The organism is Microbispora sp. H10830 (assembly GCF_014161375.1).
Lineage (GTDB): Bacteria > Actinomycetota > Actinomycetes > Streptosporangiales > Streptosporangiaceae > Microbispora > Microbispora catharanthi.
In genome coordinates this window covers 110,149-165,660 of sequence record NZ_JABBWX010000005.1, presented here as the reverse complement: position 1 = coordinate 165,660, position 55,512 = coordinate 110,149, and the positions used below count along the sequence as shown (strand labels likewise).

Below are 55,512 nucleotides of genomic sequence, written 5' to 3'. Positions count from 1 at the left end.
CAGGTTTGTCATCACCGGGCGTGGTTCTTGCGGGCCTTGCTGGAGGTGGGGCTACGGGACCTGTTCTCGGGTGACGAGGTGGCGCGGCTGGAGGTGCCGGATGAGTTCGGCCCGGATGAGGCGCGTGCGGCGCTGGTGTGGTCACGCCGCCGCGCCGACTCCACCTTCGAGCTGGCCTGGAATGTTCACCGCCGGTTGCCGATTTTGGGGGAGGCGATGCTGGCCGGGACCCTGGACGAACCCCGGGCGGTGGCGTTCGTCCGGTGGACCGTGGGGTTGACCGACGAGCAGGCCGCCCTGGTGTGCGAACAACTGGTGCCCCAGGCGTCGTCCTGGACGGTGGGCGAGCTGATCGAGCGAATCCAGCGCCTGGCGTTGGCGATCGATCCCGCCTGGGCCGAGCGCCGGTACGCGGAGGCGGTACGCCGCCGCCGGGTGGTGGGGACTCGCAACGAGGATGGCACCGCGACGGTGTCCGGGCTGGACCTGCCTCTGGATCGGGCGGCGGCCGGGTGCGACCGCATCGATGAGCTGGCCCGGGCGTGCAAGCGGGCCGGCGACCGCCGCCCGATCGATCACATCCGGGTGGACCTCTTCCTCGGAAGTCTGGACGGCACGTTCGAGGGGATGTCGGATGAGGAGATCATCACCCACGTCCTCTGCCACCCCTTCCACGACACCCCCGCCGCCCGGGAAGGCGATGCCGGCAACGCACCGGACGGTGACAACAACGCCGGTGGCAGCGGCGACGATCCTGACCACCCCGGCCGCGATGGCGGCGTGCGCCCTGACATCGGCCCCAACCGCCCCGGCGGCTACGGTGGATGCGGTGGCGTGCACCCTGACAGCGACCCCAACGGCGTGCGTCCTGGCACCGCCCCCAACCGCCCCGGCGGCGGTGGCGTCGTGCGCCCTGCCAACGACCTCGATGAACGTGGCGGCGGTCGCACTGACAGCGCTAACAGCCCTAACGGCACTGACGGTTTCACCGACGCCGACAGGGACGCGGCCGAAGACGACCGTGACGCCGAGACGTGTAGCCGCCCGGGGAATGGGTCCGGCGGACTGTCGCCCGCGTGCGGCTCACATCCAACGGACCCGCATCCGTCAGGGCCGGAGGAAACAGCGTTCGGCGCGCCCGCGCCTGATGATGAGACCGGGCGGGGCGGGACCGGGCCCGACAAGGCTGGGTCCGACAAGGCGGTGCCTGGTAAGGCTGGGTCAGACAGGGCCGGGCCCGACAAGGCTGGGTCCGACAAGGCTGGGTCCGATAGGGCGGGGTTGCGGCATGCCCAAGCTGAAGCTCATGCACAGGCGGATGCCGGTGTTTGGGCGCGCGCCGGAGGGTGGCCGGTGCGGGAGATTCGGGTTGAGCTGACCACGCTGCTCGGCCTGGACGAGCATCCTGCCCATCTGCCTGCTTGGGGAGTGATTCACCCCTGCTTGGCCCGGCGCATCGTCGCAGGCATGTTCGGTCAGTGGCGATACGCCATCTGTCACGACAACGGCCACCTGGCGCTGACCGGACTCACCCGGGCCCGCCCCCACCCCTCCGGCCGGAACCGCCCCGCCCGCGACCGGCGGCGCGGCGGCATCGTCGAACTACAGATCACCCACAGTCTCCTGAGGGTGCTGGCCGCCCAGCCGGCCAGCGTCTTCGGGGCGTGGGCACCGGTCGTCGCCGACCTGTCCACTCAGGCCGCACGCCTTCTGGCCGCTGGCGAGGGCGCCACTGCTCCTGAAGCCACCGCACCCGACGGCACCACACCTAACCGCACCACACCTAACCGCACCACGCCCGGCGGCACCACGCCCGACGGCACCAGGCCCGACGGCACCACGCCCGGCGGCACCACGCCCGACGGCACCAGGCCCGACGGCACCAGGCCCGACGGCACCAGGCCCGACGGCGTCGCACCCGACGGCGTCGCACCCGACGGCGCCGCCTCGGGCGGCCCCATCCAGGACCGCGATGAGACCGGCGCCCCGCACGAGGACGGCATGTCGGGCGGCATCTCGGGCGGGCGAGCAGAGGATCTGGAGGGCGGAGCGGCGGATTCGGAGCGGCGGCGTCAGGCCGGAGCAGCGTTACGACGATACGTACAAATCCGGGGCCGGGTCTGCTCCTGGCCCGGCTGCCGCACGCCCGCCACCCGGACCGACCAGGACCACATCCTCCCGTGGGCGGAGCAGGGGCCCACGAAGGCGGAGAACCTGCACCTGGCCTGCCGCCACGACCACCGTGCCCGGCACCACGGCGGTTGGCGCGTCAGCACCGCCAGTCCTTACCTGGTCATCTGGACCAGCCCGCTGGGGCACCGTTACCCCAGCCCTCTCCCAAAGATCATTCTCTCCGCCTGTGATCCCCTTCCCCGCAGCCAGCCCACCCCATCGCCATACCGGTACCTCGACGACCTCCCCGACACGCCCACCATGCGCCCGGCCCCCGAACCACCACTCCCACAGGAGGCCTCACAACCGGACACGGGGGTAGCGACGCCATCGGAACCGAAGGGCGAGACCGGGACACACGGATCGTTGCTTGGAAGCGAACTTGACGAACCGCCCTTCTGACACCTCCCACGCCCGATAGAAAAGGCCAGACATCGGGCGGCGGGACAGCGAGCGGGGGGACAGCGAGCGAGAGCCCGAGCCCGTGGAGGGGCTGGCTGGGCTCGGAGTGTTCGGCCCGCTGTGACCATCACTGCGACCATCACCGCAACCGTCGCTGATGAACGTCGCTGATGACCGTCACTGGTGTACGTCAGGCATTCGACGGTGGAAGCCATCGGCGGACGACATGCCGGGGAATACCGGCATCGACGTGCCACAACTTCCGCCTGCCGTCCCAGGACGCGGACATGCCTTCGGCCCGCGCCAAGCGCTTCAGCTCATCCTTGTCCTCGAAGGGGACGTCGAGATAGAGGCGGCCGCCGACGACCGCGCCTGGACGAGGCTCGCCGTCGCCTTCGGGCCGGGCCCCGGAGAACCCCCGCTGCGGCCAGGGGCGCGCGGGGCGTTCCAGACGAGCTCGCTCGACGATGTGACGGACGCGCCGGCAGGCCCCCGGATCGGTGATCCGCATCATGAGATCGGTAGGGCCGGTGTTGGCCAGGAGATTGAGGGATCCGTGCCAGAGCACGGTGTCATCGAGAATGAGCACCTTCTCATGCATCCGCTCGCGTGTCGCGACCTGGCATCCGGCAGTTCGGAGTTCCTCGACGAGGGCTTTCCGGCGAGCGTCCTCCGACTGATCTCTCGTGTGGACGGTGACCCGCACTCCTGCCTGAACACGCGGCGCGAGGTGACGGAGCCAGTTGTGCACGGGGTTCGGGTCGAGGAACGCGCAGTAGATCTCGATGCTCTGCCGGGCGCGGGCGATGTCCCAGGCGATGGCTCGTGGCACCTCGTCGGCCGGAAAGAACGCCGGCCTCGCCAGTTCCTCCTCGGGAAGGCCGGCGAGGTCGGCAGCGCAGCGGAAGGGGACGAGGTCGTCGACGGAGAGCTTGTGGGCATGCCGTTCCAGATGAGCGAGCATGTGCGCGGCCTCGCCGGCCGGGTTGAGCTTGGCGCGTAGGAACTGGATGTCCGCCACGACGACGAGGTGATCCTGCGCCCGGCTGAGAGCCACGTTGAGCAGGCGGCAGGTGGAGGAGGACAGCCCCAGGCCCTCATAGAAGTAGCCGGGCTTGTCTCCGGATCCGGCGACGGTGTCGATGACCACGAGGGGACGCTGGCTGCCCTGGAAGCGGTGAACCGTGTCGACGAGTCCGTCGCAGTCCTGGCCGAACCGGTAGGCCAGGCTGTCCCGCAGCGCCTTGACCTGGGCCTTGAACGGTGCGATCACGGCCATGCGGTCAGTGGGACGCTCGCCGGCGGCGAGGTCGGTCCACTTGCGTGCCGGGAGGACCTCGTCGTACTGCAGGCCACGGATGAGCTCGTGGACGACGGCTTCGTGCACCGGGTTGGTGGTGTGCGCGCCGTACCTGGCCGTGGGGTTGGGCAGGCGGCGCGAGGTGGTGTCGATCAGAATAAGCGGCCCGCTGAGCAGCGGAGATGGGGGAAGCCGCCCGTAGTCCTCTCGACCGGTGCGCAGCGGTGCGTCCGGGTAGGCGACCACGTTGACGACCTCGCAGATGGCCGGTCGCATCCGGTACTGAGTGTCCAGACAGACCAGGCGCGGATCGTCGCGGAGGGCCCTGCCGGTGACGTCGACCAGCCCCGCCGTGGTGAACGGATCCCGGTCCATCCAGAGCCGGGCGTGCTCCCGGTCTTCCTGCGAGCTGCTCCGGTCACCGGAGGCTCTGGTCACCGCCGGCAACTGGCGGAAGTCGCCGGCGATGACGAGGCGGCGACCCGCGAGCCCCGCCACACACCAGGCGGAGGGGGTGTTCACCATGCCGGCCTCATCGATGATGACCACGTCGATCGAGTCGAGAAGCTTGCGTGACTGCACCGCCTTCGCGACCGTGGTTCCCATCACCATGCAGTTCCCGCGCACCACCTCGGCGATCTTCCGCAGTTCCTGCTCCAGCCCCGGCAGGTGCTGCCTCAGCCGGTCGACGGCGTCCTGGAGCGGGCCACGAGCCGGGACGGCGCGAAGCCGGCTGCGCTGGGCCGTCAAGGCCCTTTCCGCTTCGGCGATCTCGGTCGCGTACCGGCTCTGGGCGGCATGTGCGAGGGGAAGCTCGTTGTCGGCCGCGACCAGTTCCTGTTGACGATCCCATCGCATCCGGCCAAGCTGCTCCAGCTTGGCCTGCTTCTTCTTGGCGAACAGCCCGGTCGGCAGTCCGATGCTCCGGATCTCGTGGTCGATCTCGCCGATCGCCCGGTGCGACAGCTGTATTCGCTGCTGCAGGAGAGCGATGTGCTGAGCGGCCCTGTCGTGGTCGGTACGCAGAATGACCAGCCGCTCCTCTGCGGTCGCCACGTCCGCATGCAGTGCCAGGTCCTGGAGAGCCGCCTCCAACCGGCGACGGACGTCGCTGATCTGTTCCACGAGCGAGGCGGACAGTCTTTCGGCGATCCTGGCCGGGTCGATCTGCTCGCCGAATTTGGCCGCCAGCGAAGGCAGTTCGATCTCCCCGGCCCGTTGCACCAAGCCTCTGTCGAAGCGTTCCTCGTCCGACAGTAGATCGCAGATCCGCTCCAGCGCCTGATCCACGGCCACCTTGGTCGGGGCGACGAACAGCACGCGCAGCCCCTGTCGGCAAGTGCCTTCCGCGATGGCGGCCACGACGTCGGTCTTCCCGGTGCCCGGCGGTCCCCAGATGTAGGTCAGCTCGCTCCCCAGCGCCTGTTCGACGGCCTGGCGCTGCCCGTCGTTGAGCGTGCGCTCACGGTATCCCCGGATGAACCGCTCCGGCGTCGCACAACGCTCGACGCGGGGCCGCCCCTGGTCCATAAGCCAGCCGGCGGAGGTCAGGTTGACCGAGTCCGCGGCTCTGCCCGCCGACTCCAGTCGCTCGACGACGGCTTCCCAACCTGCCGTTTCGTCCAAACGCACCTGTGCCTGGATGGGCCCGGCGCCGAGATCCGCCGGTGTGCGGACTTTGACCCTTCCATCGGGCATGCGCCGTACTTCGGCGCTCGCCCAGGCGTCACGGGATCGGGACGGGCGGATCAGCAGCCTTTCCCCGGAGAAGATCTCCTTCCAGGCCTTGCAGGAGAACAGGTATTCGTACCTCTCCGCGCTGTGGCCGAGCCGGCGTCCCTCGGACAGGGAAAGCTTCTCCCCGTCTCCGTCGCTTCGCAGCTCCGCTGCGATCTCCAGCCGTACGGCACGCAGCAGCTGGTCGATCGGAAAGGAAGTGTGCCGCGGACCTGACATCTCGCTCCCATGGCAAGGGGGCCGACAGGGTCGTGGTACGGATCGAGAACCTACCGTCTCCGGCACCTGCGGGCGGGCACTCCCGAGGGAAGACCGGTGGGACGAAAGGTGCAGTGAGCAATGATTCGGTCGGATTCGCCCTAGGATGGAGGCGGGGTGCCGGGAAGTCTGGTCGGCGGTCGTCGAACCGAGCCCGGAAAACGGAGTGCCCATGGCCCCCACCCGCCGACTTTCCCTCCTCGGTCCCGGTTCCCGGGCCGAGACCCGGCGCATCGCCGACATCCTCCGCAAGGAGACGATCGGCGGCGCGCTGCTCCTGATCGCCGCCGTCGCGGCCCTCGTCTGGGCCAACTCGCCCTGGTCCGAGGCGTACGCGGGGTTGCGCTCGGCCACGGTCGGGCCGGCCGCGTGGCACCTGGACCTCAGCCTCGCCAAGTGGGCCTCGGACGGGCTGCTGGCGATCTTCTTCTTCGTCGCCGGCCTGGAGCTCAAGCGTGAGTTCGTGGCCGGGGACCTGCGCGATCCCCGTCGGGCCGTCGTTCCCGTCGCGGCGGCCGCCGGCGGTGTGATCGTCCCGGCCCTGCTCTACCTGCTGGTCAACGCGCTCATGGACGGCGAGGCGCGGGGATGGGCGACCCCGACGGCCACCGACATCGCGTTCGCGCTCGCGGTGCTCGCCGTGGCGGGGCGGCGGCTGCCCGCCGCGCTGCGTACGTTCCTGCTCACCCTGGCCGTCGTGGACGACCTGATGGCCATCGTGATCATCGCGGTGTTCTACACGTCGCATCTGTCGGTGCTGCCGCTGCTGGCGGCGCTGGTGCCCCTCGGCGTCTTCACCGTGCTGGTGCAGCGGCGGGTGCGCTCGTGGTGGCTGCTGCTCCCGCTGGCCGGCGTGACCTGGGGGCTGGTTCACGCCTCGGGTGTCCACGCCACGGTGGCCGGGGTGCTGCTCGGCTTCGCCGTACCCGTCCTGCGCAGTGAGAAGGCGGGCGGCCCGGAGGCGGGGCCGGGGCTCGCCGAGCACTTCGAGCACCGGTTCCGCCCGATTTCAGCCGGGGTGGCGGTGCCGCTGTTCGCGTTCCTGTCCGCGGGGGTGCCGCTCGGCGGGCTTGGCGGTGTGACGAACCTGCTCGCCGACCCGGTGTCGCTGGGCGTCGTCGCCGGGCTCGTCGTGGGCAAGCCGCTGGGGATCATTGCGGCCACCTGGCTGACCGCCCGCTTCACCCGTGCCGACATCGACGAAGGGCTGGCCTGGGTGGACGTCGGAGGGCTGGCGATCCTGTCCGGCATCGGGTTCACGGTGTCCCTGCTCATCGGCGAGCTGGCGTTCGGCCTGGGCACGGCCCGCGACGCCCAGGTCAAGCTGGCGGTCCTGACCGGCTCGCTGGTCGCGGCGCTGCTGGCGACGGTGGTGCTGCGGCTGCGCGACCGCGCGTACCGGCGGCTCGCCGACGCCGAAGCCGCCGGGCCTGTGGGCGCCGAGAGCGTGATGGGTCGCGGGACGGAAACATGACCGGGTTCGAGCACATCGGCCTGCTCTACCGCGACGAGGACGAGTACGTCACCGGATGCGCCGCCTTCCTCCGGCCGGCCCTCGAGACGGGGGAGCCCGCGCTCGTCGTGGTTCCCGGCGGCCACGGCGAGCTGGTCCGGGCGGGGCTCGGGCCCGACGCCGTGAGGGTGACCTTCCAGGACATGAAGGTCGCCGGCCGCAACCCGGGCCGGATCATTCCCGGCGTCCTGTTCGCCTTCCTGCGCGCCCACGAGGGCCGGCGGGTCCGCGTCATCGGCGAGCCGATCTGGAAGGGCCGCGGCGACATCGAGTATCCCGCCTGCGTGCAGCACGAGGCGCTCATCAACGCGGTCTTCGCGGCGGCCGACGCCGCCATCCTGTGCCCGTACGACACGGCGGGGCTCGGGGCGGGGGCGATCCGCGACGCGCACCGGACGCATCCGGTCATGCGGGACCGGAGCGGCACCTACCCGAGCCCCGCCTACGGCGACCCGATCCTGACCGCCGCCGCCTTCGACGTGCCGTTGCCCGCGCCCCCGCCGCACGCGGCCGTTTTCCGGTTCACCGGGCTTCATTCGCTCCCCGAAGTGCGCGCGTTCGCCGCGGCGGAGGCCGGTGCGGCGGGGCTCGACCGGCGCCGCCTCGCCGAGATGCTCATCGCGGTCAACGAACTGGCCACCAACACGGGCGAGCACACGGACGGGCACGGCACGCTGACAGTGTGGGCCGAGCGCGGCACGCTGGTGTGCCGGCTCGACGACGGCGGCCGTCTCGACCCGCTGGCCGGGCGGGTGCCGCGGCCCGACCACGCGACCCGCGGGCGCGGCCTGCTGATCGTGAACGACTTCGCCGACCTGGTGCGGATTCACCGGCACGAGCGGGGCACGAGCATCCGGATCCACTTCGACCTGCCCGGGAAGCGGGCCGCCTCCACCTGCTGACGCTCACCACGTGACGGGCAGCGCGGGGAACCCTCCGGCCAGCCTGTCGGTGTGCGCCTTGAGCTCCTCGTACGGCACCGCGAGCGCCAGCGTGGGGAAGCGCGTGAAGAGGGAGCCGAAGACCGCGCGGAGCTCGACCCGAGCCAGGGACGCTCCGAGGCAGTGGTGTGGCCCGTGGCCGAACCCGACGTGCGGCTGGGGATCGCGCCGCCGGATGTCGAACGTGTCGGGGTCGGGGTAGGCGCGCTCGTCCCTGTTGGCCGCCGGGGTGGACAGCATGACCAGCTCGCCCGCCCGGATCGGCACCCCCGCGACCTCGACGTCCTCGTGCGCGTAGCGCACCAGCCCGTGTTCGCTCGGCGAGGCGACCCGCATGATCTCCTCGACCGCGGCATCCACGAGGGAGGGATCGTTCAGCAGCGCGTCACGCTGGGCGGGGTTGCGCAGGAACAGCAGCACGCCGTAGTCGATCTGGTTGACCGTGGTCTCGTGGCCGGCGAACAGCAGGCCGCCCGCGATCCTGGCGACGTCGTCCTCCGGCAGCGACGCGTCCGCCAGGTCGGAGTAGACGTCCTCGCCCGGGTCGTCCCGCTTCGCCTTCACGATCTCGTAGGTGTAGGTGTTCATCTCCATCTGTGCGGCGGCGGACCGCTCGGGATGGGTCAGGTCGGTCATCGCCTCGGCCACGGCCCGGAACCTGTCCCTGTCCTCGTACGGCACGCCGAGAAGCTCGCAGATCACCTGGATCGGCAGCGGGAGCGACAGGCCGGCGTGCAGGTCCGCGGGCGGACCCTGGTCGGCGAGCCCGTCGAGCAGGTCGCCGACCAGCGAGCCGATCCGGTCCGACAACCTCCGCATGCGCCGGGCCGAGAACGCGGGGGCGAGCAGACGCCGCATCTCCTTGTGGACGGACCGCTCCGTGGCGTACTCGCCGGACGGGCCGCCGAGCAGGGCGTTGTTCGACAGGCGGGCCGCGGTCTCGGGGGCGGGGTGGGAGCGGCCGAACCTGTCGTCGGCGAACACCTGCCGTATCTCCTCGTAGCCCGTGATCAGCCATGCCTCGTCGCCCATGGCGGTCGTGACCTTGGTGATCGGCGCTCTGGCCCGCATTTCGCCGAAGCCGGGGGATATCCCCAGGACGTCCGGCCGCTCGAACGGCAGCCGTGGGAGTCCGGGCATGGGTGACCTTCCCTTCGCTCGATGTCGGCCCTCTCGAATCTCTCCCCTGACCTACTGTCCGGCAAGGTAGTAAAACCATGTCCGGTGTGACCGGAGAGGGGACGTTTGCCTCGGGGCGCCGCCTCGCGCCCGGCCCTGCCTGCCCCGCGAACACCAGCGTCGTTCCGCGGCCCGGCATGACACGGGTGGTACGGGAGTAACGGGGATCAAGTCGTGGTGAAGTCACCGCAACCGGCGGGAGATCTTCATCGGGGCCGGGGTGGCGGCGCCGCCGGAGGGGGGAGACCGCTTCTCACTACCAATCGTGTCCGGATGAGCACATCGTTGTCTCCCGGCACAGAGCCTGGAGGTGGTGACGAGTGCGGTTCTCAGCCGAGGACGCTGCCTGGAGACAACTGAGCAGCGAGTACGCCGGTCGCTGGTCGATCTGGAGAAGCGACGCCGGCCGCTGGTACGCGACCCGGCTGACCCGGTCGCTGTCCCGTATCGAGATGGACCGGGGCCTGATCATGACCGCATGCGGCGAGAGCGCGGAGGAACTGCGCGCGCTGCTCACCGCGCAGGAGGGCCTGACGGGCCAGACGCTCTCCTCGTGACGCCCAGGACGTGGGCCCGGCCCGCCGGGCTCACGGCTTGAGAACGGCTTGAGAGCCCGCCGCAGCTCACCCCTGAGGCGACCCCGCAGGGCCCCCTCCGAGTGTCGTGGGACGGATGGGAAAATCCCTCTCATGACAGAACCAGCGGTTCGCGAACCCGTTCCCCCGACCGGCACGCAGCACACGATCGCCGCGCACGGATACGCGGCGACCGTCACCGAGGTGGGCGGGGGCCTGCGCGCCCTGACGTACAACGAACGGCCGCTGGTCATGTCGTATCCCGCGGACGCGCAGCCGGTGGGCGGCGCCGGGCAGTTGCTGCTGCCCTGGCCCAACCGGGTGCGCGACGGCAGGTACGACTTCGACGGCGAGGCCAGGCAGCTCGCGATCACCGAGCCAAGGACCGGCAACGCCGCGCACGGCTTCGCCCGTCTGATGCCCTGGACGGTCCTCGAACGGGACGACGCCTCGATCCGCCTCGGACTGCGGCTGTTCCCCCAGCTCGGCTATCCCCACGTGCTCGACCTGACGGCGTCGTACGCCCTGGGGGAGGCGGGCCTGGAGGTCGAGGTGTCGGCCGTGAACGTGGGGGACGGCGTGGCGCCCTACGGCATGGGCGCGCACCCCTACCTCACCCTCGGCGAGGAGACGGTGGACGACGCCGTGCTGGAGGTGCCCGCGGCCGAGTGGACCCCGGTGGACGAGCAGAAGATCCCGGTCGGCCGCCGCCCCGTCGAGGGCACGGAGTACGACTTCCGCCAGGGGCGCCGCATCGGCGGCACGGTGCTCGACACCCCCTACACGTCCCTGCGGCGCGACGGCGACGGGCTGGTGCGGGCCCGGCTCCGGACGGCCGACGGCTCCCGGGGCGTGGAGTTGTGGGCCGCGCCCGGCGTCGAATGGCTCCAGGTCTTCACCGGGGACACGCTGGCCGAGCCGTACCGGCGGGCCGGAGTGGCGGTCGAGCCGATGAGCTGCCCGCCGAACGCCTTCGCGACCGGCGAGTGCCTGGTGCGCCTGGCCCCGGGGGAGCGGGTCGCCCACCGCTGGGGGATCACCGCGCTCGGGTGAGAGGGACGCCGGACGAAAGGGCACTTATGTCTCACGGTGGACATGCGAGATGATTCGGTCTGCGTTCAACGAAAGCCAGGGATGGGCGTATTTCAGTTATTTTCACGTCGACGCCGGCCGTGCGGGCACGTCCCCCCGGTCGCGCGGCGGAGGCGGGGGGTGCCGGATGTGACGCCGCTGACGTGCGCACTCGCGGCGTGGTGCGGAAGACCGCCGGCGTTTTCTCCTTCGCGCCCATCACAGATCGGGCATTGACCGGAAACAATCTTGTTTCTATGAATTCACATGACTGCGTTGCGTGCCGTATCTTGAGCCGTGGGAGCGCTCCCATGAGCCTAAGGAGGCGCGCGTGACTCTCCCCTTCGGTACGGCGCCGGTCAACCCGGCCCCCGTCTGGACCGCGGAATGCCTCCTGCCCGCCGTCGGTGCGAGTGTCGCCGAGGCGCGGGCCCTCGTCCGCCGCGAACTCGGCCGGTGGGGCCTGGACGAGCTCGTCGACGACTGCTCCCTCATCGTGAGTGAACTCGCCTCCAACGTCGTACGGCACGGCGGGAACGTCTTCACCCTCCGGCTCGGCAGCAACGGCACCTGGGTGTACGGCGAGGTCTTCGACCAGGGCGAGGGCGTGCCGAACCAGCGCGAGGCGGACCTCGACTCCATCGGCGGCCGTGGCCTGCTCATCGTGGACGAACTCGCCGACGACTGGGGAGTGGCCAGTTCGGGCCGGGGCGGCAAGACCGTCTGGTTCCTCGCCGGGGCGGGCTGCCCTTCGCCGCTGCCCGTCGTCCCGCACCAGATGCGCATCGCCGTCGGCTGACCACGCCCGGCTGACTCAGGGCCGGGCGGGCCTGTCGTCCACGCGGGGCGTTTCAGCGGGTCTTCGCACCTTCGAGATGCGCGAGCACCGTGGCCGCGATCTCCTCGGGTCTGTTCGTGGAGGGGTCCACGGTCAGGTCCGCCACCTCGCGGAACCCCGGCAACCGCAGGTCACGCTGCTCGGTCAGCATGCGTACGAGGTCGGGCTTGAAATGCGGGCGGTGGGGGCTCGACCTCATCCGCTCGGCCAGCACCTCGGGCGGGCCGTCGAGGAAGACCACGAATGCGGGGGCCAGCGCTCGGCGGGTCTCGGGGTCCTCGACCGTGCTGGCGGCGGCCGCGATGACAGGGGAAGGACGGGCCGCGAGCGCGTCCCGCAGCACCAGCGCCTCGCGGGCGTGCAACTCGTCCGCGCCCAGACCGGCGGCCATCGCGGCGGCGGTCGTGCCGTACCTGGCCTCCAGATCGGCGTCGCTGTCGCGCATGGGACGGCCGAGCGCGTCGGCGAGCAGCCGGGCGACGGTGCTCTTCCCCGCGCCCATGAGTCCCATCACCACAATGGGGGTATCGGTCATGACTCGCATGCTGCCCTATACGGGCACCCACATGCGACGTTTGGAATCCGTGGAGGGGATAGAGCAGAGGGCGAAGGAGGAAACGCCATGACCATCGCCGGAAGCATCATCCTCATCATGCTGGGGGCCATCCTCACCTGGGCGGTCGACTTCACCATCGCGGGCCTCGACATCCAGGTGATCGGGGTGATCCTCATGGTGGGCGGTCTGGCCGGGCTGCTCTTCGGCATCTGGCGCCTGACGACGGTCCGCCGCAGGACCACCGTCACCGCCGCCGCCCCCGTGGACGCCACCGCCACCCGCCGCCACGTGTACGAGGAGCGGCGCTACGACGACCCCACCATCTGACCCCCTCCGACGGACTTCCGACGGTCTGAAGGGAGGCATGGACCATGCCAGGACGTAAGGAACTGCCCTCGACCCTGGAGCGCTCGCCCAAGGAGGCCCAGGAGACGTGGATCAAGGCGCACGACTCCGCCGTCGAGACGTACGGCGAGGGCCAGCGCGCCCACCGTACGGCGTTCGCCGCGCTCAAGCACTCCTACGAAAAGGTGGGCGACCACTGGGAGAAGAAGGAGGGGCGCGGACCGTCGGACGAGCAGGCGAAGAAGGGCACGCCGAAGCAGGGCAAGACGGCCGAGGGCGTCGACGCGAACGCCTCCAAGCAGCATCTCTACGACGTGGCCGGCCGTCTCGGCATCCCGGGCCGATCGAAGATGACCAAGGACGAGCTCGTGGACGCCATCAAGAAGGCCAACCGCAAGGCGACCGCCAAGGCCCGCTGACCTTCCCCGCGCGCCGCCGGCCGCCCCTTCTCAAGGGCGGCCGGAGGCGGCGAGGAGACGGCGGGCGAAGGCGGCAAAGGCGCCGCGGAAGTCCTCGGGCTCGATGACGGAGAAGTCGGCGTCGAGGTGGGCGAGGCCGAGGACGAGCCATTCCCAGGAGTCGAGCCAGACGGTGACCTGGGTCTCCCCGTCGCCGGGCCCCCGGTGTATCTCGGCGTCCTCGAACTTCAACGCGTCGGCCACCTGGTCGGGCCGCGCCCGCACGACGAGCCGTACGCGCCGCCGGTCCGCGTTGAGGCCCTGACGGAGGTACGCGAGGGCCGCGTCGGCGGGCAGGGCGCGGGGAGCGTGCCGGACGCCGGTGCGCACCAGGTCGCGGACGCGGTCGAGGCGGAACACCCGCCAGTCGTTCCTGTCCAGGTCCCAGCCCAGCAGATACCAGCGCAGCAGCAGATGGATCTGCCGGTGCGGCTCCACCCGCCGGCGGCTCTCCTCGCCGTGCCTGTCGCTGTAGTCGAACCGCACGACCTCACGGTCGTTGATCGCCTCGGCGAGACCGGCCAGAAGCGCCGCGTTCACCGCGGGCGCGATCTGCCGGCCGGTCTCCAGGCTCGCCCGCAGCGCGGCCACGCGGGGACGCAGCCGCGCGGGCAGGAACTGGTCGAGCTTGCCGTACGCGCGGGTGGCCGCGTCGTCGAGCGCCCCGTCCTCGCCGGAACCGGAGGAGGCGAGAGTCGCGAGCCCGAGCAACGCCGCGATCGCCTCGTCGTCGTCGAGGACGAGCGGGGGCATCGTCCGGCCCGCCACGAGCCGGTAGTAGCCGCCCGGTCCCGGCTGTGTCTCGACGGGATAGCCGTACTCCCGGAGCCGGTCCACGTCGCGGCGTACGGTGCGGGGGCTGACGTCCAGGCGCGTGGCGAGTTCGTCCCCGCTGAACGACCGTCCCGTCTGGAGGGTCGACAGCAGGGCCAGCATGCGTCGGGTCACGTCGGCCACCCGCCCATCATGCCCGCAATCGCGGTCAGGTTCCGGCCACAATTGCTCGTACGGTCGCGAGTATGGCTTCACCGCACATCTCCATCAGAGGGGCCCGCACCAACAACCTCCGTGGTGTGGACGTGGACATCCCGCGCGACCGCCTGGTGGTCTTCGCGGGCGTCTCGGGGTCCGGCAAGTCGTCGCTGGTCTTCGACACGATCGCCGCGGAGGCCGGCTACCAGTTGAACGAGACCTTCCCCCCGTTCGCGAGAAACCGGCTGCCGAAGTGGACACGTCCCGACGTGGAGCACATCGACGGGCTGTCGCCGGTCGTGGTGATCGACCAACGGCGCCTCGGCGGCAACGCCCGCTCCACGGTCGGCACGATCACCGACACCTGGACCTACCTGCGGCTGCTGTTCTCCCGCCTCGGCAAGCCGCACGTGGGCGAGTCGAACCACTTCTCGTTCAACGATCCGGCCGGAATGTGCCCCACGTGCTCGGGGCTCGGCGACGTCGTCGTCACGGCCGTGGACCGCGTCCTCGACCCGGACAGGTCGCTGCGGCAGGGCGCGATCCGGCTTCCGGGGTTCGGCGACGGCAACTACTGGTACTCCCAGTACGCCGGCATCGGCGTGTTCGACCCGGAGACGCCGCTGCGCGACTGGAGCCGGGACGCGCGCGACGCCCTGCTCCACGGCGGCGAGGCGGCGGCGCGGCTGGGGCGGCGGCTGGGGCGGGGGCTCCCGAAGGACTACGAGGGGGTCGTCGAGCGGTTCGAGCGGATCTACCTGCACACCTCGGGGGACATGTCCGAGCGCAAGCAGGAGACGATCCGCCGGTTCACCCGGTCGCAGGTCTGCCCGGACTGCGGGGGAGACCGGCTCAACGAGGCGTCCCGCGCCGCCACCGTCCTCGGGCACACCATCGGCGAGCTGTCCCGGCTGGAGGTCGCCGAGCTCGCCGGGCTCGTGCGGGGCATCGACGCACCGGATGTCGCTCCCGTCGTCGCCGCGCTGACCGCCAGGCTCGACGCCATGGACGCCATCGGCCTGGGGTATCTCAACCTGGCACGCGCGACGACGACGCTGTCGGGCGGCGAGTCCCAGCGCGTCAAGATCGTGAAGCATCTCGGATCGAGCCTCACCGAGATGCTCTACGTGTTCGACGAGCCCACGGCCGGGCTCCACCCCACGGACGTCGAGTCCATGACGAGACTGCTGGAACGGCTGCGCGACAGGGGCAACACCATCCTCGTCGTCGAGCACGACCCCGCCGTCATGGCCGTCGCCGACCAGGTCGTCGAGATCGGTCCCGGCGCCGGCGCCGACGGAGGCCGGCTCGTCTTCCAGGGCACGTTCCCCGAGCTCCGGCGGGCCGGCACCCCTACGGGACGCGCGCTCTCCCGGCCCACGCCGCTCAAGACCGCCCCGCGTACGGCCCCGCCGACGACAAGGGGGGCGATCACCGTCGCCGACGCGACGCGCAACAACCTGCGGCGCGTCACCGTGGACATCCCCGCCGGCGTGATGACCGCCCTCACCGGCGTCGCCGGCTCGGGGAAGTCCAGCCTGGCCGCCGAACTCGTCGAGCAGCACGACGCCGTCGTGATCGACCAGCGGCCGGTCGGCGTCAACCGCCGGTCGACGCCGATCACCTACACCGGCATCGCGCCGGCCGTCCGCAGGCTGTTCGCCCGGCGCAACGGCGTCTCCGCCGCGCTGTTCAGCGCGAACTCGGAAGGCGCCTGCCCGAAGTGCGACGGGCTCGGGATCATCTACACCGATCTGGCCTTCATGGACGGCCAGGAGGTCGTCTGCGAGGCATGCGAGGGGCGGCGCTTCACGCCCGAGGTGCTGGCGTACACCGTCGACGGCCTGTCCATCGCCGACGTCGACGCCCTCTCCGTCGACCAGGCCAGGCACCGGCTGCCCGACAAGGCCGTCGACCGGGCGCTGCGGCACCTGTCGCAGGCCGGTCTCGGCTATCTCCGGCTGGGCCAGTCGCTCACCACGTTGTCCGGAGGGGAGTGCCAGCGGCTCAAGATCGCCAAGGAGCTGCGCGACGCCGAGCAGCCCACGACGTACGTGCTCGACGAGCCCACCACCGGCCTGCACATGAGCGACATCGACGGCCTGCTCCGGGTCCTGGACGCGCTCGTCGACCGGGGGCACACCGTCGTGGTCATCGAGCACAACCTGGACGTCATCCGGCAGGCCGACTGGCTGATCGATCTCGGGCCCGGCCCCGGCAGGCACGGCGGGAACGTCCTCTACCAGGGGCACGTCGCGGACTACCCGCCGGACGCGGGGACGCCGACGGCCCGCGCCCTCGCCGCCCACCGCTAGCGGCCTTCGACTGAGCGTTCAACTGAGCAGGGACAGGACGGCCTCGCGGATGGCGCCCCTGTCGATGCCGGCGTCCTCCAGCTGCTCCTGCGAGGTCGCGCTGCCGGGCATCCGCGACACGCCCAGCTTGCGCACCGGCACCGGCGCGTCCGCGAGCGCCGAGAGCACGGCGTCGCCCAGCCCGCCCTCCGGCCAGTGGTCCTCCACCGTGACGACCTTCCCGGTCGCCCTGGCCATCTCGACCAGCTCGGCCGAGTCGAGCGGCTTGATCGAGTACGCGTCGATCACGGTGACGGAGACGCCGTCCTCGGCGAGCAGGTCGGCGGCGGCCAGGGCCTCGTGCACGGCGACGCCCGCGGCCACGACGGTCGCCTGGCCGCCGGTGCGCAGGATCTTGCAGCCGCCCACGGGGAACTCCTCGTCGGGGCCGTAGATCACCGGCGTCTCACCCCGCGTCGTCCGCAGGTAGCGGACGCCCTCCATAGCGGCCATGTCCGCGACCAGCCGGGCCGTCTGGTTCGCGTCGCAGGGATACAGCACCGTGCTGCCGTGCACCGCGCGGAACGCCGCGAGGTCCTCCAGGCCCATCTGGGAGGGCCCGTCCTCGCCGATCGACACCCCGCCGTGCGACCCCACCAGGCAGATCCCGGCCCGGCTCACCGCCGCCATCCGGACGAAGTCGTACGCCCTGGTGAGGAAGGCGGCGAACGTCGCGGCGTAGGGGGTCCAGCCGCGGGCGGCCATGCCGATGGCGGCGGCGACCATCTGCTGCTCGGCGATGTAGAACTCGAAGAACCGCTCCGGGTGGGCCTTGGCGAAGGCCTCCAGCTTGGTCGAGTCGGCCACCTCGCCGTCGAGCGCGACGACGTCGCCTCGCGCCGTGCCGAGCGCGGCCAGCGCCTCGCCGAAGGCGGTCCGCGTGGCCACCCGCTCGCCCATCTCGTATCTCGGCAGGTCGAGCGCGCCGTCGGCGTACCGGTACGGCGTGGCCGGGGCGTCGGGCGGGGTGACCTCGACGGTGAGGGCACGCGGCCCGCCGAGCTCGCCGAGCGCCTGCTCGGCGTCCTCCAGCGGCTTGCCGTGCTTGCCCTCGCGGTTCTCCACGGCCGACACGCCGCGGCCCTTGCAGGTCCTCGCGATGATCGCCGTCGGGCGGCGCCGGGTGGCCCGGGCGTCGGCGAGCGCGTAGTCGATCTGGCCGGGGTCGTGGCCGTCGATCTCGATCGTGTGCCAGCCGAAGGCGCCGAGCCTGGCGGCGTACGCGCCGAGGTCCCAGCCGTGCCGGGTCGGACCGCGCTGGCCGAGCCGGTTGACGTCGATGATCACTGTGAGGTTGTTCAGCCCCTCGTGCCCGGCGTGCTCGAACGCCTCCCACATCGATCCCTCGGCGAGCTCGCTGTCGCCGCACAACACCCAGACGTGGTAGGGCAGGCGGTCCAGCCTGCGCGCGGTCAGCGCCAGCCCCACCCCCACGGGCAGGCCGAAGCCCAGCGAGCCGGTGGCCACGTCGACGAACGGCACCTGCGGGGTGGGATGGCCCTCCAGACGGCTGCCGCGCCTGCGGAAGGTCAGCAACTCCTCGTCGGTGACGACCCCGGCGGCCTTGAGCATCGCGTACAGGAGGGGGGAGGCGTGGCCCTTGGAGAAGACGAGGTGGTCGTTGGCCGGGTTGGCCGGATCCGCGACGTCCACGCGCAGGTGACGCGCGAGCAGCACGGTCATCAGCTCGGCCGCCGACATCGAGGACGTCGGATGTCCCGAGTCGGCGGCCGCGGCGGCCCGGACCGAGTCCACCCGGAGCTGGGCCGCGAGTTCGCACAGGAAGCGATAGTCAAGCTCGTCCATCGCCCCCGACTACCCCGGTACGCCCCTTCGTATCGCCGTAAAAGGTACGTACCCGATATGTCGGGATTCTGGGACCGTCAGCGGCGGCGCAGGCCGAGACCGGCGACGGCGGCGAGCCCGAGACCGGCGAGGGTGACCACGCGGCGGTGCTGCGACATCCACAACTGCACGCTGCGGCCGTGCGACCGCCGGTCGAAGCCGCCGTGCGCTCCGTAGTCCTTGTCCTCGTCCGCGGGTTCCCACAGGTTGGACACCCCGGTCGGCGCTTTCTCGCCGGTGAGCTGCGACTTCACCCCGGTCCTCGCGAGGTAGCGGTCGAGCAGGGCGGGCACCGTCCGCTGGCCCATGATCGTGGCCGCGGTCATTCCGCCGACCCAGTACTCCTTGCGCTCCGGGTGCTCGGCGGCGAAGACGAGCGCGTCGGCGGCCACCTCCGGCTGGTAGATCGGCGGCACCGGCTGCGCGTGCCGCCGCATCCGGTTCAGCCCCCAGTCGAACTGCGGGGTGTTGAGCGCCGGGAGCTGCACCACCGTGATCTTCACGCCCGAGTCCTCGGCGAGCAGCTCCGTCCGCACCGACTCCGTGAACCCGACGATCGCGTGCTTGGCGCCGCAGTACGCCGACTGCAGCGGGATCGAACGGTAGGCAAGGGCCGAGCCCGCCTGCACGATGACGCCCTTGTCGCGCGGCTTCATCATCTCCAGGGCCACCCGGGTGCCCCAGACGTAGCCGAGATAGGTCACCTTGGTCTCGCGCTCGTACTCCTCGGGGGTGATCTCCAGGAACGGCGCGAACACCGTCGTGAACGCGATGTTGATCCACACGTCGATGGGGCCCAGCTCGGCCTCGGCCCGCTGGGCGGCCTGGCGGACCTGGTCGTAGTCGGAGACGTCCGCGGCGAAGGTCTTCCCGGTGCCGCCCTCGGCCCCGACGTCCACGGCGGCGCCGGCCAGGCCCGCCTCTCCACGTGCGATGAGCGCGACCTTCGCGCCCTCCGCTCCGAGCTGCCGGACCACCGCGCGGCCCACCCCGCCGCTCGCGCCGGTCACCACGACGACCTTGTCCTTCAGGCTCACCTCGTCATCCTCTCGATTGCGGCCCGCCGCCGAGCCTCTTCTGCCTGCGTACGGCGAGCGCCATGTAGATCGCGATGATCGCCATGATCGCCACGACGACCCCGGTCAGCACCCAGATGCGCCCGACGAAGGAGAGCACCAGAACGGCGAAACAGAAGACCAGGGCGAACGACGCGATACGGACGTGGATCACGTCCATCGGCGTCGCCTCCACCATGGGCTTGCCGGTCGGCGAACGTTGTTCTTCGGTCATGGAGGCCCCTCTACCCTCGAATCCGGTTCACTATCGCCGTTGTGGACCGGTCCGGGACGTAACCGAGCACCCGCACCTCTCCGCCCAGCTCCCTGACCAGCTCCGCCTCGGGCAGCAGGTCGGGGTGGTAGTCGCCACCCTTGACGTACACCTCCGGCCGGACGAGCCGCAGCAGCTCGGTCGGGCTGTCCTCGTCGAAGACGGTGATGTAGTCCACACAGCCCAGCGCCGCGAGCACCGCCACCCGGTCCTCGCACCGGTTGATCGGACGCTCCGGCCCCTTCAGCCGGGCCACGCCGTCGTCGCTGTTGACCGCGACGACCAGCACGTCGCCGAGCCGGGCGGCCTCCTCAAGGCAGGCGACGTGCCCGCGGTGCAGCACGTCGAAGCATCCGTTGGTGAAGACGATCCGCTTGCCCTCGGCGCGGTGGCGCTCCACGCACGCGGCCAGCCGCTCGGGCGGCAGCGCGGTGTCGGGGCGCAGCGCCTGCAGCAGGTCCTCGTGGGAGCAGGCGGCCGTCCCCTGGCGGCGCACCACCACGCTCGCCGCCGCCTGGCCGATGTCGGCGGCGCGCTCGGGCTCCGCGCCCGCCGCCAGGGCGAGCGAGAACGCCGCCGTGAAGGTGTCGCCCGCGCCGATGCTCATCGTGTCGGGCGCGGGGGTCGCGTACGTGCGGTGCGGCTCCCTGCCGCGCCGGTGCAGCAGCGTGCCCTCGCCGTCCAGCGTGGTGACCACGAGGTCGGCGCCGGTGGCCTCGATGAGGTCCTCCGAGCGCGCGGACAGGAACGCCACCCGGTCGTGGTCGTCCCCCTCGCCCAGCAGCCGCCGCACCTCGGCGTAGTTGGGCAGCACGGCCGCCGGCCGGCAGTCCCGCCAGGCGGCCACGTCGTGGGCGTCCACCACGAGGATCGGCGCGCCGCGCGATCCCTCGCTCCGCTCGATGCTCAGGTCGCACAGCGCCCGGCGGACGTTCGGGGTGCACACCCCGCCGCCGTAGTCGCAGGCGATGACGACGTCCGCGTCCGCAGCGAGGCGGGTGATCTGCTCGATGAGCTCGCGCTCGGCCGCCTCCGGCAGCGGCGCCTCGTCCTCCTCGTCGTATCGCGCCACGATCTGGCCGTCGGTCAGCACCCGGCGCTTGACCGAGGTCCGCCAGCTCCGCACGATGATCAGGCCCTCGATGTCGAGCCGTCCCAGGGTCGCGTTGAGCGTCGCCCCGGCGGGGTCGGCGCCGGTGATCCCCACCATGTGGACCCGTGCGCCCAGGGCGGCCAGGTTCACGGCCGTGTTGGCGGCGCCGCCCGGCTGGTCCTCGATCTGCTCGACGGTCACCACCGGCACCGGGGCCTCCTGGGCCATGCGCTTCGTGCGGCCCCGCAGCCACGAGTCGAGCATCACGTCCCCGACGACGACGGCTGTGACTTCACCGAAACGGTTGAGCGTCTCTTCCGTCATACCTCGGCGGCTACCCCCGCAGACGCAGGGGAAACAACAGGCACGGCAGACCCGGCCGCCCGGTTTGGGGCCGCCGCACCGGGGTAACCGGGATCAGACGTCGCTCCACATGAGTGTTCCGCCGGGGGTCAGCCGGCGGGCCGGACGAATGGGGGTGTCCGATGGACGAGAGGACGAAGCGGGTGGCCGTCCGTCCGCCGGGCGGCATGTGCCCATGAGTGCGTTGCTCGTGGAAGGAGTCGAGCGGATCGCCGTCCTGAGGGCGAACGCCCTGGGCGACCTGCTGCTGGCACTGCCCGCCATCGGGGCGCTGCGGCGGGCGTATCCCGCCGCCAAGATCACTCTGCTCGGCCGCGAATGGCACGCGCGGTTCCTGCGCAATCGTCCGGGCCCGGTGGACGAGGTGGTGGCGTTGCCGCCCATCTCCGGCGTCTCCTCCCCGCCCGATGGGATCGCCGCCCCCGAGGAGCTGTACGAGGACCTGCGTCAGCGCAGGTTCGACCTGGCCGTCCAGATGCACGGCGGCGGGCGTAACTCCAATCCGTTCATCCGCCGCCTCGGCGCGCGGGTGACGGCCGGCCTGCGCACCCCCGACGCCGCGCCGCTCGACCGCTGGGTGCCGTACGTCCACTACCAGCACGAGACCCTGCGCTACCTGGAGGTGGCCGGGCTGCTCGGCGCGGCCACCAACGAGATCGAGCCGAGGATCGCGGTCGTCAGGGAGGACTGGGCCGAGCTGAACCGCACGCTCGGCAAGGTGCCCCGGGGGCTGGTGGCGATCCACCCGGGCGCGGGGGACCGGCGCAGGAGATGGCCGCCGGAGCGCTTCGCCGAGGTCGCCGACCGCCTCGGACGGCCGGTGGTGGTGACCGGCGTCGAGGAGGAGCGGGAGGTCGTCGAGAAGGTCGTCGCGCAGATGCAGACCCCGGCGAGGGCCGTCGTCGGAGAGCTGTCCCTCGGCGGGCTCACCGCGCTGTACGCCGCCTGCGACCTGCTCGTCTCCAACGACACCGGGCCGCGCCACCTGGCGGCGGCGACCGGCACGCCCACGGTGGGGATCTACTGGTGCGGAAACATGATCAACTGGGGTCCGCTGAGCAGGGGACACCAGCGGCCGCTGATCTCCTGGACGTCCGGCTGCCCGATCTGCGGGCTCCCTGCAGGGTCCGAGGGCATGCGTGAGTGCGGCCACCGGGACGTCTCGTGGGTGGGCGACGTGAGCGTGGACGATGTGCTCGAACAGGCGTGGGACCTGCTGCGATGAGCACCATGGCGGAGAAGGCGAAGGTCTTCGAGACACCGCCCGTCGAACTGCGGCCGAGCGACCCGAGCGAGCCGGGCATCCGGCGCAGGCGCCGCGGGCGCGGGTTCAGCTACACCTGGGCATCCGGCCGGCCCGTGAAGGACCGCGCCACCCTGCGCCGGATCAAGTCCCTCGCGATCCCGCCGGCCTGGACCGGCGTGTGGATCTGCGCCCACCCGAACGGCCACCTCCAGGCCGTGGGCACCGACTCGGCGGGCCGGCGGCAGTACCGCTACCACGACGAGTGGCGCAGGCAGCAGGACGAGGCCAAGTTCGACCACGTGCTGGAGATCGCCCAGATGCTCCCCGCGTTTCGCGAGCGGGTCACCCGCGACCTGCGGGGTGACGAGCTGAGCCGCGAGCGCGTGCTGGCCACCGCCGCGCGCATGCTCGACATCGGCTTCTTCCGCGTCGGCGGGGAGGAGTACACCGACTCCTACGGCCTGGCCACGCTGAAGACGTCGCACGTGAAGTGCGGCGACGGCAAGGTCGTGTGCCGCTACCTGGCCAAGGGCCGCAAGGAACGGGAGCAGGTGCTGGCCGACGCCGACGTGTGCGAGGTGCTGACGGCGCTGTCGAAGGGGCGTGCGGGCGAGCTGCTGCGCTACCGCGCCGACGACGGCTGGGTGGACGTGCGGAGCGCCGACATCAACGCCTACCTGAAGGAGGCGTTCGGCACCGACGTTTCGGCCAAGGACTTCCGCACCTGGCACGCCACGGTCCTGGCGGCGGTCGGGCTCGCCGTCTCCCGCCCCGTACGCAGCGGCGCGGGGCGCAAGCGGGCGGTCTCCAGGGTGATGAAGGAGGTGTCGGAGTACCTGGGCAACACGCCGTCGGTCTGCCGCGCCTCCTACGTGGACCCGCGCGTCGTCGCGCTGTACGAGAAGGGACGGACGATCCCCCTCGAACGGCTGGGTGAGGACACCGGCGAGGGCCGGCTCGCCACCCACGGGCCGGTCGAGGAGGCCGTCATCGAACTCCTGCGCCGAGCGCCCGCACGGCGGCGTTGACCACCTGGGCGGCCGGGACCGCGGCGTCCAGGCGGTCGGCGCCGTCCACCTCGTGCAGGATCGGGTGCCGTGCGTCCGTCGTGGACACGAGCACCGAGGGCGTCCGATAGGACGCGGCGAGCCGCGTCATCGCGACGTCGCCGCTGATGACCAGCCGGGCCCCGGCGACCAGTGCGCACAGCTCCCGGAGCGAGGTGCGGCCCGCGAGCACGATCTGCGGCGGCAGCACCGCCCGGGTCGCCACGAGCAGGGCCATCGGCCGCTCCCGCGAGCTGCCGGTGATCACGACGGGCAGGCCCTCGTCCGTGAGCATCCGGGCCACCTCGGCGAACCGATCGGCGGGCCAGCGCAGCGACGTGCCGCCCGCGCCGGGGTGGATCACGACGGCCCCCGGTGCGGGGCTCGCGGTCAGGGGAGTGGGCAGCGCCGAGTCCTCCGGATCGGCCGGCACGCCGTGCCACTGGAGCAGCCGGCACCACCGCAGCACCTCGTGCTCGCCGGGGTCCCACCACGGCCCCCTGATCCAGGGGACGTCCGGGTTGGCGTACGCCCACAGGCGTCTCGGCCCCTCGCCCCGGTAGCGCAGGTTCAGCAGGATGCGGTGGCTGCGCGGCCCGCGGCCGTGCAGGTTGACGGCGAGGTCCGGCAGGAGCGGCGGGTGATCGGCGTCCTCCTCGCCGGGCCCGGGCCACGACAGCGGCGCGAGCCCGTACGCGGGCAGGATCCGGTCGACCGCGCCGGTCAGCGCGGCGAGTTCGCTCAGCTCAGGCGGGCAGGCCAGGACGACGCGCAGCCCGTGGCGGCGCAGGGCGCGCAGCGCGGGCACCACGGTGAGCAGGCCCCCGATGCCGTCAGAGCGCAGCACGAGGGCCGTCGACGTCACCGGCTCACCTCGGGGGTAGGCAGGATCAAGAGGCGCTCCTTTCCAGCTCCCGGGTGGACAGGGCCCGGTCGTAGGCGGCCAGGGTCTCGGCGGCGATGCGGCTCCAGGCGTACCTCGCTCGGGCCCGGTCGGCCCCCGCGATGCCGTACGCCGTGCGCCGCACCGGGTCGTCGAGCAGCTTGCGCAGCGCCTTGGCCAGCACGACGGGCTTGCGGGGCGGCACGAGAAGGCCGGTCACGTTGTTGACCACCGTCTCCTTCTGGCCGCCGACCGCCGAGGCGACGACCGGGACGCCGCAGGCCATCGCCTCGAGCGCCACCATCCCGAACGGCTCGTACCAGGGCACGGACACGACGGCGGCGGCCGAGCGCATCAGCGAGGGCAGCGTGTCTCGCTCGACCCGGCCGAGGAAGCGGACCCGGTCGGAGACGCCCGCCTGGGCCGCGAGCCAGCGCAGCCGGGTGACCTCGGGGTCGTGGTGCAGTTCGGCCGCGGGGGGACCGCCCGCGATGACCAGCTCGGCGTCCGGCAGGTACTGCAGCGCCCTGATGGTGGTCTCCAGGCCCTTGCGCGGCACGAGCCGGCCGACCGACAGCAGGCGCGGGCGCTCCGGCCGCTCCAGAGGCTCGACGTGGGGATGGAAGGTGGTGACGTCCACTCCGCAGGGGACGACCCGGGTCGCGCGGCGCGGCACGCGCATGCGGATCAGCTCGTCGACCTCGTCGTTGCAGGTCGCGATGATGCCGTCGACGCGCCGTCCGATCTCGGCCTCGGCCTCGATGCGATCCCGCGGGCTGGTGTCCGCCGGGCCCTGGTGACGCCGCTTGACGCTGCCGAGCGCGTGGTAGGTGTGGACGACCGGGATGCGCAGCTTCTCCGCCGCGCCGACCGCGGCCAGCCCGCTCATCCAGAAGTGGCTGTGCACGACGTCCGGGCGGTCGAACAGCCACCGGTCGTGCAGCCACTTCCCGAAGTGGGGGATCCAGGGAAGGATCTCGTCCTTGGGGATCTCGGAGGCGGGGCCCGCGGGGACGTGGACGACGTCCACACCCGGGCCGAAGGCGACGGTTTCCGGCAGGTCCTCGCGGTCCTTGCGGGTGTAGACGGTGACCTGGTGACCGGCGCGGGCGAGCTCCTGGGCGAGGGCGGCGACGTGCACGTTCTGGCCGCCGGCGTCGACACCGCCGAGGGTGGCGAGCGGGCTGGCGTGCTCCGAGACCATGGCGATCTTCACTGGGGGTTCCTCCAAGAGCGGCAGTGGCGGGTACCCGGCTCGGGGGTCAGGGAGTCCAGGTGTGCAGGCCCGGCGACCGCGACGGGGGCGTCGGCCGGTCGCGGCGTGCGGGAGTCGCCGGCGCGGACGCGGCCACGACGGTTCCCTGGGGCGGAATGGCCCGCGACGACGGCGGCGCACGCATGGCGGGCCGCGGCGGGACGGTGGAGGGCGGGCGTGCGACCCGCGAGGACGGTGGCGCGTAACCGTGGGGCGGCGCCGAAGGCGGCCCGTACGGGACGGGCGGCGACGTGGGGGCCGGTGGAGGGAGCGCCCGTGGAGGAGGTGTGGAAAGCGGTGCTGCCGGTGCCCGCGATGCTCCGCTCAGGGCGGGGTGAAGTCCGGTCACACGTTCCCAAGACGCTCCTCCGTCACGGCATGCTCACGCCAAGGAGGTACCTGCGTCTTAGGCACCAGGAATACCAACAACCATATCCACCCTCGCGCCCGTCAAACCAGTGGTTTCGCTCGGAAAGGGCCGGGCAGCGCTAGGCATACGGAACCGAGGGGGACACGAGGGGAAGAGATGGAGACGCCGCACTATGTCGCGGCCCGCGTGCAGCGGGCTCTTGCGGAGGACGAACGGACCACCGAACTGGGCATTCGGGTGGATGTGCGAGGAGAAGAGGTCTACCTGCGCGGGCAGGTCTCCTGTGACGAGCGGCGGCACCAGATCGAGAACGTCGCCCGGGAGGCGGCTCCGGGCCTGCGGGTGCACAACGAGCTCACCTTGGTGGAGGTGCGGGAGCCGGGAGAGGAGGAGCATCTGTGAGGGAGTTGCGGATCGCCGCCGTCGCGGACATCCATCTGGGCGAGGACCTGCGCGGCCACTATCGCAAGAAGATCGAGGGCATCGAGCGCCGGGCGGACGTGCTGCTGGTGGGAGGCGATCTGACCAGGCACGGCACGATCCCCGAGGCCCAGGTGGTCGCCGAGGAGCTGAGCGGCCTGCCCATCCCCGTCGTCGCCGTGCTGGGCAACCACGACTACCACTCCGACCGGAACGAGGAGATCACCGATCTCCTCCGCGACGCCGGCATCACCGTCCTCGACGACGAGGGCGCGGTCGTCCCCATCGACGGCGTACGGCTCGGAGTCGCCGGCGGCAAGGGCTTCGGCGGCGGTTTCGCCGGGAAGTGCGCCAGCGAGTTCGGGGAGCCGGAGACCAAGGCGTTCGTCCGGCACACGAAGGAGATCGCCGAGCGGTGGCGGCGGGCGCTCAAGGAGCTGGACGCCGACCACAAGATCGTGCTCAGCCATTACTCGCCCGTGAAGGACACGCTGATGGGCGAGCCGCCGGAAATCTATCCGTTCCTCGGCAGCTACATGCTGGCGGAGGCGGCCGACGCCGAGGGCGCCGATCTTTTCATTCACGGCCACGCGCATGCGGGCACGGAAAAGGGCGTCACTCCCGGAGGTATCCGGGTGCGTAATGTCGCCCTTCCGGTCATCAAGCACGCCTACACCGTTTACTGCCTGAACGGCGACCACTGCTGATTCGCTGTTCCGATCGCGAGACGGCGACCGGCCCTTCGGCCGGCCGCCGTCTCGGTGTCCGCCAGTAGCGTGGATGAGGTTGCGGCTTGCGGGTGAGGTTGGTGCTAGGGATTGAAGATGCTGACGCCCCCGGGGCCGACGAGGAATCCGAGGACGATGAGGACGATCCCCCAGAGGATGTCCCGACGGGCCAGGATGACGTAGATCCCGGCGATGACCAGTACCACGGCGATGATCCAAAGCAGAGTAGCCATGGCCCTCCACTGCCCCTGCAAAGGGTCTCGTAACATCATCGAGCCCTGGCCCCGATTGAATTTGCCCTTGAAGCACCCATTGTTACGTTTGCTTGACAATATTCGGGCATCTGGTGATACATGACCACTTTCGGATATTTTCTGTCCAGCGAGGAGCATGACCCCAAGGAGCTGGTACGTCAGGCGAAACTCGCCGAGGAAGCCGGCTTCGAGGCGTTGTGGATCTCCGACCACTTTCACCCGTGGCTGGACGAGCAGGGCGAGAGCTCGTTCGTGTGGTCCGTCATCGGAGCCATCTCTCAGGCCACGTCGCTGCCGGTGACCACCGCGGTCACCTGCCCCGTCATCCGCATCCACCCGGTGATCATCGCGCAGGCCGCGGCGACCGCCCAGATCCTGCTCGACGGCAGGTTCCGCCTGGGGGTCGGCACCGGCGAGGCGCTGAACGAGCACATCCTGGGCGACCAGTGGCCCCCGGCCGAGGAGCGCCAGCGCATGCTGGAGGAGGCCCTCGACGTCATCAGGGAGCTGTGGACGGGCGAACTGGTGACGTACCACGGCGAGTTCTACGAAGTGGACACGGCCCGGCTGTACTCGTTGCCCGACCAGCCCCCGCCGATCTACATCTCGGGCTTCGGGCCCAAGTCCGTCGATCTCGCGGGACGGCTCGGCGACGGCTACATCCACACCGCGCCCGCCGCCGACATGGTCGAGGCGTTCCACAAGGCGGGCGGCGAGGGCAAGCCGTGCGCGGCCGGGCTGAAGGTGTGCTGGGCGCACGACGAGGCCGAGGCGCGCAGGACCGTCCACAGGCTCTGGCCCAACCAGGGGATTCCGGGCGAGGCCGCCCAGCTCCTGCCGCTGCCGCGGCACTTCGAGCAGCTCTCGCAGCTCGTCACGGAGGAGGCCGCCACCCGGTCGACGCCCTGCGGGCCCTCCCCGGAGACGCACCTGAACGCGATCCGCGCGTACGTGGACGCCGGTTTCGACGAGGTCTACATCTCCCAGATCGGCAAGGAGCAGGAGGGGTTCTTCGAGTTCTACGCGACGCAGATCCTGCCGTGCCTGCGGGAACGGCGCTGACGCGTCGCAGACGAGAGCGCGACCGCGGGCACCGCGGTCGCGCTCCCCGGACTTCTAGTCCTCGTTCTTGACCAGGCGCAGCGACAGGAGTGGCTGGACGAACCACAGCCAGGCGCACAGCAGCGCCACACCCGCGCCGACCAGCGCGGCGGGCCCGGGGCTGGTCAGCGCGTCCAGAACCAGGGCGGTGGAGCAGGTCATGGACACGGCCAGGGCCACCCCGCCGGCCACGCCCAGCCGGTTGGCCCGGCGCAGCAGCAGTTCCTTGAGCCCCGACCGGAACAGGATGCGGTGCTGGGTCGCCGGGGCGATCGTGCAGATCGACGCGACCGCCGCGCTGACGACCGCCAGGTAGAACAACCAGTTCCCGGTCGTGTCGATCTTGCCGAAACCGGAGGAGAACGGCAGCGTCAGCAGGAACGCGAACAGCACCTGCACGCCCGTCGCGGCCACCCGCAGGCCCTGCAGCAGCTCGCCGAGCTCGCGGTCGACGCGCTCCTTCGGGTTCTCGCCGGTGTTCTCCAGAGGCTCGAGAACCTCACTCATTCCTCGGCCTTCTTCATCAGGCGCGCGTAGGCGAGCTGGAGCCAGTCGGAGATCGCCACGGCCGCCATGGTGGCCCCGGCAAGCCGGGTCAGTCGGGGAAAGAACACGGCGCCCGCCGCGTATCCCGTCGCGATCCACTGGGACAGGCAGAACGGGCAGGTCAGCAACTCGCCCACGGCGTGCTGCAGCCCGTGACCGCGGACCTCCTCCTTGAGCTCCGCCGGGCCGGAGACGCCCTCGTAACGGGTGAAGGGAGCGCGGATGGGGCTGGTGACCGGGTCCTTCGCGAGCGTCCGCGAGAGCCGGTGGGTGAACAGCCCCATGAGCATGAGGTCCATCACCTTGATCTTCTCGGGGGCCTGACGGCCTGTCAGCTTCGCCGCGGCGAGCAGCACCGTGACGGCCCCGCCGTACACCGCGAGAACCCGTGTGTACGAGGCCAGCGGACGGTTGTCCTCCCCCTCGTACTCGCGCTTGATCTCCTGAAGGGTCTCGGTCATGAGCGCGCCCTACCCGGGATTGTTTGCAGCGAACATGGCTGGGCAAGCGACGTGAGTGGGTAGTCACAGTCATGAAGTCACCGACGCGATTCTTGAGACGCTCAAGCGCGCCGGGGCCGGTCTCAAGGAGGCCGGGGTGCGGTTCGCCCTGGCCGGAGGCTGCGCCGGCTACGCGAGGGGTGCCGCGCCATCACTGCACGACGTCGACTTCGCCCTGGTCGAGGAAGACGTCCCGCTCGCGCTGAAAACCCTGGAGAGCCTGGGTTTCCGGACCGCGAAACCACCGGAGGACTGGCTGGTCAAGGCGTTCGACGAGGAAGGGGTCCTCGTCGACCTGATCTTCTCGCTGGCCGACAGGCCCGTGACCGAGGCCATGATCGCCCGGTCACAGCCGATCAACACCGCCGCGTTGAGCCTGCCGGTCCTCGAAGCCACCGATCTTGTGATCTCCTGGATACTGCCGCTGTCCGAGCACGCCTGCGACTACGGCTCGCTGCTGCCCATGGTCCGCGCCATGCGGGAGCAGGTGGACTGGGACAGGGTCGCCTCGGTCGCCGCGCCGTCGCCGTACGCCTCGACGTTCGTCACGCTCCTGGAGCGGCTGCACATCATCGCCCCTACGACACCTCGGCCGGACAGCGCCTGGCCCTGAACACCGGCCCGCCGTCCCGGTCCGTGCGGAGGAGGGGCCGGGCGGGGTCCGGCTCGCCGGCGTAGAGAGGGGCCGCGCCGTGACGGCGCGGCCCCTTTCACATGTCACTCACATGGACGAAGTGCGGGGGAATCGTCCGTAGTACTCCCCGACACGGTCCCGATAGCCCGGGTCGGTCATCGCCGTCTCATGGAACTCCGGCGCGTTCTTGATCTCCTGTTTCGTGCGGCTGACGAAGACCTTGCGGTCCTGGAAGTCGATCCTCGTCACCACACTCGCGGGAAGCATGACCTTCTTACCGAAGATCCACGGGCCCGTGTCCACGACGATGTAGCTCTGGCCGGCCTCGTAGGTGGCCTCGTCAACGGAACCGATCTTCCCGTCCACCGCCTGCACGTCGTATCCAGCGATATCCATCTGCTGTCCCGTGCCCGACACGGTGTCGGAATACGACCAAAGATCCGGTGTCATGGTGCTCACACTCCCTTCGTCGTCACTCCACGTACCCGAAGGCGAGAAGGGGAACATCCCGGACACGTAAGGGCAGGACATGATCTGGTCGCCCGTATTCCGACACGGTGAGCGCGCCGGTGGCGCTGAGCACCTCCGGATGCCGCTACTCTTGTGGTGCGGGCGCCGCTAGCTCAGTTGGTTAGAGCAGCTGACTCTTAATCAGCGGGTCCGGGGTTCGAGTCCCTGGCGGCGCACACAGGCAGGGCGTTCACCACTCGAGGTGAACGCCCTGCGGCGTTTCAGCCGGCTTCTCCTCCCGCGACCGCCTCCCTGTGGTAGCTCACATGGCGAGGATCGATGGAGTGCTCCGCGACCACGGACAGCGCTCCGACCGGCGCGCCTGTCGACCGGTTCACCACGATGAGATCGTCCTGGACGGCGAGGGCTCCCGCGTCGAAGAGCGTGTGATGGTTAGGGCAGAGACAGAGCATGTTGGCGAGCTCATCGGGGCCGTTGTGCGGTTCCCCGAGCGGGCGGATGTGGCAGCCCTCGGCATAGGGGCCGGTGGGGAGCATCAGCCGAATTCCGCAGATCTGGCACGTGTGATCGTGCAGCGTCTTCACGAGCCGTGACAGTGCGGTGTCCCGCACGATCCGTTCGACCGTGGTCGAGCGGCGCCCGGCCGGCGCCGCCTGCAGGCCCACACGGGCGAGGAGGGCGTTCTGGTCGACGTCATGAAGGTATTCGGACAGCAGGAAGGCCGCGACGCGTGAGCGGACGGCATCGTCCTTCGTGACCAGGTCATAGACCCAGTCGCGTGGGCCGGAGAGCGGTTGATGACGACGCATCCAGCGGAGTGGCTCGCCGCCGCTGGCGGCAGGCGGAGCCAGGTGTCCCGCAATTTGCCACAGGCCGAAATGGGCGAGTTTGAGGACGGGGTACTCCGGGTTCGGCGCGTCATCGACAAGGCCGAAGGTGGAAATGAGCGAGCCGATCTCGGCGCGGGTCGTCTCCCAGGGGACAAGCCTGGGTTCGGCCCGTGCGGCTCGGCCGAGTGCCCAGAGCAGTGTGAGTGGCTGGTGTCGCTTCGGGCGTTTCGTCCGCGGCGACTTGGCCGTCTCAAGGTTCATGACCTTGCCGAGCAGGGCCTCGATTGGACTCTCGGCGGCAAAGTCTTCCGGTGTGGTCACCGTGAAACCCAGGTCGGCCAGGGTCCGGGCGACCGTGGCCGCTCCTCCCGAGAACTCCGAGGCGCGCAGCGGGCGGCCGGCCACACCGCGATGCGCGACTCCGGCGATGGCTTTGGAGTCGTATCGCCGGCCCTGGTACGTGAGGAAGTAGCCCCGTGCTTCGCGATAGCCGTACTTCTCGAGGAATTCCTCCCGGCCGAGCTTGTCGAACTCCTCGATGGCGGCCAGCACCATGTCCCGGCGAAGATCAGATAAGCCCATCTGGTCATGGTATGTGCCCAGATCGACGCTTGATCGTCGGCAATTCGCGGCACCCGGCGGGCAGCCCCCAAGGAGGACGGTGTGTCCTCCTCCGTCTCCGTGGACGGAGAGCCCGTTGCCGCGCCGTGGACGTCAGCGGGAGGTCTCGTACCAGTGGTAGGGGATCGACCAGTCCCAGTGTTCGGTCTCCTCCTCCTGCTCGCGCGCCAGGTTGGGCGCGTCGGGACCCCAGGCCAGCGCGTAGGCGAGGCCGAACTGGGCGGCCCAGTACCGTCCAAGCCGTACGAATCCCCGTCCGAAAGCGAAGATCATCCGCTTCGCCAGCGAGAACACCATCGGGCACCACTCCTCGCACGATCAGGCACGGCACCAATGTGGCCTAGATCACTTTGTATCTGGAAATAAAGATTTAATCTGGTCGAATCCTCCATGTAAATGCCCAGAGCGGTACGTTACTCGCCGCAGTGGCGGCGGTCGTACGCGTGACCATCCGGCGGGAGGATGTCGGTCATGGCACCCTTCGAGATCGGTGAGACCGCCCTGGTGGTGGAGGTCCCCTCGGCCGAGCCCCTGGTCCGGGGCCTTCGGGAACGCTACGACTCCTCCGCGGCGTACGGCATGCCCGCGCACGTCACCGTCCTGTATCCCTTCCTCCCGCGAGAACGCCTCGACGATGGCGTGCTCTCCGCGCTGCGGGACCTGTTCGCGGAGCGACGGCCGTTCGAGGTCGCGTTCGGGGGCGTCGGCCGCTTCCCGGGCGTGCTCTACCTCGCACCGGACCCGGACGGCCCGCTGCGGGAGCTCACCGAGGCGGTGGTGGGCCGTTGGCCGGAGGCGCCGCCGTACGAAGGCCGGTTCGGCGACATCGTGCCGCACCTCACGGTCGCGGAGGGACTCGGCGGCGAGGTCGTCGCCGGAGTCGCGGCGGACCTGGCGGCCGGGCTGCCCGTGACGACGCTCGTCGGCGGCGTGACGCTGCGGGTCTTCGACGGGGAGAGCTGGAGAGCGGAGGGCTTCTTCCCCCTGGGGGAGCCGCCGTCGGCCGAGTTCGCCTTTCCCGGGCCCCTGCGCGATCGCCTGGTGGCCGCGATCCTGAGCGGGGACAAGACCGCCACCGCGGGCCTGCTGGCGGACTACGAGCACTGCGGTGATCCCCTCCCGGCCGTCGGCCGGTGGGCGGCATTGATCGACTCGGCCGGACGGCGAGTGGCGCTGCTGGAGACGACGCAGGTGCGGGTGGTGCCGATCCGGGAGATCGACGAGGCGTTCGCCCGCGACGAGGGCGAGGGGTACGACACCGTCGCCCAGTGGCGGGCCGCGCACGAGCGCTTCTGGACCGGCCCGGAGATGTCCGCCGTCCTGGGCGGGCCACCGGTCGTCGACGACGACACGCTGATCGTGGCCGAACGCTTCCGCCTGCTCGGTTGAGATTCCGCCGGGCCCGCCTGACAGGCACTCCCATCGGCCTGTGGATAACGTCACGGCGCCGGGGGCCGGGGCTGACAGAATCGCTCGCACGACCGGCCGGGCGGCCGTCGAGCATCCCGGGGGTGCCGATCGGGGGAGGGTGAGCGGATGAGCGGCGGAGAGCGGGAGGGCGCGCGGCGGCGGTGGAGTCTCGGGCCGCCGGGCGGAGCCGCGTGGAGCTTCCCCTGGTCGTCCGGCGAGCCGGGGCAGGGGGCCGAGGACCTGGTGACCGGGCTGCTGTCCGCGGCGCTGGAGGCGCGCCGCCGCCGCGACGAGACCGAGTTCCGGCGATGCGTGAAGGTCCTCGCGCAGGGCCAGGGGCTGCGCCAGGTCGTGGACCGGGCCCTGCTTGACGCCCTGAACCGGCATGTGACGCTCGCCTGGCGCGGCGGCTGGCAGCCCGCCGACGTCGTACGGCTGGTGGTCCGGCGGCTGGAGGCCCGGCACGTCCGCCTCGTGACCGACGCCGTCGCGGCCGAGATGCGTGCCTACGCCGCGGCGACCGTGGACGATCGCTGGCTCGACCAACTCGACGCCATCGGTGCGACGGTGTGGTGGGGCCGCGACGAGGAGTACCTCCGTGACGACGGCGACCGGGCCGCGATGGTCGCCTGCGCGCTTCGGGTGATCCATCTGCTGGCCACGCTGCCGCCGCTGGAGCGGCTGTGCCCCGTGCCGGGAACGGCCAGGCGTACGCCCGGTGTCCGGGACGGCGCCGTCGACGAGCGGACGCTCGCCCGGGTGCGGGCCCTGCTGGCGAAGGCCGAGTCGACCGAGTTCGAGGCGGAGGCCGAGACGTTCACCGCCGCGGCCCAGGCGCTGATGGCCCGGCACAGCATCGACGCCGCGCTGCTCGCCTCCCAGGCGACCGCCGGCCCGGGAGGAGCCGGCCGGCCGGAGGGGCGCCGGCTGGGGGTCGACGCGCCCTACGAGGGCCCGAAGGCGATGCTGCTGGACGTCATCGCCTCCGCCAACCACTGCCGCTCGGTGTGGAGCCGTCATTTCGGGTTCGCCACCGTTCTCGGGTTCCCCGCGGACCTGGCCGCGGTGGAGGTGCTGTTCACCTCACTGCTGGTGCAGGCCACGACCGCGCTGAGGCTGGCCGGATCCCGCAGGGACGGCTCCGGCCGTTCCCGCACGCGGTCGTTCCGGCAGTCGTTCCTCGCGGCGTACGCCCAGCGGATCGGCGAGCGGCTGCGGGAAGCGGCGGGAGAGGCGGTGCGGGAGGCGGCCGCCGATGCCGGGCGCGACCTGCTGCCGGTGCTGGCGGCCCGGGAACAGGCCGTCGAGGCGAAGGTCGAGGAGATCTTCCCGACGCTGACCATGGTCGGCGCGGGCGCGGTCAGCAACCGGGAGGGCTGGATCTCCGGCCGGGCCGCCGCCGACCGGGCCGTCCTCGACGCCCGCGGGAAGATCGCAGGGGGAGGCCACTGATCCGAGGCATACCTGGGGCTCCGGAACCTCCCGGACCGGGCATGATGGGTCGCGCAGGCAGCGGTGTGAGCAAGGAGTGGCCGTGAGCAGATACGAGCGGTGGAACACCTTGTTGGAGCTGCTCGCCGAGAGTGGACACCTCGACGTGGAGGAGACGGCCGAGCACCTCGGCGTGTCGCCCGCCACGGTGCGGCGGGACTTCGACGAGCTGGCCTCCCAGCAGCTCCTCACCCGCACGCGCGGCGGGGCGTCGGCGCACAGCGTCACCTATGACCTGCCCCTGCGATACAAGGTCGCCAGGCACGCCCCGGAGAAGCAGCGCATCGGAGCGGCGGCGGCCGCCATGGTCCCCGCCGGCGCCACCGTGGGCCTGAACGGCGGCACGACGCTGACGGAGGTCGGCCGGGCGCTGGCCACGCGCCCCGACCTGAACACCGACCAGCGGGGCCCGGTGGTGACCGTGGTGACCAACGCCCTGAACATCGCCAACGAACTGGTGCTCCGCCCGCAGATCCACGTCGTCACCACGGGCGGCTCCGCCCGGCCCCAGTCATACGAGCTGATCGGCCCGATCGCCGCCGGCATGCTGGAGCGCGTCGCTCTGGACCTGGCGATCCTGGGGGTCGACGCCCTGCACCTGGAACACGGCGCGAGCGCCCACAACGAGGGGGAGGCGGCGGTCAACCAGATCATGGCCTCCCGCGCGCAGCAGGTCGTCATCGTGGCGGACAGCTCGAAGCTCGGCAGGCGGGCGTTCGCGCGGATCTGCCCGGTGAACCAGATCGACATCCTCGTCACCGACAGCGCGGCGACCGAGGAACAGACGGCGCCCTTCGCCGACGCGGGTGTCAAGGTCGTGCGCGCCTGAGAAATCCCCCGGGCGCGCGCCCGGGTCATGTCAAGAGGCCAGTACGCCGAGGAGGTGGGCGACCTCCCGGGTGACCGCGTCGCGGCCCGCCTTGAGGTATTTGCGCGAGTCGACCACGGACGTGTCGGCGGTCAGGCGGTCGCGGACCGCCGCCGTGAACGCCTTGTTGAGATGGGTCGCGATATTGATCTTCTTCATGCCGTGACGTACGGCCGCCCGGATGGTCGCGTCCGGAACCCCGGAGGAGCCGTGGAGCACCAGCGGGACCGGGACGGCGGCGTGGAGCTCGGCGATCAGGCCGAGATCGAGGACCGCGTCCTTCGTGGTCATGGCGTGGGAGCTGCCGACCGCGACGGCCAGGGCGTCCACCCCGGTCCTCTCGACGTAGCCGGCGGCCTCGTCGGGTCTGGTCCTGGCGCCCGGGGCGTGCACGCCGTCCTTGCCGCCGATCTCCCCGAGCTCGGCCTCCACCCACACCCCGCGCTCGTGGCACCAGCGCGCCACCTCGGCCGTGGCCGTCGCGTTGGCCTCGTGATCCAGGGCGGACGCGTCGTACATCACCGAGCCGAGGCCCAGGCCGACGGCCTCCTCGACCAGGGACCTGTCGGTGGCATGGTCGAGGTGCACGGCCACCGGAACGGCGGCGGCCCGGGCCAGGGCGAGCGACGCCAGCGCGACCGGGGCCAGCGCGCCGTGGTAGCGCACGCAGTTCTCGCTGATCTGCAGCACCACCGGGACGCCGGCGGCCTCGGCGCCCGCGACGATGGCCTCCGCGTGTTCGAGCTGGATCATGTTGAACGCGCCCAGGCCGAGGGGCGCGTCGCGGATGATGTCGCCGATGCCGGCGAGGGGCATGGTGGGCCTCCGAAGGTCCGGGTCAGGGGTGGTGGGGTTCGACGGTGATGTCGGGGTGGACGCGCCGGTAGACGCCGGGATCGACGTCGCCCGCGACGGGGGTGGCGACGGCGGCGGCGCCGAGGGCGGCGGCACGGCGGAGCCGTTCCGGCCACGGCGTGCCCTCCACCAGGCCGAGCGCGAGTCCCGCCACCAGCGCGTCTCCGGCGCCGGTCGGATTGCCCTCCACCCGGTAGGGCATGCGGGCCCGCCAGGTCCCCTCCGGGGTCGCGGCGAGCACGCCGTCCGCCCCCAGCGAGACCACGACCGAGCCGGCGCCCTCGTCCCTCAGGAGGCGGGCTCCGGTGGCGATGTCCAGCGCCTCCCCGGCGTCCGGGCGCAGCGCGCGGGCGAGCTCCTCGGCGTTGGGTTTGAGCACGGCGGGCCGGCCGGCGGGGGCGTGGCGCAGGGGAGCGCCGTCGGCGTCCACGACGGCCGGGACGTCGTGCCGGGCGGCGACGGCGGCCAGCGTGGCGTAGAGGTCGGCGGGCAGTCCGCGCGGGAGGCTGCCGGAGATCACCACGGCGGACGCCCCGCCGAGGGCCCGCTCGTACGCGTCGAGGAACCGCGCCAGCTCCTCCGGGGTGACCACCGGCCCCGGCTCGTTGAACAGCGTGGTCCTCCGGGCCCCGCGGACGGCGAGGGTGGTGCGGGTCTCTCCCGCGATGGGGGTGAACGCGGCGGGGACGCCGGCCGCGGCCAGGTCGGCGAGCACGGCGTCGCCGGTCGGGCCGCCGGCCAGGCCGACGGCGAGGACCTCGTGGCCGAGTGCGGTGAGGACGCGGGCCACGTTGACGCCCTTGCCGCCCGCCCTGCGGTGCACGCCGCGCACGCGGTTGACGCCGTCCCAGTCGACGTCGTCGACGCCGTAGGTGACGTCGAGCGCCGCGTTCACCGTGACGGTGAGGATCACGCGGGTCACGGCGATTCGGTGAGGACGACCGATCGGGTGAGGTGCGCCGGCGCGTCGGGGTCGAGACCGCGGGCGTGCGCCCTGGCGACCGCGAGCCGTTGCACCAGGATGAGCTCGGCCATGGGGTCGAGGCCGCCCTCCACGAACGTGGCGCCGGTGGCCTCCACCTCGCCCCGCAGCCCGCGCGGCACCGGGCCGAACGCCCACGTGACGCGGCCGGGCGCGGCGATGCTGATCGGGCCGTGGCGATACTCCATGGCGAGGTAGGCCTCCGTCCACGACTGCGAGGCCTCCCGCATCTTCAGCGCCGCCTCCCGCGCCAGGCCGTACGTCCAGCCGGTGCCGAGGAAGGAGAACTGCTCCGCGGCCACGAGGCCGGGGGACAGCGGTTCGGCGAGCGCGCGCTCCGCGTCGGCGATCGCCCGGGTGAGGTCCTCGTCGAGGTGCGCCCGCAGCATGGCGAGCTGCGCGGTGGCGAACCGCGTCTGCACGACCGACCGCTCGTCGGCGAAGTCGAGGACGACGACCTCGTCGGCGAGGGACATGACCGGTGTGTGCGGGTCGGCGGTGACCGCGGCCGTCCGGGCACGTTCCCCGCCCTGCTCGCGGATGCGGCGGAGCAGGTCGAGCACCTCGGTCGTGGTGCCCGACCTGGTGAGCGCCAGCACCCGGTCGTAACGGCGGCCGATCGGGGCCTCGGAGGCGGGGAAGGCGTCGGTCTCGCCGTGCCCCGCGCCCTCGCGGAGCGCGGCGTAGGCCTGGGCGATGAACCACGAGGTGCCGCAGCCGACCACCGCCACCCGTTCGCCCTTCGCCGGCAGGGCGCCGGAGGAGGCCAGGCCGGCGGCGCGGCTCCAGCAGGCCGGCTGGGACGCGATCTCGGTCTCGGTGTGACTCACGGGCCCTCCAGTGCTCATTGATGCAAGATTTGTAGCACTATCGAGCAGTTCCGAGCAATGGAGGACGCCGTACGGTCGTCGTGAACGCCAACGGAGCTGGACGGGTGACGACGTGATGTGCGCGAAATCAATGGGTTACGCGCAAGATCGCGCATCGTCCTTTCATGGGGTGCGTGGGAGCATTGGGTGAAGTAGTCTTCGCGCACGTACCGGGCGGGAGGTGGGATGGCGCGCATCGTCTTCGTCGGCGTCGGGGACGTGGAGCTGACGCGCAGGGTGGTCTCCGATCTTCTCCTCGCCCCCTCGCTGCGGGGCGAGCTGGAGATCGTGCTGCACGACGAGAACCCCGGGCAGCTCGCGACGGCAGAGGCCCTGGTCCGCGCGCTCGACGCCGAAGCCGGGTCGGTGGCGGCGATCGTCACCTGCCCGAGCAGGCGCAGGGCGCTGGACGGCGCCGACTTCGTCGTCGGCCACATCGACGTGGGCGGGTTCGAGGCGACCCTGCGCGACTTCGAGATCCCGCACAGGTACGGCCTGCGCCAGACGATCGGCGACACCATCGGCATCGGCGGCATCTTCCGCGGGCTGCGGACGATTCCGGTCTTCGTCGAGCTGGGCCGCGAGATGGCCGAGCTGTGCCCGGACGCCTGGCTGCTGAGCTGCAGCGACCCGATGGCGATGACGGGCTGGGCGGTGCAGGAGGCGACCGGTTTCAAGCGGTTCGCCGGGGTGTGCCACGCCGTCTGCGACACGCACGCGTACCTGGCCGATCTGGTCGGCCGAGGGCTGGACGAGGTCACGTTCCTCAGCGCGGGTCTCAACCACCAGTCGTTCGTGCTGCGGTTCGAGGCCGAGGGCCGCTCCCTGTATCCCAACCTCGACGAGGTGCTCGAGGCCGATCCCGAGCTGCGGCGGCACGTGCGGGTGGAGCTCTACCGCCGGTTCGGCTACTTCCCGACGCAGTCGAGCGAGCACGCCGCCGAGTACGTCCCGTGGTTCATGCGGCACAGCGAGGAGACCGCGCGCCTCGGGGTGCGTCCCGAGGAGTACCTGCGGCGGGTGGGCCACAGCCTGCACCTGTACGAGGAGACGCGGCGGGCGCTGTCGGCCGGCCGATCGCTGCTGGTGCGCTGGCAGCACCAGGAGCCCGCGGCCGCCGCGCTCCTGGCCATGCTGACCGGCCAGGAGAAGGAGGTCTACGTCAACGTCCCCAACCACGGGCTGATCGGCAACCTGCCCGAGGGCTGCTGCGTGGAGGTGCCCGCCCTGGTCGACGCCGACGGTGTCCACCCCCGGCCGGTGGGAGAGCTGCCCATCCAGCTCGTGGCGCTCAACCGCACGTTCCTCAACGTCGTCGAGCTGACCGTGCGCGCGGTGCTCGACGGCGACCGCAGGCACGTCCACCACGCCGCGATGCTCGACCCGAACACCGCCGCGACCCTGCCCCTGCCCGCGATCGAGGCGCTCTGCGACGAGCTGATCGAGGCGCACGGCGACCTGCTGCCGGAGGGCGTCCGATTCGCAGGGAGCAGACCATGACCGACTCCATGCCCACGGAGGTGCGGCGGGAGCGCATGCTCGGCATGCTCATGGAGCAGGAGTTCGCCCGGGTCGCCGAGCTCGCCGAGGCGTTCGGCGTCTCCAGCGTCACCGTACGCGCCGACCTGGACGCGCTGGAGGAGCAGGGACGCATCCGCCGGGTGCGCGGCGGGGCCGTCGCGGCCGGCCCGCCGCGGCGCACCGAGCCGTCGTTCGAGCTGTCGCTCGGCACGGCGGCCGTGGAGAAGGCGCTGATCGCCAAGGCGGCGGCCCGGCTGGTCGGCTCGGGGGAGAGCGTGATGATGGGCGCGGGGACCACCACCGCCTACGTGGCCAGGGAGCTCGTCGCCCGGGCCGACCTCACCGAGGTCACCGTCTTCACCAACGGCCTGCGTACGGCGCTGGAGCTGGAGCCCGCGCTGCCCCGCTTCGCCGTCGTCGTGACCGGGGGGAGCCTGCGCCGCCAGCAGCACTCCCTGGTGGATCCGCTCGGCGGCAAGGCCATCGAGGGCATCCGGGTGGACACCGTCTTCATCGGCTGCGGCGGCGTCCACCCGGACGTCGGGATCACCAACGTGAACCTGCCCGACGCGGAGATGAAGCAGCGCATGCTGCGGACGGCCGGCCGCCGCATCGTGGTCGCCGACTCCTCCAAGCTCGGGGCGATCGGGATGGCGCCGATCTGCCCGCTGTCGGAGATCGACCTGCTCATCACGGGAGAGTCGGCCGATCCGGCGACGGTGGCCGTGCTCCGCGATCGCGGCCTCAAGGTGGAGATCGCGGCCTGAGGCGGCGGGCGTCAGCCGGCGAGGATCGCGCGCAGCGCCTCGGGAAGCAGGTCGCCGTGCGCCCGGGTCAGGTCGTCGCACAGCCGCCAGATCTCCTCCAGCGACAGCGTCGCCGACGTGTTCGGGTCCACCATCATGGCGTGCCGCACGTGCTCCGGCCGTCCCTCCCGCGCGGCCCGCACGGTCAGCTCGTTGACGTTGACGTACGCCCGGTTGAGCGCGGCGCACTGCGGCGGGAGGGCGCCGACCCGGGTGGGCAGCACCCCGGTCGCGTCCACCGCGCACGGCACCTCGACCACGCACCCGGGCGGCAGGTTGGCGATCAGCCCGTCGTTGACGACGTTGCCGTAGACCACGCGTGGCGTGCCGGTCACGACGCTGTGGATGATCTGCGGGGCGTACTCGCCGGTGCCCTCCACGGGCAGGTCCCCGCCGTGCCGTACGGCGTCGCGGGTGCGCTTGTACTCGCGCACGTTCTCCTCGCTGATCCGCACGTACTCGCCCACCGGGATGCGCAGCCGGTCGATCTCGTCGTCGTGGCGCAGCAGCCAGGGCAGATACTCGGCCGAATGCTCGCTGGTCTCGGTCGGATAGTGGCCCAGGCGCCGGTACATCTCCACCCGCACCCGGCGGCGCAGCTCCGGGTCGCGGGCGATGACGTCGTCCAGCCGGTCGTACAGGTTCTCGCCGTCCCGCTCGAACCGCAGCACCCACGCCTGGTGGTTCACCCCGGCCGCCAGGTACGCCACCTCCTCGTACGGCACGGCCACGAGATCCGCCAGCCCCCGCATGGTCCAGTAGACCGAGTGGCACAGGCCGACGACGTTGCGCACCTTGCCGCTGAGATACCAGACGTTCATGGCCATCGGGTTGGTGTAGTTGAGCAGCAGGGCGTCGGGGCAGACGGCGGCCATGTCGGCCGCGAGGGCGTCCAGGACCGGGAAGGTGCGCAGCGCCCGGAAGATCCCGCCGACCCCGATCGTGTCGGCGATCGTCTGCCGCAGGCCATAGCGGGCGGGGATCTCGAAGTCGGTGACGGTCGCGTCGTGCCCGCCCACCTGGATGATGTTGACGACGAAGTCGGCGCCGTCGAGCGCGGCCCGGCGGTCGAGGTCGGCGGTGACCGCCGGCCGGGCGCCGCGGGCCGCCGCGATCCGGTGCGCGACGGTCTCGGCGACCCGCAGCCGCTCGGCGTCGATGTCGTGCAGCGCGATCCTGGCCTCCCGCAGTTCGGGATAGGCCAGCAGGTCCGCGAGCAGGCCCTGGGTGAAGACGACGCTTCCCGCGCCGATGAAGGCGATCTTCGGGTTTCTCATCGGGTGACTACTTCCTCCCAGGTCGGCTGCGCCGCTGTGCCCCCCGCGGCTCGGGTGGAGAGGGTGCCGCAGGCCACCGCGACCTCCAGGGCGCGGTGGAGCGGGAGCCCGCGCAGGCGGGCCGCGAGGAGGCCGGCGTTGAAGCTGTCGCCGGCCCCGACCGTGTCGACCACGGCGGTCCGGGCGGCCGGCACGCGGACCGGCTCGCCCTCGTGGATCGTCAGCGCGCCGTCGCCGCCGCATTTGACCACGGGCGTGGTGCCCCGGGCGGCGAGGTCGCGTACGGCGCCTTCGAGGTCGCCGTCGGCGCGCCCGGCGATGGCGAGGGCCTCGCGCTCGTTCGGCAGCAGGACGCCGGTCAGCGGCAGGACCTCGTCGAGCCCCTGCCAGCGGCCCGACGGGTCGTCGTTGGTGTCCAGGGATGTGGTGGCCCCCGCGGCCCGTGCCGTACGGAACAGGGCGGGCAGGCCGGAGGCCAGCCGGGGCTGCAGGAAGTAGGACGAGACGTGGACGTGGGCGGCGCGTTCCAGCAGCTCCGCCGGCACGTCGCCCGGTTCGAGCCGGTCCAGGCAGCCGGGCGCGGTCAGGATGGCCCGGTCGCCGCCGTCGGCCAGCACCACGGTGAGGGCCGTCGGCGCGGCGGGGTCAACGACGCAGGCGGCGACGTCCACCCCGCTGCGGGTGAGCGCGTCGAGCACGAACGCGCCCGCGGCGTCGTCGCCCACGCGGCCGGCGAAGGCGGTGCGCAGGCCCAGCCGGGCCGCGCCGCAGGCCGTGATCGCCCCCGATCCGCCGAGCACCAGCGCGCCGGCCTCGACGAGCCGCTCGCGCTGGCCGAACTCCGGAACGCGCGGCGCTCCCGTGACGACCACGTCGGGGTTCGCGTCACCGACGACGAGCAGGTCGAAATCTGGTCTCCCCATGGACCGGAACGGTCCCAGCACCTTCGATAACTTGTCAAGTCTTTCGATAAGGGCCGGAAACGGACACCATAAGGGGTAAATACAGCGCCTTCGAAGGTATTGACAAGGTTTCGAAAGCGGCCATTATGGTCTCCAACATCCCGCCCGCACCGGCTCGTCCCGGTGGTCTCAGGAGGTCTGGAGATGCCGCGACGATGACGACCGCGACCCTCACGAAAACGGAGACCGCCGGCGCCGCCCTGCCCCGCCGCAGACGCGGGGACGGCAGAGTGGCGCTGGCCTTCCTGGCGCCCGTGCTCATCGGGTTCGCCGCCTTCTACGTCTATCCGGCCGTACGCGGAGCCTGGTACTCCCTGACGGACTGGAACCTGCTGTCCGAGCCCGGGTTCGTCGGCCTGGACAACTACGCCGAGCTCGTCGGGGACCCGCTGTTCTGGAACTCGCTGAAGGTCACCGCCTACTACGTGGTGCTCACCGTCGGGATGCAGATCGTCGCGGGCCTCGGCCTGGCCGCCCTGATGCACCGCCTCACCCGGTCGCTCGTACTCCGCTCGCTGCTGGTCGTGCCCTGGCTGGTGCCCAACGTGACCTCGGCACTGCTGTGGATGTGGCTGCTCGACGCCAACCTCGGCTTCTTCAACCACCTGCTGGTCAGCCTCGGCCTGGACAACCAGGGCTTCCTGACCTCGCCCGGGCTCGCGATGCCGAGCGTGGCCGCGATCAACGCCTGGGGCGCCACGGGATACACCACGCTGCTGCTGTACGCCGGGATGCTGCTGGTGCCGCGGCAGATCTATGAGGCGGCGGCACTCGACGGCACCGGCGAGGTGCGCCAGTTCTTCCGCATCACCCTGCCGCTGCTCCGCCCCATCCTGGCGTTCGTCCTGGTGGTCTCGCTGATCGACTCGTTCCAGCTGTTCGACACCGTCGCGGTGACCACGAAGGGCGGACCGGTGGACGCCACCCGCGTCGTCTACTTCTACATCTACGAGGAGGCGTTCACCCACTTCAAGATGGGATACGCCTCGGCGCTGGCGCTGAGCCTGGTGCTCATCCTCGGCCTGCTGACCTTCGTCCAGATGCGCCTCCTGCGCGCCTCGCGCTCGGACCTCGCATGAGCGCGCCGGTGAGCATGAGCGCGCCGGTCGGTGTGGGCGCACGGGCGAGTGTGGGCCGCCGGCGGCTGCGCCGCCTGCCGGCCTGGATCTGCCTGATCCTCGCTCTCGGGATCTCGCTCTTCCCGCTGTGGTGGATGCTGCGGACCGCGATCACCCCCGGCCCGGAACTGCCGTCGGACAACGCCGGGCTGCTGCCCCGGCACCCCACGCTGATCAACTTCGAGCGCGTGCTCGGCCTGGTGAGCCGGGATGAGGCCCGCGCGGCCGGCGGGTCGGGGGCGAACCTCAGCTTCTTCCTCTATCTGCGCAACTCCGTCGTCTACACCGGCCTGATCACCTGCGCGCAGACGATCTTCTGCGCCATGGCCGGGTACGCGTTCGCGCGGCTGCGCTTCCGCGGCAGGGACGCCCTGTTCAACGTGTTCGTCGCCGCGCTGATGGTGCCCCCGATCTTCACCCTGCTGCCCAACTTCGCCCTGGTGAAGCAACTCGGGTGGCTCAACACCTATCAGGGCCTGGTCGCCCCCAGCCTGCTCATGACGCCGTTCGCGGTGTTCTTCCTGCGCCAGTTCTTCCTCGGCATCCCCCGGGACGTCGAGCAGGCGGCGTTCATCGACGGAGCCGGGCCTTGGACGATCTTCTGGCGGGTGGTGGTGCCCATGACCAAGGGGCCGCTGTTCACCCTGGCGCTGACGACCGCGGTGTGGACCTGGAACGACTACCTGTGGCCGCTGCTCGTGGCGCCGGGCGAGGACACCCGCGTGCTCACCGCCGCGCTCGGCATCTTCCTCAAGCAGTCGCCCAACACCTCGCCCGACTGGACCGGCCTGATGGCGGGCTCCGCCCTGTCGGTCGTCCCCGTCCTGCTGCTGGTGGTCTTCTTCGGCCGCCGCCTCGTGGACTCCATCCAGTTCTCCGGCATGAAGGGTTGACGTTGACTTCCTCCCGGCCCTAAAGGACCGGGATTCCCGCCCTTACGGGCTGGGCTTCCTGCTTCACCGCCGACCGCCGAAGGGAGGACCCTTGCGGACTCACGTCAGCTCCACAGGCAGACACCGCTCGACCAGCGGCCAGAATGTTCTTGGCGGCGTTGACGTCCCGGTCGTGCCGGGCACCGCATCCCGGGCACGACCAGTGCCGGGTGGAAAGCGACAGCGTGGCGAGCAGGTGCCCGCACGCGCTGCACGTTTTCGAGCTGGGATACCAGCGGTCGATCACAACCAAGCGCCGCCCGGCACGCGCGGTCTTGTACTCCAACTGACGACGGAACTCCCCCCACCCACAATCGGAGATCACCCGCGCCAGGGAGCGGTTGCGGACCATCCCGCGCACGTTGAGGTCCTCGATCACGATCAGGTCGTGGTCGCGGACCAGCCGCGTGGAGGTGCGGTGCAGGAAGTCGGCGCGGGCGTCCCGCACCTTGGTGTGGGCGCGGGCGATCTTCACTTTGGCTTTGGCGCGGTTGCTCGACCCGCGCTGCTTGCGGGCCATACGCCGCTGGTAGCGGGCCAGGTTCTTGGCCTTGCGTTCCAGATGGCGGGGATTGGGGATCTTGCCGCCGGTGGACAGGACGGCGAAGTGGGTCACGCCGAGGTCGATCCCGACCTGGCCACCGGTGGCGGGCAGCGGCTCGGGTCCGGTCGCGGTCTCCACCGCCAGGGAGGCGTACCAGCGGCCGTCGCTGTCGCGGGAGATGGTCACCGTGGCCGGGTCGATCGAGGCAGGGTCGACCTCCGGCCAGGACCAGACGAACGCGATCGGGTCGCCCATCTTCGCGAGAAACAGTCGCCCGTCGCGCCAGCGGAACGCCGACCGTGTGTAGGTGGCCGACTGGCGGCCATGCCGGGGCTTGAACCGCGGGTATTTGGCGCGTCCGGCGAAGAAGTTCACGAACGCGGTGTGCTGGTGCCGCAACGCCTGCTGCAGCGGGACGCTGGAGACCTCGTACAGGAAGTCGTGGTCGCCGCCGCGTTTCAACTCGGTCAGATACCGGTCGGTCTGCGCATAAGAGGTCCTCATGCACTCGGCACGGTAGCGGGCCTGCCGCCACGCCAGGACCCTGTTCCAGACCAGGCGTACGCAGCCGAACGTGCGGTTCAACACCGCGGCTTGCTCGGCGGTGGGATAGACCCGCACCTTGTAGGCCGTACGCATGTTCGAATTGTACAAGCCCTTTGCCTAGCGGTCAGCGAAAGGAGCAAATCATGAGCGCTTGGCGCTCTGGGCTGTCCCGGCTTCGCCGGACCACCCCTTGCGGGGGCCGGATTCCTCCCGGCCCTGAAGGACCGGGCTTCCTTTGGAGGATCCGGTGAAGAAGGCATTCATGGCGGTGACCGCCCTGCTCCTGACGGCGGCCTGCGGCGGGGGTGGCGGCCCGGCGGACGCCGGCGGCGTCACGCTCACCTACGCGCTGTGGGACGACGTCCAGCAGGGCGCGTACCAGCAGTGCGCCGACGCGTTCCACAAGGCCAATCCGGACATCACCATCAAGATCTCGCAGAGCGCGTGGGACCAGTACTGGCAGAACCTCACCACCCAGATGGTCTCCGGCGGCGCCCCCGACGTGATCACGATGCAGGCGTCGTACTATCCCCAGTTCGTCGCGAACGGCCAGCTGCTGGACATCCAGCCGATGGTGACGGCCGACAGGATCGACCTGGGGCAGTACTGGCCCGGCCTGGCCGACCTCTGGGTGAAGGACGGCAAGCGGTACGGCCTGCCCAAGGACTGGGACACGATCGCGATCGTCTACAACGTGGACATGGCGAAGAAGGCGGGCGTGGACATGTCCGGCCTGACCTGGAACCCCGCCGACGGCGGCACCTTCGAGAAGGCCATCGCCCACCTGACCGTGGACGCGAACGGCAAGCGCGGCGACGAGCCCGGCTTCGACAAGACCAAGGTCGCCGTGCACGGCATCGTGCCCGAGCTGAACGACGGCTCGCAGGGCCAGAACGGCTGGGGCGACCTGGCGGTCTCCAACGGCTTCACGTTCATCGACAAGAACCCGTTCGGCACCCGCTACTTCTACGACAGCCCCGAGCTCGCCGAGACCGCGGACTGGTTCAGGCGCCTGGCCGACAAGGGGTACGCCACGCCGTACGACAAGACGAGCTCGCTGGGCCCGGACACGATGCTGAACGCGGGCAAGGGCGCGCTCGGCATCACCGGCTCCTGGATGATCAGGACATACCTCGACTCGAAGTCGCAGAAGTTCGCCTTCGCGCCGCTGCCGACCGGGCCGCAGGGCCGCAAGTCCGCCTTCAACGGCCTCGCCGACGTCATCTACGCGGGCACCGAGCACAAGGACGCCGCCTGGAAGTGGGTGAAGTTCCTCGGCTCGACGGCCTGCCAGGACATCGTCGCCGACAACGCGGTGGTCTTCCCGGCCATCGCCTCCTCGGTGGAACGCGCGCTCAAGGCCCACAAGGCGGCGGGCCGCGACGTGCAAATGTTCGTCGACGAGGCCAAGGCGCCCGGCGGGACGTTCCTGCTGCCCGTCAGCGACCACGGCGACGAGATCAACCAGATCGTCTCCACCGCGATGGAGGAGGTCTGGCTCGGCCAGAAGGACGCGCGCACCGCGCTGACCGCGGCCAACCAGAAGGTCAACGCCCTATTCTCCGGTGGCTGAGCTCTCCGGCGGCTGATCGCGCCTTCCGGAGCACACCGAGCACCCGAGAGGAGGTTCCCTTCCCCGTGCTGGCGTGCGCCCTGCCGACCTCCCTGGGCCACGCCACTCCACACCGTCGAGAGCATCCCCCGGGGGCGAGGCGGTGTGGAGAGTGCGGAACAGCACGCATGCGCCCCGCCGATCTCACTGCGAGGAAGAACATGCGCATTCTCCGATACCCGGCGGCGATGCTCGCCGCCTGCACGGCGTTCCTCGGCGCGCTCTTCGGCGCCCCGGCCGCCGCGGACGCGGCGGCCCTGCCCGCACCCGTCTCGTGCGCCGGCTGCTGGCATCCCGCGCTGAACACGAGCTGGCAGTGGCAGCTCAGCTCGGTGCCCGCGGAGCCGTTCCTGGACGTCGCGATGTACGACATCGACGGCTTCAACGCCACGGCGGCGACCGTCCAGCGGCTGCACGCCACCAAGACCGGCCGCAAGGTCGTCTGCTACATCAGCGCCGGGTCCTACGAGGACTGGCGGCCCGACGCCGGCTCCTTCCCCGCCTCCGTCCTCGGCAAGGCCCTCGACGGCTGGGCGGGCGAGCGCTGGCTCGACATCCGGCAGTACGGCGGCACGCTCGGCCAGATCATGCGGGCGCGGCTCGACATGTGCAGGTCCAAGGGCTTCGACGCCGTGGAGTTCGACAACGTCGACGGCTACACCAACAAGACCGGGTTCCCGCTCACCGCGGACGACCAGCTCCGCTACAACGCCTGGCTCGCGAACGAGGCCCACGCCCGCGGGCTGTCGGCGGGCCTGAAGAACGACAACGAGCAGATCCCTCAGCTCCTGCCGTACTTCGACTGGGCGTTGAACGAGCAGTGCTGGGAGTTCGGCGAGTGCACCACCGCGCAGAACGGCGACTACGGCCTCGACCAGTTCGTCAAGGCGGGCAAGGCCGTCTTCAACGTGGAGTACAACCTCGCCACCTCGAAGTTCTGCGCCAAGGCCAACGCGCAGAACTTCAACTCCCTGAAGAAGCGCCTCGATCTCGACGCCTACCGCGTCGCCTGCCGCTGATCGCCCACCGGCGGTGAGGACGCCGGGCTCCCGCACGGGGGCCCGGCGTTGCGTGCGTGACGCGGCGCGATCAGACGACGGATCCGGTGGCGCCGTCGGTGAGCTCCCTGAGGATGTCCGCGTGCCCGGCGTGCCGCGCGGTCTCCTCGATCATGTGGATGTAGATCCAGCGCAACGAGATGGCGCCGACCTGCTCGTGTGGCACCTCGTGATCGAGCGGGAACCGTGCGGCGATGCTCCGCGATCGGGCGCAGGCCTGCTCGTAGGCCGCGATCAGGGCTTCGATGGTGTCGTCGTCGCCGACCGCGAAGCTCCCGTCGGCGTCCTCCTCCGAAGGAGGCGCCATGGCCGGGTCCTGGGCCAGCACCCGCTCGAACCAGTTCCGCTCCACCACGGTCAGGTGCACGACCAGTCCGGCCAGCGTCGTCGCCGACGGCACGTGACGCCGGCGCACGTCCTGCTCGGACAGCCCCTGGGCCTTGCGGACGACCATCGCGCGGAGGAAGTCGAGGAACGCCTCCAGGACCTGCCGTTCGTCGCCTGTGGCGGCCCGCACCACCGCCATTGCCGGCTCGGTCGAAGGAAGAGTGGCCATGTCCGGACCGTACGGAGCGCGCCGAGCCCCCGGCAAGAGCCCCTGCCCACGCTGTCAGCGAACCCGCTGCTCGGATGCGCCCGGGTCAGCCGGAGGTGTCGTCGAAGTGGAGCTCTGAGGTGATGCGGTAGCGGTCGCCGCGGTAGATGGACCGGGTGAACTCCACGACCCGGCCGCCTGCCTCCCGGGCCGTGCGTTCGATGAGCAGGGCGGGGGCGTGCTGGGGGACGCCGAGCAGTTCGGCCTCGGTCTCGTCGGTGACGGTCGGCTCGATGCTCTGCGTGGCGCGGCGGACGTCGATGCCGAACCTCGTGCGCAGGAACCGGTAGAACGAGCCGGACACCATGTCGTCGGGCCTCAGGGACTCGACCAGGCGGTGCGGCAGGTGGATGCGCTCGATCGCCATCGGCTCGTCGTCCACCAGGCGGAGCCGTACGACGCGCAGGACCGGGTCGGCGGGGGAGACCTGCAGGCGGTGCGCGAGCCGGGCGGTGGCCGGGGCCGAGTCGAACTCGAGGATGCGGCTGAGCCAGTTTCCCTCGGCGGCGGGGGCGTGGAAGGAGTCGTCGCCGGCCGCGAGGGGCTGGGTGACCTTCCGGCGGCCGGTGAACGTCCCCCGCCCGTGCTCCCGCACGAGCATGCCCTGCCGTACGAGCCCGTCGATCGCCGCGCGGAGGGTCGGGCGGGAGACGCCGAGCTCCCGGGACAGGTCGCGTTCTGAGGGGATGGCGGCGCCGGGCTCCTTGTCGGCGATCAGGTCGAGCAGGACGTCTCTGACTCGGTCGCGCTTGAGGCCCGCTGGAAGTCTCTGCACGTCCTCGACCTTACCAGTAGTTGACCACTCCTCCCATCGTCGTGCCTGGGAATATCCGAAATTTCGCCTCTTGACAGTCCGACTGGTTAAGACCACTCTCCTCTCAACGGTTTACCAATAACTGACCACTGGGAGGACCGATGAGGTTACGCCTCCTCGCCGCGGCGGCCGCGTTCAGCCTCGCGCTCGCCGGTTGCGGTTCGGCGTCCGAGCCCGGGACATCCGGAAAGACCGGCACGACCACGCTGACCGTGTGGTTCATGCGCGACAGCCTGTCGGACGCGATCGTGAAGCGGTTCACGGACGACTTCCAGCGGTCGCATCCCGGGATCACCCTGAACGTCCAGATCCAGGAGTGGGACGGCATCGGGCAGAAGGTCACCAGCGCGCTCGCCAGCAAGGACGCCCCCGACGTCATCGAGGTCGGCAACACCCAGGTCGCCGAATACGCCGCGAGCGGCGGGGTCAGGGACCTCACCGGCGAGGTCGCCGACCTGGGCGGCTCCGACTGGCTGCCCGGCCTGGCCGAGCCGGGGAAGATCGACGGCAGGCAGTACGGCATTCCGTGGTACGCCGCCAACCGGGTGGTCGTCTACAACAAGGACCTGTTCGCCAAGGCCGGCGTCACCACCCCGCCGAAGACCCGCGACGAGTGGATCGACGTCACCACGAAGCTGAACAAGGGCGGCGTGCAGGGCATCTACCTGCCCGGCCAGAACTGGTACACGCTCGCCGGGTTCGTCTGGGACGAGGGCGGCGACCTCGCCGTCAAGGAGGGCGACCGCTGGAAGGGCGTGCTCGACACGCCGCAGGCGCTCGCCGGGATGGCGTTCTACCAGCGCCTCCAGGTGCTCGGCAAGGGACCCGAGGACTCCGACGAGGCCAGGCCGCCGCAGGCCGACGTGTTCGGCAAGGGCGACGTCGCGCAGATCATCTCAGCTCCCGGCGGCGCGGTCGCGATCGAGAAGGCCAACCCGGACCTCAAGGGCAAGCTGGGCTTCTTCCCGATCCCCGGCAAGGCGGCGGACAAACCGGGCGCCGTCTTCACCGGAGGGTCCGACCTGATCATCCCCGAGGCGTCCGCCCACCCCGACGAGGCGTACGAGGTGGTCAAGGCCCTGGCCGGGGAGAAGTTCCAGCTCGACATGGCCAAGGAGATGAGCTACGTGCCCAACCGCACCTCGTACGCCGGGGTGCTGAGCGGCGACGAGTCCACCGCGGCGATGGCGGCGGGGGCCGCGGTCGGGCACGCCACGCCCAACTCGCCCAACTGGGCGGCCGTGGAGGCCAGGAACGTCATCAAGGAGTACATGACCAAGGTGCTCACCGGCGGCGACGCGGCCACCGAGGCGAAGGCGGCCTCCGAGGTGATCACCACGATCCTCAACACCAAGTCCTGACATGGCGCGCACCCTCGCCCGTACGGCGGCCCGTCCTGCTCCCATGATCGAGGCGAGACCCCGCAGAAAGGGCGCGCTCTGGCCCTACCTTCTGGTGGGCCCGGCGGTGGCCGCTTTCGCGTGCCTGCTCGTCTATCCGCTGGCCCGCAGCATCGTGATCTCCTTCCAGCACTTCCGGCTGGGCGAGCTGATCAGGGGCGGGGCGGACTTCGCCGGGCTCGCCAACTACGCCGAGGCCCTCGGCGGCCCGGAGTTCTGGGCGGTCGTGCGGCGGACCTTCCTGTGGACCGCCGCCAACGTCGTGCTGATCATGGTGATCGCCACGGCCGTGGCGCTGATGCTGCCGCGCCTCGGGCGGCGGATGCGGCTGGCGGTCATGAGCGGGATGGTGCTCACCTGGGCCACACCGGTGCTCGCCGCGACCACGATCTTCCAGTGGCTCTTCCAGTCACGCCTGGGGGTGGTCAACTGGCTGCTGGTCCGCCTCGGCTTCGACTCCTTCCGCGACTACACGTGGTTCGCCGACGGCGGGGCGACGTTCGCGATCCTGGTCGCGCTTGTCGTCTGGCAGTCGGTGCCGTTCGCGGCGCTCACCCTCTACGCGGGGCTCACGACCATCCCCGGCGAGCTGTACGAGGCGGCCAGGATCGACGGGGCCGGGCCGTGGCAGGTCTTCGGCCGGGTCACGTTCCCCATCCTGCGCCCGCTGTTCGGCCTGATCACGTCGCTGGAGGTGATCTGGGTCTTCACCTGCTTCGCGCAGATCTGGGCGATCAGCAAGGGCGGCCCCGGAGGCGCCACGGCCACGCTGCCGGTCTACGCGTTCCAGATCGCGCAGTCGCTGCACCGGTACGACCTGGGGTCGGCCGTCTCGACGCTCACCGTGCTGATGCTGCTCGCGGTGCTGGTCGTCCATCTGCGCCGCATGTTCCGGGAGGAGGGAGCGTGAAGAGGGCCGCGTTGAATCTGGCCGCGTCGGGCGTGCTGGCGGTGTCGGTGTTCCCCGTCTACTGGATGGTGATCACGGCGTTCAAGCCGACGGTGGACATCCTCACCGAGACCCCGGCGTTCTGGCCCGCCCGGCCGACCCTCGACCACTTCGCCACGGCCGTGAGGGCCGCGGGGTTCTGGACGTTCTGGCGCAACAGCCTGGCCGTCACCGTCAGTGCGGTGCTGCTCGCACTGGTCGTGGCGCTGCCGGCCGCCTTCGCCGTGGCCCGGCTGCGCTGGTCCGGGCGGCGCGGGTTCGTCCTGATGGTCTTCGTCGCCCAGACCGCCCCCTGGTCGGCGCTGCTCGTGCCGGTCTACATCATCGCCCGCGACGCGGACATGCTCGACCGGCTGCCGACGCTGACGCTCGTGTACTTCGTCACGACGCTGCCGTTCACGATCGTGACGCTGCGCGGCTTCATCGCGGCGGTCCCGCCCGAGCTGGAGGAGGCCGCCCTGATGGACGGGTGCGGCCGGGCCGAGGCGTTCCGCCGCGTGGTGCTGCCGCTGCTCGCCCCGGGCCTGATGTCCACCTCGCTGTTCGGCTTCATCACGGCCTGGAACGAGTTCGCCTTCGCCAACGCCCTCATGATCAAGGATCAGGGCGACCGTACGCTGCCGATCTGGCTGTCCGGGTTCAGCAACGTCTTCGGCACCGACTGGGGCGCCACCATGGCCGCCGCCACGTTGTTCATGCTCCCCGTCCTGCTCGTCTTCCTCGTGCTCCAGCGCCGCGTGTCCTCCGGGATGATCGCGGGCGCGGTGAAGGGATGACCCACATGATGATTCCGCGGCCCCGCGAGGTGGCCGTGCTCGGGGGAACCGTCACGCTCCACGACGGCCTCGTACGGCACGCGCCCGACGATCCCCGGCTCGGGGAGGAGGGGTATCGGATCGACGTCACCCCCGACGGCGCCGAACTCGCCGCCGGGGGACCCGCCGGGCGCTTCTACGGCCTGCGCACCCTGGCGGCGCTCGGCCCCGAGGCGCCGCTGTGCCGGATCACCGACCGGCCCGCGCACTCCTGGCGCGGGGTGATGCTCGACGTCGCGCGGCACTTCATGCCGAAGGACTTCGTGCTGCGGCTGATCGACCTGCTCGCGGTCCACCGGCTCAACCGGCTGCACCTGCACCTGACCGACGACCAGGGCTGGCGGCTGCAGATCAAGCGCTATCCCCGGCTCACCGAGGTCAGCGGGGAGCACTACACCCAGGAGGACATCAGGGAGATCGTGTCCTACGCCGCCGACCGGTTCGTCGCGATCGTGCCGGAGATCGAGATGCCGGGGCACGCCCAGGCGGCCATCGCCGCCTATCCCTGGCTCGGCAACCAGCCGTCGCGCCGCCTGCCGGTGCGGGACTCGTGGGGCATCAGCCCGCACGTGTTCAACCTGGAGGAGACCGCCGTCGGCTTCTGCCGGGACGTGCTCGACGAGGTCATGGACCTGTTCCCCGGCGAGTACGTCCACCTCGGCGGCGACGAGTGCCCGCCGGACGAGTGGGAGCACAGCGAGGCGGCGCTGCGGCGGATCGCCCAGCTCGGACTGACGGGCCCGGACGCGGCCCGGGCGTGGTTCACCGCCACCGTCGGCGCCTACGTGACCTCCCGCGGCCGGCGCCCGATCCACTGGTACGACGGGCCAGGAGGCGCTCCCGGCGTGACGGCGATGACGTGGCTCGACCACGAGAGCGGCCCGCGTGCGGCGATCGAGGGGTTCGACGTCGTGCTGGCCCCGCACACCAGCACCTACTTCGACTATCCCGCCGACGCCCCTGGGCCGCACGGCCGGATGCTCTCCCTCGCCGACGTCTACGGGTTCACGCCGCCCCCGGCCCCGGAGGGCGCCACCGGCCGGATCCTCGGCGTGCAGTGCCAGCTCTGGACCGAGTACATGCCCACGCCCGAGCACGTCGAGGCGATGGCCTTCCCCCGGCTGTGCGCCTTCGCCGAGGTGGCGTGGGGCACGGCGGGGGACTACCGCGAGTTCCTCCACAGGCTCACCCCCCACCTGGAGTCCCTGGGCGTCCGGCCGGGGCCGGTCATCCCCTGACTCCGGCGACCCACCCCCCACGAAAGGAAGACTGCGGTGTCACGAAAGCTCTTATGGGGCGGCCTCGTGGCCGTCCTGCTGGCCGCGCTCGCGGTGGCCCTGCCCGCACAGGCGGCCCAGTCGCTGCGCCTGCGGTACAAGACCAGCGCCACCGGCGCCACTGCCGACCAGGTGGAGCCGTGGTTCGACCTCGTCAACAGCGGGACCACGGCGGTGCCGCTGAACACCGTGAAGATCCGCTACTACTTCACAGCCGACTCGCCGGCGCAGCAGTACCGCTTCGCCTGCTCGTGGGCGGTCGTCTCCTGCTCGACCGTCACCGGCACCTTCCAGACGATCTCGGGCACGGCCGCGGCCGACCGCTACCTGGAGGTCGGCTTCACCTCCGGCAGCCTGGCGGCCGGCGCCTCGACCGGCGACATGCAACTGCGCTTCTACCGGTCCGACTGGCAGACGATCCGGCAGAGCGACGACTACTCCTTCGGCCCCACGCGGACGACGTACGGCGACTGGGACAAGGTCGCGGTCTACCAGGGCGGCACGCCGGTCTGGGGCGTCCCGCCCGCGGGCGGGACCGATCCCTCGCCGTCCCCGTCGCCCTCCACCTCGCCTTCGCCGGGCGGTCCTGGCGGCGGCAGCGGGGT

At 71.1% G+C, this 55,512-nt stretch carries 54 protein-coding genes and 1 tRNA gene (2 of these 55 cut by a window edge); 31 read left to right on the top strand and 24 right to left on the bottom strand.

Annotated elements, in window-relative coordinates; genetic code table 11:
• Positions 1–2,574, top strand: the 3' portion of a protein-coding gene (locus HHX35_RS15540) for an HNH endonuclease signature motif containing protein (RefSeq protein WP_182899532.1). It extends 150 nt beyond the left edge of the window; the window shows 2,574 of its 2,724 coding nt (coding positions 151–2,724); the start codon falls outside the window, past its left edge; its stop codon occupies positions 2,572–2,574.
• A 190-nt stretch (positions 2,575–2,764) separates the two neighbouring features.
• Here HHX35_RS15540 and HHX35_RS15535 read toward each other — a convergent pair whose 3' ends face one another.
• Positions 2,765–5,830: an AAA domain-containing protein gene (locus HHX35_RS15535; protein WP_182899531.1), complete on the bottom strand. Its 3,066-nt coding sequence runs from the start codon at positions 5,828–5,830 to the stop codon at positions 2,765–2,767.
• Between the two features lie 211 nt (positions 5,831–6,041).
• Between HHX35_RS15535 and nhaA the strand changes: the two genes are divergently transcribed.
• A complete protein-coding gene (gene nhaA, locus HHX35_RS15530) occupies positions 6,042–7,343 on the top strand; it encodes a Na+/H+ antiporter NhaA (RefSeq protein ID WP_220505463.1) in 1,302 nt (433 codons plus the stop codon).
• Entirely contained in the window at positions 7,340–8,284 is a 945-nt protein-coding gene (locus HHX35_RS15525; RefSeq protein ID WP_182899529.1) for an anti-sigma factor RsbA family regulatory protein, read from the top strand. The genes nhaA and HHX35_RS15525 overlap by 4 nt, the downstream gene beginning before the upstream one ends.
• Positions 8,285–8,287: 3 nt before the next feature.
• Here HHX35_RS15525 and HHX35_RS15520 read toward each other — a convergent pair whose 3' ends face one another.
• The gene (locus tag HHX35_RS15520; RefSeq protein ID WP_182899528.1) at positions 8,288–9,463 is read right to left on the bottom strand and encodes a cytochrome P450; all 1,176 of its coding nucleotides are present in this window, start codon (positions 9,461–9,463) and stop codon (positions 8,288–8,290) included.
• A 359-nt stretch (positions 9,464–9,822) separates the two neighbouring features.
• Between HHX35_RS15520 and HHX35_RS15515 the strand changes: the two genes are divergently transcribed.
• The 3 genes from HHX35_RS15515 (at position 9,823) to HHX35_RS15505 (ending at position 11,947) form a co-directional block, all read left to right on the top strand.
• Complete coding sequence (locus tag HHX35_RS15515) at positions 9,823–10,059, top strand: hypothetical protein (protein ID WP_139580002.1); 237 nt, start codon at positions 9,823–9,825, stop codon at positions 10,057–10,059.
• Positions 10,060–10,191: 132 nt separating this feature from the next.
• On the top strand, positions 10,192–11,130 hold the full coding sequence (locus HHX35_RS15510; RefSeq protein WP_182899527.1) for an aldose 1-epimerase family protein: 939 nt from the start codon (positions 10,192–10,194) through the stop codon (positions 11,128–11,130).
• A 349-nt stretch (positions 11,131–11,479) separates the two neighbouring features.
• A complete protein-coding gene (locus HHX35_RS15505; protein WP_161628182.1) occupies positions 11,480–11,947 on the top strand; it encodes an ATP-binding protein in 468 nt (155 codons plus the stop codon).
• Between the two features lie 52 nt (positions 11,948–11,999).
• Here the strand turns inward: HHX35_RS15505 and HHX35_RS15500 are convergent, their stop codons facing one another.
• The gene (locus HHX35_RS15500; protein WP_182899526.1) at positions 12,000–12,521 is read right to left on the bottom strand and encodes a shikimate kinase; all 522 of its coding nucleotides are present in this window, start codon (positions 12,519–12,521) and stop codon (positions 12,000–12,002) included.
• An 87-nt stretch (positions 12,522–12,608) separates the two neighbouring features.
• On the opposite strand from HHX35_RS15500, the gene HHX35_RS15495 reads away from it, so the two are divergent.
• Together HHX35_RS15495 and HHX35_RS15490 are read left to right on the top strand one after the other, a co-directional pair.
• Positions 12,609–12,869 (top strand): DUF6458 family protein, encoded by a 261-nt coding sequence (locus tag HHX35_RS15495; RefSeq protein WP_030505976.1) that lies wholly within the window; start codon positions 12,609–12,611, stop codon positions 12,867–12,869.
• A gap of 44 nt (positions 12,870–12,913) precedes the next feature.
• Entirely contained in the window at positions 12,914–13,306 is a 393-nt protein-coding gene (locus HHX35_RS15490) for a ChaB family protein (RefSeq protein WP_142558106.1), read from the top strand.
• Positions 13,307–13,336: 30 nt separating this feature from the next.
• Here HHX35_RS15490 and HHX35_RS15485 read toward each other — a convergent pair whose 3' ends face one another.
• Positions 13,337–14,293: a WYL domain-containing protein gene (locus HHX35_RS15485; RefSeq protein WP_310739110.1), complete on the bottom strand. Its 957-nt coding sequence runs from the start codon at positions 14,291–14,293 to the stop codon at positions 13,337–13,339.
• A 71-nt stretch (positions 14,294–14,364) separates the two neighbouring features.
• Between HHX35_RS15485 and HHX35_RS15480 the strand changes: the two genes are divergently transcribed.
• The gene (locus HHX35_RS15480; RefSeq protein ID WP_182899524.1) at positions 14,365–16,632 is read left to right on the top strand and encodes an excinuclease ABC subunit UvrA; all 2,268 of its coding nucleotides are present in this window, start codon (positions 14,365–14,367) and stop codon (positions 16,630–16,632) included.
• Positions 16,633–16,650: 18 nt separating this feature from the next.
• On the opposite strand, the gene HHX35_RS15475 is transcribed toward HHX35_RS15480, so the two are convergent.
• The 4 genes from HHX35_RS15475 to rfaE2 form a co-directional block, all read right to left on the bottom strand.
• Positions 16,651–18,477, bottom strand: a complete 1,827-nt coding sequence (locus HHX35_RS15475) for a transketolase (RefSeq protein ID WP_182899523.1) — start codon at positions 18,475–18,477, stop codon at positions 16,651–16,653.
• 77 nt (positions 18,478–18,554) lie between these two features.
• On the bottom strand, positions 18,555–19,547 hold the full coding sequence (locus HHX35_RS15470; RefSeq protein ID WP_182899734.1) for an SDR family oxidoreductase: 993 nt from the start codon (positions 19,545–19,547) through the stop codon (positions 18,555–18,557).
• Between the two features lie 10 nt (positions 19,548–19,557).
• Complete coding sequence (locus tag HHX35_RS15465) at positions 19,558–19,806, bottom strand: hypothetical protein (RefSeq protein ID WP_182899522.1); 249 nt, start codon at positions 19,804–19,806, stop codon at positions 19,558–19,560.
• A 10-nt stretch (positions 19,807–19,816) separates the two neighbouring features.
• On the bottom strand, positions 19,817–21,262 hold the full coding sequence (gene rfaE2 / locus HHX35_RS15460) for a D-glycero-beta-D-manno-heptose 1-phosphate adenylyltransferase (protein ID WP_182899521.1): 1,446 nt from the start codon (positions 21,260–21,262) through the stop codon (positions 19,817–19,819).
• A gap of 214 nt (positions 21,263–21,476) precedes the next feature.
• Here rfaE2 and HHX35_RS15455 point away from each other — a divergent pair, with 214 nt between their 5' ends.
• Both HHX35_RS15455 and HHX35_RS15450 read left to right on the top strand, forming a co-directional pair.
• Positions 21,477–22,526 carry a glycosyltransferase family 9 protein gene (locus HHX35_RS15455; protein WP_182899520.1) on the top strand — a complete coding sequence of 350 codons (1,050 nt, stop codon included), beginning with the start codon at positions 21,477–21,479 and terminating at the stop codon, positions 22,524–22,526.
• Positions 22,523–23,575: a DNA topoisomerase IB gene (locus tag HHX35_RS15450; RefSeq protein ID WP_259405087.1), complete on the top strand. Its 1,053-nt coding sequence runs from the start codon at positions 22,523–22,525 to the stop codon at positions 23,573–23,575. The genes HHX35_RS15455 and HHX35_RS15450 overlap by 4 nt, the downstream gene beginning before the upstream one ends.
• Here HHX35_RS15450 and HHX35_RS44620 read toward each other — a convergent pair.
• Both HHX35_RS44620 and HHX35_RS15440 read right to left on the bottom strand, forming a co-directional pair.
• On the bottom strand, positions 23,535–24,458 hold the full coding sequence (locus HHX35_RS44620) for a glycosyltransferase family 9 protein (RefSeq protein ID WP_182899519.1): 924 nt from the start codon (positions 24,456–24,458) through the stop codon (positions 23,535–23,537). The two genes, HHX35_RS15450 and HHX35_RS44620, sit on opposite strands and share 41 nt — an antisense overlap.
• A gap of 25 nt (positions 24,459–24,483) precedes the next feature.
• Positions 24,484–25,692, bottom strand: coding sequence for a glycosyltransferase (locus tag HHX35_RS15440; RefSeq protein ID WP_182899518.1), 1,209 nt, complete (start codon positions 25,690–25,692; stop codon positions 24,484–24,486).
• Positions 25,693–25,751: 59 nt separating this feature from the next.
• On the opposite strand from HHX35_RS15440, the gene HHX35_RS15435 reads away from it, so the two are divergent.
• The 3 genes from HHX35_RS15435 (at position 25,752) to HHX35_RS15425 (ending at position 27,228) form a co-directional block, all read left to right on the top strand.
• Entirely contained in the window at positions 25,752–25,937 is a 186-nt protein-coding gene (locus tag HHX35_RS15435; RefSeq protein ID WP_182899517.1) for a hypothetical protein, read from the top strand.
• A 320-nt stretch (positions 25,938–26,257) separates the two neighbouring features.
• Positions 26,258–26,503 carry a BON domain-containing protein gene (locus HHX35_RS15430; RefSeq protein WP_139577132.1) on the top strand — a complete coding sequence of 82 codons (246 nt, stop codon included), beginning with the start codon at positions 26,258–26,260 and terminating at the stop codon, positions 26,501–26,503.
• Positions 26,500–27,228, top strand: a complete 729-nt coding sequence (locus HHX35_RS15425; protein WP_310739108.1) for a metallophosphoesterase — start codon at positions 26,500–26,502, stop codon at positions 27,226–27,228. Before HHX35_RS15430 ends, HHX35_RS15425 begins: the two co-directional genes overlap by 4 nt.
• A 104-nt stretch (positions 27,229–27,332) precedes the next feature.
• Here the strand turns inward: HHX35_RS15425 and HHX35_RS15420 are convergent, their stop codons facing one another.
• A complete protein-coding gene (locus HHX35_RS15420; protein WP_167530303.1) occupies positions 27,333–27,482 on the bottom strand; it encodes a GPGG-motif small membrane protein in 150 nt (49 codons plus the stop codon).
• Between the two features lie 120 nt (positions 27,483–27,602).
• Between HHX35_RS15420 and HHX35_RS15415 the strand changes: the two genes are divergently transcribed.
• Entirely contained in the window at positions 27,603–28,565 is a 963-nt protein-coding gene (locus HHX35_RS15415; protein WP_182899516.1) for a TIGR03557 family F420-dependent LLM class oxidoreductase, read from the top strand.
• Positions 28,566–28,619: 54 nt separating this feature from the next.
• Here the strand turns inward: HHX35_RS15415 and HHX35_RS15410 are convergent, their stop codons facing one another.
• Together HHX35_RS15410 and HHX35_RS15405 are read right to left on the bottom strand one after the other, a co-directional pair.
• Positions 28,620–29,111, bottom strand: a complete 492-nt coding sequence (locus HHX35_RS15410; protein ID WP_182899515.1) for a DUF6328 family protein — start codon at positions 29,109–29,111, stop codon at positions 28,620–28,622.
• Positions 29,108–29,611, bottom strand: coding sequence for a DUF1360 domain-containing protein (locus tag HHX35_RS15405; protein WP_139577129.1), 504 nt, complete (start codon positions 29,609–29,611; stop codon positions 29,108–29,110). The genes HHX35_RS15410 and HHX35_RS15405 overlap by 4 nt, the downstream gene beginning before the upstream one ends.
• A 55-nt stretch (positions 29,612–29,666) precedes the next feature.
• On the opposite strand from HHX35_RS15405, the gene HHX35_RS15400 reads away from it, so the two are divergent.
• Positions 29,667–30,263: a nucleotidyltransferase family protein gene (locus tag HHX35_RS15400; protein ID WP_182899514.1), complete on the top strand. Its 597-nt coding sequence runs from the start codon at positions 29,667–29,669 to the stop codon at positions 30,261–30,263.
• Between the two features lie 108 nt (positions 30,264–30,371).
• On the opposite strand, the gene HHX35_RS15395 is transcribed toward HHX35_RS15400, so the two are convergent.
• Positions 30,372–30,734: a PRC-barrel domain containing protein gene (locus tag HHX35_RS15395; RefSeq protein ID WP_182899513.1), complete on the bottom strand. Its 363-nt coding sequence runs from the start codon at positions 30,732–30,734 to the stop codon at positions 30,372–30,374.
• 162 nt (positions 30,735–30,896) lie between these two features.
• Between HHX35_RS15395 and HHX35_RS15390 the strand changes: the two genes are divergently transcribed.
• A tRNA-Lys gene (locus HHX35_RS15390) sits at positions 30,897–30,970 on the top strand.
• 45 nt (positions 30,971–31,015) lie between these two features.
• Here HHX35_RS15390 and HHX35_RS15385 read toward each other — a convergent pair.
• Entirely contained in the window at positions 31,016–32,167 is a 1,152-nt protein-coding gene (locus tag HHX35_RS15385; protein WP_220505462.1) for an HNH endonuclease, read from the bottom strand.
• 132 nt (positions 32,168–32,299) lie between these two features.
• The gene (locus HHX35_RS15380) at positions 32,300–32,503 is read right to left on the bottom strand and encodes a hypothetical protein (protein ID WP_182899512.1); all 204 of its coding nucleotides are present in this window, start codon (positions 32,501–32,503) and stop codon (positions 32,300–32,302) included.
• 174 nt (positions 32,504–32,677) lie between these two features.
• On the opposite strand from HHX35_RS15380, the gene HHX35_RS42620 reads away from it, so the two are divergent.
• From HHX35_RS42620 to HHX35_RS15360, 3 genes are all read left to right on the top strand, one after another.
• Positions 32,678–33,595 (top strand): 2'-5' RNA ligase family protein, encoded by a 918-nt coding sequence (locus tag HHX35_RS42620; RefSeq protein WP_220505461.1) that lies wholly within the window; start codon positions 32,678–32,680, stop codon positions 33,593–33,595.
• Positions 33,596–33,742: 147 nt separating this feature from the next.
• Positions 33,743–35,068: a DUF2786 domain-containing protein gene (locus HHX35_RS15365; RefSeq protein WP_182899511.1), complete on the top strand. Its 1,326-nt coding sequence runs from the start codon at positions 33,743–33,745 to the stop codon at positions 35,066–35,068.
• 82 nt (positions 35,069–35,150) lie between these two features.
• The gene (locus tag HHX35_RS15360; protein WP_182899510.1) at positions 35,151–35,936 is read left to right on the top strand and encodes a DeoR/GlpR family DNA-binding transcription regulator; all 786 of its coding nucleotides are present in this window, start codon (positions 35,151–35,153) and stop codon (positions 35,934–35,936) included.
• A 30-nt stretch (positions 35,937–35,966) separates the two neighbouring features.
• On the opposite strand, the gene HHX35_RS15355 is transcribed toward HHX35_RS15360, so the two are convergent.
• The 3 genes from HHX35_RS15355 to HHX35_RS15345 are packed head-to-tail and all read right to left on the bottom strand — an operon-like array spanning position 35,967 to position 38,642.
• Positions 35,967–36,791 (bottom strand): class II fructose-bisphosphate aldolase, encoded by an 825-nt coding sequence (locus HHX35_RS15355; RefSeq protein ID WP_182899509.1) that lies wholly within the window; start codon positions 36,789–36,791, stop codon positions 35,967–35,969.
• Positions 36,792–36,813: 22 nt separating this feature from the next.
• Complete coding sequence (locus HHX35_RS15350) at positions 36,814–37,752, bottom strand: 1-phosphofructokinase family hexose kinase (protein ID WP_310739107.1); 939 nt, start codon at positions 37,750–37,752, stop codon at positions 36,814–36,816.
• A complete protein-coding gene (locus HHX35_RS15345; RefSeq protein ID WP_182899508.1) occupies positions 37,749–38,642 on the bottom strand; it encodes an SIS domain-containing protein in 894 nt (297 codons plus the stop codon). The genes HHX35_RS15350 and HHX35_RS15345 overlap by 4 nt, the downstream gene beginning before the upstream one ends.
• Positions 38,643–38,867: 225 nt before the next feature.
• Here HHX35_RS15345 and HHX35_RS15340 point away from each other — a divergent pair, with 225 nt between their 5' ends.
• Both HHX35_RS15340 and HHX35_RS15335 read left to right on the top strand, forming a co-directional pair.
• The gene (locus tag HHX35_RS15340; RefSeq protein WP_182899507.1) at positions 38,868–40,181 is read left to right on the top strand and encodes an alpha-glucosidase/alpha-galactosidase; all 1,314 of its coding nucleotides are present in this window, start codon (positions 38,868–38,870) and stop codon (positions 40,179–40,181) included.
• The gene (locus HHX35_RS15335) at positions 40,178–40,969 is read left to right on the top strand and encodes a DeoR/GlpR family DNA-binding transcription regulator (protein WP_182899506.1); all 792 of its coding nucleotides are present in this window, start codon (positions 40,178–40,180) and stop codon (positions 40,967–40,969) included. The genes HHX35_RS15340 and HHX35_RS15335 overlap by 4 nt, the downstream gene beginning before the upstream one ends.
• A gap of 11 nt (positions 40,970–40,980) precedes the next feature.
• On the opposite strand, the gene HHX35_RS15330 is transcribed toward HHX35_RS15335, so the two are convergent.
• The gene (locus HHX35_RS15330; protein ID WP_182899505.1) at positions 40,981–42,285 is read right to left on the bottom strand and encodes an alpha-glucosidase/alpha-galactosidase; all 1,305 of its coding nucleotides are present in this window, start codon (positions 42,283–42,285) and stop codon (positions 40,981–40,983) included.
• Complete coding sequence (locus HHX35_RS15325; RefSeq protein WP_182899504.1) at positions 42,282–43,208, bottom strand: carbohydrate kinase family protein; 927 nt, start codon at positions 43,206–43,208, stop codon at positions 42,282–42,284. Before HHX35_RS15325 ends, HHX35_RS15330 begins: the two co-directional genes overlap by 4 nt.
• A 194-nt stretch (positions 43,209–43,402) precedes the next feature.
• Here HHX35_RS15325 and HHX35_RS15320 point away from each other — a divergent pair, with 194 nt between their 5' ends.
• Together HHX35_RS15320 and HHX35_RS15315 are read left to right on the top strand one after the other, a co-directional pair.
• Positions 43,403–44,326, top strand: coding sequence for a carbohydrate ABC transporter permease (locus tag HHX35_RS15320; protein WP_182899503.1), 924 nt, complete (start codon positions 43,403–43,405; stop codon positions 44,324–44,326).
• Positions 44,323–45,258, top strand: a complete 936-nt coding sequence (locus HHX35_RS15315; protein WP_220505459.1) for a carbohydrate ABC transporter permease — start codon at positions 44,323–44,325, stop codon at positions 45,256–45,258. Before HHX35_RS15320 ends, HHX35_RS15315 begins: the two co-directional genes overlap by 4 nt.
• A gap of 19 nt (positions 45,259–45,277) precedes the next feature.
• Here the strand turns inward: HHX35_RS15315 and HHX35_RS15310 are convergent, their stop codons facing one another.
• Entirely contained in the window at positions 45,278–46,480 is a 1,203-nt protein-coding gene (locus tag HHX35_RS15310; RefSeq protein WP_182899502.1) for an RNA-guided endonuclease TnpB family protein, read from the bottom strand.
• 154 nt (positions 46,481–46,634) lie between these two features.
• Here HHX35_RS15310 and HHX35_RS15305 point away from each other — a divergent pair, with 154 nt between their 5' ends.
• Together HHX35_RS15305 and HHX35_RS15300 are read left to right on the top strand one after the other, a co-directional pair.
• Positions 46,635–47,960 carry a sugar ABC transporter substrate-binding protein gene (locus tag HHX35_RS15305; RefSeq protein ID WP_220505458.1) on the top strand — a complete coding sequence of 442 codons (1,326 nt, stop codon included), beginning with the start codon at positions 46,635–46,637 and terminating at the stop codon, positions 47,958–47,960.
• Positions 47,961–48,160: 200 nt separating this feature from the next.
• Entirely contained in the window at positions 48,161–49,018 is an 858-nt protein-coding gene (locus tag HHX35_RS15300) for an endo alpha-1,4 polygalactosaminidase (protein ID WP_182899501.1), read from the top strand.
• Between the two features lie 70 nt (positions 49,019–49,088).
• Here the strand turns inward: HHX35_RS15300 and HHX35_RS15295 are convergent, their stop codons facing one another.
• Complete coding sequence (locus HHX35_RS15295; RefSeq protein WP_182899500.1) at positions 49,089–49,613, bottom strand: DinB family protein; 525 nt, start codon at positions 49,611–49,613, stop codon at positions 49,089–49,091.
• Positions 49,614–49,698: 85 nt separating this feature from the next.
• Positions 49,699–50,427: a GntR family transcriptional regulator gene (locus HHX35_RS15290; protein ID WP_182899499.1), complete on the bottom strand. Its 729-nt coding sequence runs from the start codon at positions 50,425–50,427 to the stop codon at positions 49,699–49,701.
• Positions 50,428–50,567: 140 nt separating this feature from the next.
• Here HHX35_RS15290 and HHX35_RS15285 point away from each other — a divergent pair, with 140 nt between their 5' ends.
• The 5 genes in view from HHX35_RS15285 to HHX35_RS15265 are tightly spaced (at most 36 nt apart) and all read left to right on the top strand, a layout consistent with a single transcriptional unit that may run on beyond the window.
• Positions 50,568–51,827 (top strand): sugar ABC transporter substrate-binding protein, encoded by a 1,260-nt coding sequence (locus HHX35_RS15285; protein WP_182899498.1) that lies wholly within the window; start codon positions 50,568–50,570, stop codon positions 51,825–51,827.
• Position 51,828: 1 nt separating this feature from the next.
• Positions 51,829–52,776 carry a carbohydrate ABC transporter permease gene (locus HHX35_RS15280; protein ID WP_182899497.1) on the top strand — a complete coding sequence of 316 codons (948 nt, stop codon included), beginning with the start codon at positions 51,829–51,831 and terminating at the stop codon, positions 52,774–52,776.
• The gene (locus HHX35_RS15275) at positions 52,773–53,591 is read left to right on the top strand and encodes a carbohydrate ABC transporter permease (RefSeq protein WP_310739106.1); all 819 of its coding nucleotides are present in this window, start codon (positions 52,773–52,775) and stop codon (positions 53,589–53,591) included. Before HHX35_RS15280 ends, HHX35_RS15275 begins: the two co-directional genes overlap by 4 nt.
• A 5-nt stretch (positions 53,592–53,596) precedes the next feature.
• On the top strand, positions 53,597–54,868 hold the full coding sequence (locus HHX35_RS15270; RefSeq protein ID WP_182899496.1) for a beta-N-acetylhexosaminidase: 1,272 nt from the start codon (positions 53,597–53,599) through the stop codon (positions 54,866–54,868).
• Between the two features lie 36 nt (positions 54,869–54,904).
• Positions 54,905–55,512, top strand: the start of a protein-coding gene (locus HHX35_RS15265) for a cellulose binding domain-containing protein (protein ID WP_182899495.1). The gene runs 799 nt beyond the window's last position; only the first 608 of its 1,407 coding nucleotides appear in the window; its start codon is at positions 54,905–54,907; the stop codon falls past the right edge of the window.

Excerpts from the sequence above, each read along its gene's own strand:
- HHX35_RS15355 (WP_182899509.1), bottom strand. The coding sequence starts at position 36,791 with ATGCCCCTCGCCGGCATCGGCGACATCATCCGCGACGCGCCCCTCGGC.
- HHX35_RS15405 (WP_139577129.1), bottom strand. The coding sequence starts at position 29,611 with ATGACCGAGACCCTTCAGGAGATCAAGCGCGAGTACGAGGGGGAGGAC.
- HHX35_RS15510 (WP_182899527.1), top strand. The coding sequence starts at position 10,192 with ATGACAGAACCAGCGGTTCGCGAACCCGTTCCCCCGACCGGCACGCAG.
- HHX35_RS15450 (WP_259405087.1), top strand. The coding sequence starts at position 22,523 with ATGAGCACCATGGCGGAGAAGGCGAAGGTCTTCGAGACACCGCCCGTC.
- HHX35_RS15480 (WP_182899524.1), top strand. The coding sequence starts at position 14,365 with ATGGCTTCACCGCACATCTCCATCAGAGGGGCCCGCACCAACAACCTC.
- HHX35_RS15285 (WP_182899498.1), top strand. The coding sequence starts at position 50,568 with ATGAGGTTACGCCTCCTCGCCGCGGCGGCCGCGTTCAGCCTCGCGCTC.
- HHX35_RS15395 (WP_182899513.1), bottom strand. The coding sequence starts at position 30,734 with ATGACACCGGATCTTTGGTCGTATTCCGACACCGTGTCGGGCACGGGA.
- HHX35_RS15410 (WP_182899515.1), bottom strand. The coding sequence starts at position 29,111 with ATGAGTGAGGTTCTCGAGCCTCTGGAGAACACCGGCGAGAACCCGAAG.
- HHX35_RS15525 (WP_182899529.1), top strand. The coding sequence starts at position 7,340 with ATGACCGGGTTCGAGCACATCGGCCTGCTCTACCGCGACGAGGACGAG.
- HHX35_RS15520 (WP_182899528.1), bottom strand. The coding sequence starts at position 9,463 with ATGCCCGGACTCCCACGGCTGCCGTTCGAGCGGCCGGACGTCCTGGGG.
- HHX35_RS15495 (WP_030505976.1), top strand. The coding sequence starts at position 12,609 with ATGACCATCGCCGGAAGCATCATCCTCATCATGCTGGGGGCCATCCTC.
- HHX35_RS15415 (WP_182899516.1), top strand. The coding sequence starts at position 27,603 with ATGACCACTTTCGGATATTTTCTGTCCAGCGAGGAGCATGACCCCAAG.
- HHX35_RS15365 (WP_182899511.1), top strand. The coding sequence starts at position 33,743 with ATGAGCGGCGGAGAGCGGGAGGGCGCGCGGCGGCGGTGGAGTCTCGGG.
- HHX35_RS15325 (WP_182899504.1), bottom strand. The coding sequence starts at position 43,208 with ATGGGGAGACCAGATTTCGACCTGCTCGTCGTCGGTGACGCGAACCCC.
- HHX35_RS15270 (WP_182899496.1), top strand. The coding sequence starts at position 53,597 with ATGATGATTCCGCGGCCCCGCGAGGTGGCCGTGCTCGGGGGAACCGTC.
- HHX35_RS15315 (WP_220505459.1), top strand. The coding sequence starts at position 44,323 with ATGAGCGCGCCGGTGAGCATGAGCGCGCCGGTCGGTGTGGGCGCACGG.
- nhaA (WP_220505463.1), top strand. The coding sequence starts at position 6,042 with ATGGCCCCCACCCGCCGACTTTCCCTCCTCGGTCCCGGTTCCCGGGCC.
- HHX35_RS15310 (WP_182899502.1), bottom strand. The coding sequence starts at position 46,480 with ATGCGTACGGCCTACAAGGTGCGGGTCTATCCCACCGCCGAGCAAGCC.
- HHX35_RS15295 (WP_182899500.1), bottom strand. The coding sequence starts at position 49,613 with ATGGCCACTCTTCCTTCGACCGAGCCGGCAATGGCGGTGGTGCGGGCC.
- rfaE2 (WP_182899521.1), bottom strand. The coding sequence starts at position 21,262 with ATGACGGAAGAGACGCTCAACCGTTTCGGTGAAGTCACAGCCGTCGTC.
- HHX35_RS15490 (WP_142558106.1), top strand. The coding sequence starts at position 12,914 with ATGCCAGGACGTAAGGAACTGCCCTCGACCCTGGAGCGCTCGCCCAAG.
- HHX35_RS15420 (WP_167530303.1), bottom strand. The coding sequence starts at position 27,482 with ATGGCTACTCTGCTTTGGATCATCGCCGTGGTACTGGTCATCGCCGGG.
- HHX35_RS15280 (WP_182899497.1), top strand. The coding sequence starts at position 51,829 with ATGGCGCGCACCCTCGCCCGTACGGCGGCCCGTCCTGCTCCCATGATC.
- HHX35_RS15535 (WP_182899531.1), bottom strand. The coding sequence starts at position 5,830 with ATGTCAGGTCCGCGGCACACTTCCTTTCCGATCGACCAGCTGCTGCGT.
- HHX35_RS15455 (WP_182899520.1), top strand. The coding sequence starts at position 21,477 with ATGAGTGCGTTGCTCGTGGAAGGAGTCGAGCGGATCGCCGTCCTGAGG.
- HHX35_RS15300 (WP_182899501.1), top strand. The coding sequence starts at position 48,161 with ATGCGCATTCTCCGATACCCGGCGGCGATGCTCGCCGCCTGCACGGCG.
- HHX35_RS15340 (WP_182899507.1), top strand. The coding sequence starts at position 38,868 with ATGGCGCGCATCGTCTTCGTCGGCGTCGGGGACGTGGAGCTGACGCGC.
- HHX35_RS15335 (WP_182899506.1), top strand. The coding sequence starts at position 40,178 with ATGACCGACTCCATGCCCACGGAGGTGCGGCGGGAGCGCATGCTCGGC.
- HHX35_RS15465 (WP_182899522.1), bottom strand. The coding sequence starts at position 19,806 with ATGACCGAAGAACAACGTTCGCCGACCGGCAAGCCCATGGTGGAGGCG.
- HHX35_RS15475 (WP_182899523.1), bottom strand. The coding sequence starts at position 18,477 with ATGGACGAGCTTGACTATCGCTTCCTGTGCGAACTCGCGGCCCAGCTC.
- HHX35_RS15320 (WP_182899503.1), top strand. The coding sequence starts at position 43,403 with ATGACGACCGCGACCCTCACGAAAACGGAGACCGCCGGCGCCGCCCTG.
- HHX35_RS15385 (WP_220505462.1), bottom strand. The coding sequence starts at position 32,167 with ATGGGCTTATCTGATCTTCGCCGGGACATGGTGCTGGCCGCCATCGAG.
- HHX35_RS15330 (WP_182899505.1), bottom strand. The coding sequence starts at position 42,285 with ATGAGAAACCCGAAGATCGCCTTCATCGGCGCGGGAAGCGTCGTCTTC.
- HHX35_RS15430 (WP_139577132.1), top strand. The coding sequence starts at position 26,258 with ATGGAGACGCCGCACTATGTCGCGGCCCGCGTGCAGCGGGCTCTTGCG.
- HHX35_RS15500 (WP_182899526.1), bottom strand. The coding sequence starts at position 12,521 with ATGACCGATACCCCCATTGTGGTGATGGGACTCATGGGCGCGGGGAAG.
- HHX35_RS42620 (WP_220505461.1), top strand. The coding sequence starts at position 32,678 with ATGGCACCCTTCGAGATCGGTGAGACCGCCCTGGTGGTGGAGGTCCCC.
- HHX35_RS15380 (WP_182899512.1), bottom strand. The coding sequence starts at position 32,503 with ATGGTGTTCTCGCTGGCGAAGCGGATGATCTTCGCTTTCGGACGGGGA.